This is a genomic window from Vibrio sp. 10N.286.49.E11 (assembly GCF_041469505.1).
Lineage (GTDB): Bacteria > Pseudomonadota > Gammaproteobacteria > Enterobacterales > Vibrionaceae > Vibrio > Vibrio crassostreae_C.
In genome coordinates, this window is record NZ_JBFRKQ010000099.1 from 1 (window position 1) to 47,190 (window position 47,190).

Genomic DNA, 47,190 nt, shown 5'->3' on the forward strand with positions numbered 1-47,190 from the left:
GCCATGCTCGGCGCACCAAATAAAAAACGGCCTGCAATGCAGGCCGTCTTGTAAATGTCATAAGTCAGTTCAGTGTTTCCACAGAGCGTTAACTCATCTCGTCAACTGAGTTAGTCACGCCATCTTTGTCGATAGCGCCACCTTTATTAGTCACGTAGGTAGATCAACCAGTACCACATACCAACAAAGATACCGCCGCCAATGATGTTACCGATGGTAACGGGCAGCAAGTTGTTCATCAAAAAGTCCGCCATGTTCAGATCAACATAGTCCGCTGGGTTAGCGCCTGTCATTGTCCAAAATTCAGCCGAAGCAAATGTTTTGATGCCGATAGCTAAAGGCACTTGGAACATATTTGCAATACAGTGCTCAAAACCAGCCGATACGAACATCGCTACAGGTAAAATCATTACCGCAATTTTGTCAGTCAGAGTACGTCCACTAAACGTCATCCATACCGCGATACAAACTAATACATTACACATGATGCCGAGCGCGATAGCTTGGATAAAATCATGGTGCATCTTATGTTGAGAGATCGCCATTGCATTCAAACCCACTTGGCCGTGGTCGAACATGTACTGTTTGGTCAGTAACATACAAGCCACCAGCAGCAATGCGCCAATCAAGTTACCTACATAAACCGTAGCCCAGTTCTTAACGAGCGTGCGCCAAGTAATCTTGCCACTTGCACGAGCAACCAGAGTCAGCACCGAACTGGTAAATAGCTCACCACCGGTAACAACAACGAGAATTAAGCCCAAGCTAAATGCAAGGCCACCTAATAAGCGAGTAATACCCCACGGCAAATCACCAGCACCAGTCGTTACGATGGTGTAAAACACAAACGCAATACCGATATGTATGCCAGCGGAAATCGCTAGGAGAAAAGATTTGATTGGATCTTTGGTTGCTTTACCTACGCCAATATCTGCAGCGCGCTCAGCCATTTGTGGCGGTAATAATGAGTCAAATTGGTTTAGATTCATGATGATTTACATTTTGAAACATGTCGTCGGGAGCGCGATAATCCTCTCTTTCATTTCTGAATTCAAGAGCTATTTTAGGCACAAAATAGCTCTCACAGCCTTGTTGAAAGCAAATAGTCCGAGTTATTCCAAATTCATACGACTTTAGTAGTAAAAAGAAAACTCTGCTGAATGATTAGTTATCAGCATAGAAAATAACACATCTATAAATATCAACAAGTTACGTTAAAAATCAAAGAATAACGTACACTAAAATGGCTCACAGAGCGCTTTTATTTCTAGATTTTGACATAGATCAACAGAACGTAAAAAAAACGCCCTAAGGCGCTTTTAACTCAATCACAAATAAAGAAATTAGTGATGCTAAACCGAAGGTTCAATCACTTCTTCTGATGATTGTTCTAGGGTTGAATCCTCTAGAGTAGATTCAACAGCTGGGGACATCACATCAGAGTCACTTTCGTTGGCCACTTTGCCACCTAAGCTTTTCAAACTATCCACTAACTCTTCTAAGCTTTTAATGTGAGCATCACTCTTGGTAATCTGCTCACCGAGCAACTCACTGTGCTTGGTTGCTTCAGACAGTTGCTGCGCTTGCTTCTGGTTTTCAGACTCCAGCTTAGCTAATTGCTCAGTCAAAGTTTTAATCTCTGACTTTAATGACGCCGTCATGTCTGAGCCTTTCAGCGCTTTAACACTCGCTACAATTTTTTGAGACTGAAGACGCAATACAACATCACGGTGATCTTCATCATTAACCACTCGTGAAATGCTCAATAACTGGTTCTCTGCATTCAAAACCGACTGTTCGAACTGGTCGCCCTTTACGCTCGCCAGCACTTTGACTTCATGAGCAACACTGCGTACGTGGTTTAATTCGAACTCCGCAGCGTGAACTGCGTCTTCAATGATAGACTTTTCACGGGGACTGGCTTTCACTTGGCTTTCTGCCAAAGCAATTTGAGATGCCGCTTTAGCAAACGTCAGTGGAACAACGTCATCGAAATCTTCATCTTCCAAGAACTCTAATTCGTTCTTCAAAGGTTCGATGTATTTCTTATGCGCCACTTTAACTTCTAGTAAGCGAGCATTGTTAAGAAATTCCACCTGCGCTTCTTGAGCGTCTTCAAGCTCATCGACCAGCACATACTCGAACAACTCGCTGTATTCTGAATACAAACGTTTGTAGCTCGAGGTAAACATAGTATCTGCGCCAAGAAACTTCAGGTAATCCATTTGGACAATCGAATCCGCGAGTACTCGATCAGCCTTCTTCTTTAACACTAAGATCGAGTCATAGTTTGATTTGATCAAAGCGATTTTTTCATCGAAGGCTTCAGCGTAAGTTAGGCTCGAAAAAATGGAGTAACTCTTGGTTATCCGAGTTTCGTCTTTAAGTAAGTCCGCATAAATGCTTTCAGCATCATCCCATGCGTCTAATAGTTCATTGTAATTCTCTGGTGCATAGAGAGACAATTGAGCATGGTCTTCAAGCTTAACTTCCCATTCGGAGTAAACGCTTTGGACAGACTGAAATGAACGGACCTCTATTGTCGATTCATTATTGTTGTTTGTGGTTTGGTTCGCGTCTGTCTGCTCTGAGGGTGTACTTTGACAACCTGAGATAGCAAATAGCATACTGATCGTTAATGCTACTTTGTTCGCTCTCACTTATGCATATCCTTTTTATACAATATTCGCTCAATGCAAATTATTTCTAGTCACAATATATTACAACCACTTAGCAATAAACATCACTGATGATTTAAGTGGGTGCAAATCACCCAATATAACCAAAATAAACTCATCACTCGATGATTAATCAATCAATTTGGTATCACTTATCAATTCTCTTTATTTGCTATTGCCTGAGCCGAGAATGCGCACTAAGGTGAAGGTAGAGAACGTTATGAATATATAGGTCAATTATGAAGTACAACGCTGAACATATTGCTGATTTAAACCTCCTTCTTCAATTTGATGTAAGTAGTGCAGCTACTGGAATTAAAGTCCATCAAGAGGCAGCTCAAGAAACTCAAGACGCTGTTAAGCGCCTATTCGAAAAAAACCTTTGTACTCAGCCAGACGGCGGTTACCTAACAGATGAAGGTATCGAGATGGCAGAGCGCGCAGACAAGCTTCTTCGCGTACTAAACTAAAGCTCCATTGTTCTAGTAAAAACTCCACTTGCTTCGGCCGTGGAGTTTTTTCATTTTTGGGCAAAGCTTTGTTAGGCTTATTGTAAATTCGTCATTTGCAGTTGTGAGGAACACATGGCTTCTATATTTATTGTCGGTGCAGGATGGGTAGGTGCACCTTTATCTGAACATTTAGAAAAACATGGTAACCGAGTAGTGGTCACGAAAACGACCCAAGCGGGAGCAGATGCCATTGGTAGCGAACAAATTCCATGTGAAGTGTTTAGCTTTGATTCATCCGATCCACAACAGACTATCGGGCGACTCTATTCATTGTTACTCGAAAACAACACTGAAATTGTGATTGGCAGCTTCCCTCCTGGCTTTAGAAAAGGAGCAGGACAAGAGTATGCCGACTACTGGCAGCAACTCACCAATGCATGCCAAAAGGCCAACATTAAAAAGCTCATTATGGTTAGTTCAACTACGGTATACCCAACTAAGCCGGGTGTGCTGAACGAGCTGGATGCATCACTCCCTCTTTCGACCTCAGATAACGAGCACGCGTCTTTATTTTCCGATAACGCACGAATCATGCTGCAAGCTGAACAGTCAGTGATTGATTCCGGTATCGACTACACCATTCTTCGCTTTAGTGGCTTAATCGGCCCAAGCCGTCACCCATCACGCTTCGCAAGCAAGTTAAAACAAGTCAGCACTCAAGCTCCAGCCAACATGCTGCACCTTGATGATGCAATTGGTGCTGTCGATTTCGCTATCAGTCAACTGCACAATGAAATAGTTAACGTGACCACACCAAATACAGTCAGTAAGGCGGAGTTTTATGCCGCGGCACTGAAAAGCGCCAACAGCAGTGAGCCTCTGCCCGCTGTTGTTGATACCCCAGACAAGTTAATCTCTTCGAAGAAGATTCTCGACTTAGGTTATTCATTTAAATTCGAATCCACACTGGACGCACTTCATGACTGAACAATCTATTGCTAACAAAAATCCCAACATAAAACTGCATCGCTCAGTCGACACCCTTTGGAACTTTATGTCGATGGGTCACAAGGTTACGCCTTCCGACTGTATCTTTGTATTGTGTAGCAACGATACTCGCGTAGCTGAATATGCAGCCGAGCTTTATCACCAACAGATCGCGCCTTACATCGTTTTTTCTGGCGGTGTGGGGCGCTTTACCGAAAGAAGCTTTGAACGCTCAGAAGCAGAAACATTCGCTTCTATCGCACGAGATTGTGGCGTGCCTGACTCTGACATTATCATAGAGAAACACGCAACAAATACTGGGGAAAATGTACGATTCACTCATGAGTTGCTGACAGAAAAAGGGTTATCGCCGAAGAGGCTAACCTTAGTTCAGAAGCCCTTCATGGAGAAACGTACCTACGCAACCTTCAGTAAACAATGGCCTGATGAAACTTCCGAGATTACCGTGACGTCGCGATGGCAAACTTGGGATGATTACTTTAACGAAGAGTTGCCGTTAGATATGGTGTTAGGCGCATTAATTACTGATTACGAGCGAATCAAATCCTACCCAGAGAAAGGCTTTCAGATTGAGATGCCGATCCCCGACGACGTTGACCACGCCTATCAAGCATTGAAGAAGCTCGGTTTCGAATAAGCAAAAGTTAGACTTTGAACAAAGTAAAAGCTCGGCAGGAAATAAAACAAAAGCTCGGCTTGGAAGAAAGCAAAACACTGGCCCAATAAACAAAAACGGTGACACTTGGTCACCGTTTTTCGTTCTTTCGCGTTAGCAAATAGAGCTGCTTATTTACCTAACGCTTCTTTGTAGTGCAGACGGCAAACAGAAACGTATTTGTCGTTACCGCCAATAGCCACTTGGTCGCCCTCAGCAATCGCCACACCGTGCTCGTCGGTACGAATTACCATGTTCGCTTTACGGCCACAGTGACAAATTGTTTTAAGCTCAACAAGTTTATCTGCCCAAGACAGTAAGTAACGGCTACCTTCAAACAGTTCACCCAGGAAATCGGTACGTAGGCCGTAACAAAGTACAGGGATGTGCAGCTTATCAACCACTTCTGTTAATTGGTACACCTGCTCCTTCGATAAAAATTGGCACTCATCGATCAAAACACAATGACGCTTTTCTTCCTCATTGAGCTTTTTGATCGCATCAAACATGTTGGTGTCATTTTTAAACAGCTGAGCTTCAGATTGCAGACCAATTCGTGAGCTCACTTTACCGATACCATAGCGATCGTCCAAAGCTGCCGTAAAGATCACTGGCGTCATGCCACGTTCTTGGTAGTTGAATGAAGATTGAAGAAGCGTTGTTGATTTACCCGCATTCATTGCCGAGTAATAAAAATACATCTGAGCCACAGAAATATTCCTGTTAATTAAAAGTTGAAGATAGAAAAGGTGAAAATAGAGAATTCGTGCTAGAAAAAAGGGCTGAAAATCAGCCCTTTTTATAAGATTTACTTACGACGCCAAGTCGTACCTTCTGGGCCATCTTCCAGAACAATACCCAACTCGTTTAGCTTATCACGTGCAAGGTCGGCATTTGCCCAATCCTTTGAAGCACGAGAGTCGTTACGCAGTTTGATCAACGCTTCGATTTCAGCCACTTCGTCGTCGTTACCTGCCGCATCACCTTGTAGGAAGGCTTCTGGCTCTTGGTGAAGAATACCGATGATGTCTGCTAGTTCACGCATCAATGCACCCAGTCCGCTTGCTTTTTCAATGCTTTCAGGCTTGATACGGTTGATTTCACGAGCCATTTCAAACAGTACTGAATAAGCTTCAGGTGTGTTGAAATCATCGTTCATCGCTGTAGAGAATCGAGTCACGTACTCTTCGCCACCGGCAGGAGCGGCTGTAAGGTCTAGGCCACGAAGTGACGTGTATAGACGCTCTAGTGATGCACGAGCCTGATTTAGGTTATCTTCGCTGTAGTTTAGTTGGCTACGGTAGTGACCAGACATTAGGAAGTAACGAACTGTCTCTGCATCGTAATGCTGAAGTACGTCACGGATAGTGAAAAAGTTACCCAGTGACTTAGACATTTTTTCTCTGTCTACCATCACCATGCCACTGTGCATCCAAGTATTCACATACTGGGTGCCATGTGCACAGCAAGATTGTGCGATTTCGTTCTCGTGGTGCGGGAACTGTAGATCCGAACCACCACCATGAATATCGAAGTGATTGCCAAGAATAGACGAGTTCATTGCTGAACATTCGATGTGCCAACCTGGACGACCTGGCCCCCATGGCGATTCCCACGTCGGCTCACCAGGCTTAGACATCTTCCAAAGAACAAAGTCTAACGGGCTACGTTTTGCAGAATCGATGTCAACACGAGCACCCGCTTGAAGCTGCTCAAGATCTTGCTTAGAAAGCTTACCGTATTCGTCAAACTTCTTAACTTCGAACATCACGTCACCGTTGCTTGCAACGTAAGCAAAGCCACGTTGAATTAGCTTTTCTACTAACTCAATGATCTCTGTGATGAATTCAGTCGCACGAGGCTCGACATCTGGGCGTTTCATGTTCAATGCATCGAAGTCCGCGTGCATTTCACCGATCAGACGCTCAGTCAGAGAGTCACAAGACTCGCCGTTTTCATTAGCGCGCTTGATGATTTTGTCATCGATATCAGTGATATTACGAACGAAATTCAAATCGTAACCAAGGTAACGCAGGTAACGAGTTACCACGTCAAATGAAACGAACGTACGGCCATGACCAATATGACAGAGATCGTATATGGTTACCCCACAGACATACATACCGACTTTGCCAGCTGTAATTGGTTTGAATTCCTCTTTCTGTCTTGTGAGCGTGTTATATATCTTCAGCATGATCTCTATCTATTTTATGGATTAATCAAAATAAGCTCGCAGTATAACAAGTCATACCTTAATAGGTAATCCCTAAAAGCAGGAATTACCTCAAACATCCGAGTTAAGTTAATGATTTGGTGATTTGAAAGTCTGCCAACATGCGCTAGAATTCGAACTTCATATTAAAAAGACAGTAAGGTAACAATCATGATCATCCTTCACACAAATTTTGGTGATATCAAAGTTCAACTTAACGAAGAAAAAGCACCAGAAACAAGCGCAAACTTTCTACAGTATTGCCGTGACGGTTTCTACGACAACACACTATTCCACCGTGTTATCGATGGTTTCATGATTCAAGGCGGCGGCATGACTTCTGGCCTTAAAGAAAAGGCAACTCGTGCAACGATCAAGAACGAAGCAAACAACGGTCTAGCGAACAAAGTTGGTACGCTAGCAATGGCTCGTACTATGGAACCGCATTCAGCGAGCTCTCAGTTCTTCATCAACGTTAACGACAACTCTTTCCTAAACTTCCGTAGCGAAAGCCTAGACGGTTGGGGCTACTGTGTATTCGCAGAAGTTGTTGAAGGCATGGACATCGTAAACAAGATTAAAGGTGTTAGCACTGGTTCTATGGGTATGCACCAAGATGTACCTCTAGAAGAAGTGATCATCACTGGTACTACAATCGAAGCTTAATTCATCGCTTTCGGTTAGTATTGATGAGCCGATAAAATCAGGATATAGGGAGCGAATCGCTCCCTTTTTTTAGACCTATGAAAACATATTTTATATCAGATCTGCACCTTTCTCCGTCACGAGAAGACATCACAGACTGCTTCTTAACCTTTATGAAGAAAGAAGCCGTAGAAGCGGATGCACTTTACGTATTAGGTGACCTTTTCGAATTCTGGATTGGTGACGATGATAAGAGTGAATTCGCGACTTCTATCCGCCAAGCGTTTATCGACTTAGTGAAAACAGGCGTGCCTTGTTACTTTACTCAAGGGAACCGCGACTTCTTAGTCGGCAAAAAATTTGCTAAGCAAACGGGCGTACAACTTCTCGACGAAGTTTCTACGATCGATATCTACGGGCAAAAAGCGGTAGTATTGCATGGAGACACTCTATGTACTGAAGATGTAAAGTACCTCGCCTTTCGCGAAAAAGTGCATCAGCCATGGTTACAATGGGTCTTCAACCGAATTCCATTTTTCATCAAGAAGAAAATTGTTTCAAAGGTTCAATCAGATATCAAAGATGACAAGCAGACCAAGTCTCTCGACATCATGGATGTGACACAGCAAGAAGTCGAAGATGTGATGGAACGAAACAATGTCGATCTGATGATCCACGGCCATACTCACCGCCCAGACATCCATACATTTAATGCTAACAATTGCACTAAAACCCGTATCGTACTTGGCGATTGGTATACGCAAGGCTCAGTGCTGGTGTTCACGCCGCAAAGTTTTGAACTACAGAATCGAGCGTTTAGCAATAGCTTTTAACATAACGCTTAAACTTTCACTTTGATTATTATTGTCGGTCAGACTTTCTTAGAAAGTGTATGGTAATTTCTAGTGAATTAGCTATTATCTCTCTACCAGAAATAAACCGAACACAGTACCAAGTTGAAATATTCATACGTAGCGCGTCAACCAATACTCGACACAGGCAAGAAAACCATAGGTTACGAGTTGCTATTCAGGGATGGTCCTAAGAACACTTTCCCTGAAGTAGAGCCGGAGCTCGCTACTAGCCGTTTGCTTTCCGATCACTTCTTATCGACCCACTATAATACGTTGGGTGATAAGCTTGGGTTCGTGAACTTCCCATATGCAAGCCTAATCAACTTAGTCCCTACTCTGTTCCCCAAAGAAAGCCTCGTTGTTGAGGTTCTTGAAGACTGCGAACCAACAGACGAATTACTTGAAGCAATCAAAACCATCTTTGACGCGGGTTATACCATTGCGCTAGATGACTTTGTGCCAAGTAAAGCTTGGAAGCGCTTCTTACCCTACGTTTCAATTATCAAGTTCGATATCCGTTTGACGCCAATTGCCAAAGCAGCGATGTTTATGAACTCTCTCAAAGGGCTAGATATCAAGTTCCTTGCTGAGAAAGTAGAAACGTACGAAGAATACCAAGAAGCGAAAAAAGCAGGCTTCACCTACTTTCAAGGTTATTTCTTTAGCAAGCCAGAGATGATCCAAACGCGTGCGCTCAACCCGGCATTCCTGACGACCGTTCAGCTGTTAAAAGAGATTGCGCACGACCCTATCGACTTTGGTGAAGTAGAGCGTTTGATTACGCTCGATGTGACCATGTCGTATAAGCTACTTACCTACGTAAACTCCGCTGGCGGTTCACCAACAACGATTCGTTCATTCCGCCAAGCGCTTATTTACCTTGGTGAACAGAAACTGCGTAAGTTCGTTTCACTGGTGGCTATCGCATCCGCGAAAGAAGATAAGCCGGACTCACTTTATGGCTTAGCGGTAATACGCGCACGTCAGTGTGAACTCTTGGTTGAGAAGATGAATGTTAAGGTTGAGCCTGGACAAGCCTTTTTGACCGGTATGTTCTCTCTGTTGGACTCACTCTTTGACCAACCATTGAAACAAGTACTCGATTCAGTGCCGATCGACATCGAGATCAAACAAGCCTTGATTCAACGTAAAGGCGTGTTAGGTGCTGTATTGGCGATGGTGGTTGCGTATGAGCAAGCTCGTTGGGAAGAAGCGACTCGTATTCGCCAGCTTCTCAAACTGAGTGAAGCTCAACTTGGTCAAGCTTATGACGAAGCGACGACTTGGGCTCAAGAGCTATTGTCTCCAGCCTTGAAATAGTAAACTTCGCGCTAACACTTTGATAATTTCAATAACTTCAACAGAAACTAAACTTTGGTGAGCGATCGTTTCTTGGTAAACTCCCACGCATTCACTTATGGCCTCTTAATAGAGGCCATTTTTACAGGATCTGACTATGTCTTTATGCCCATGCGGTAGCAAAAATACTTACCAACAGTGCTGTGAATCAGCGCACCTTCACCACAGTGCTGTTGAAACGCCTGAACAGTTGATGCGCTCTCGTTATTCAGCGCACGTGTTGGGTTTAGTTGACTATGTTGTTGCGACTTACCACCCTAGCTGCAACGCAGAAGCGCAAAGAGAAGGTATTGCAGAATCTATCAACAGTGATTGGGCAGGACTAGAAGTCATCGATACTGCGGTAGGCTCGCACCAAGACGAAGGCTTTGTTGAGTTTAAAGCTTACTTCAATGAAGAAGGCGCACAATACTGCATGCAAGAACGCTCTCGCTTTATACGTGAAGACGGTCTTTGGTACTACATTGATGGTACCTTCCCAGAGCAGGAACAAACTACACAACCAGAAATTGACCCACGCTTAAATCAAACCGTTGAGAGCTTTAAAATCGGCCGTAATGATCCGTGTATTTGTGGCAGTGGTAAGAAATACAAGAAGTGCTGCGGGTAACTCGTTCGACTAAGAAGTCAGATTAAGAGAAGAGATTCCTGATGTCGCTTAGGCTCCTCGGAATGACGCAAAGTCAGAGGTTAGAAAAGTGACGTAGGGCTTAGAAATCTTGAAATCTTGAAATCTTGAAATCTTGAAAATTAAAAAACTAAAAAGCCCCGTAAACATGTTTGTTTGCGGGGCTTTTGTCTGTCTTTTACGCGGTTCTATTAATCTAAAGAGAGCTTACTTATGACGCTCTTTCAGCTTGTTTACCACATCATCCATCGATAAGCCTTGGTCTTGAAGAAGAACCATTAGGTGGTAAATCAAATCTGCTGATTCACACACTAACTCCGCCTTATCGCCCGACGTCGCCGCAAGCGCGACTTCAACGCCTTCTTCGCCCACTTTTTGCGAAATACGCTTGGTGCCACGGGCATATAGACTGGCAGTATAAGAAGATTCAGGATCGGCGTCCTTGCGGGCAGCCAATAACTGCTCAAGCTGATGAAGCCACACCATCTGAGACTCTTCTTGCTTGTCTCCATCCCAACACGTTGTTGTACCTGTGTGGCACGTTGGACCAATGGGATTAACTTTAACCAGTAAGGTGTCGCTGTCACAGTCCAAGGCGATGTTTTGCAGTTGCAATACATTGCCCGACGTTTCACCTTTCGTCCAAAGACGCTCTTTTGTGCGAGAGAAAAACGTCACATTGCCAGTTTCACCCGTTTTCTCAAGTGCGGCTGGGTTCATGTATCCCATCATTAGCACTTGGCTTGACTGGTAATCTTGAACAATCGCTGGCACTAAGCCATCTACTTTTTCCCAGTTAATACGCTCTGACAATGCGCCTACTTCTGTTTTTGATAAGCTTACGGGTTCAAAACTCATAGTCGCACCTCTACATCTTGTTGTTTTAAATACTGTTTAAGTTCACCAATATTGATGACTTGTTTGTGGAATACCGAAGCCGCAAGTGCTCCATCCACGTTGGTCTTTTTATAAGCTTCAGCAAAGTGCTCCATTGCACCAGCGCCACCAGAGGCAATCAATGGCACATTACACACTTCACGCACCATGTTTAACTGATCGATATCATAGCCGTTACGAACGCCATCTTGGTTCATCATGTTTAACACAATCTCACCTGCGCCACGCTTCTGTACTTCCTGCACCCAATCTTTGGTTTCCCATTTGGTTGCTTTAGTACGCGCTTCATCGCCTGTAAATTGGTAAACCTGATATTTACCGGTTTCTTTGTCGAAGTATGAATCGATACCGACAACGATACACTGAACGCCAAACTTATCAGCAAGGTCAGTAATCAGCTGTGGATTAGCCAATGCCGGTGAGTTGATTGACACTTTATCCGCACCAAACTCAAGGATACGCGCTGCATCTTCTGCTGATTTAATACCACCAGCGACACAGAAAGGGATATCGATCACTTCAGCTACGCGTTTCACCCAGCTTTTATCGACCACACGGCCATCACTTGATGCGGTGATGTCATAAAATACCAATTCATCGGCGCCCTCTTCTGCATAGCGTTGTGCTAGCGGAACGATGTCACCAATAATTTCGTGGTTACGGAACTGAACGCCCTTAACCACTTGTCCGTCACGGACATCCAAACAAGGGATTATGCGCTTTGCCAACATGCAAATGCCTCCTCTGCGGTAAACTTGCCATCAAGTAGTGCACGACCCACAATCACACCCGCAACACCGCTGCCTTTTAGCGCTTCGATATCAGCTAGGCTGCCAATGCCGCCCGATGATTGGAATTGCACTTGTGGGTACTGCTTACAAAGATCAACATAGAGCTCTACGTTTGATCCTTCTAGCGTGCCATCGCGTGAAATATCGGTACACAGCACGTGTTTAAGACCAACTGTGAGGTAGTCTTCAATCAGCGCTTCAATAGTCACACCTGAATCTTCTTGCCAACCTGAAATCGCCACTTTACGTATGCCGCTTTCGTCAATATTGATGTCCAGAGCCAGCACGATTTTTTCCTCGCCGTACTTCTCCATCCAACCTTTCACCAACTCAGGTTGCTTAACGGCTGTAGAACCAACCACAACGCGCTGTGCGCCAGCTTCTAGCAGATCAACGACATCTTGTTCGTTACGCACGCCACCACCAATCTGGATGTTCGCAGGCGTGCTAGCAAGGAGCTTAGCAATCAAGTCTAACTGACGAGCCGTTGTGTCTTTTGCGCCCGTTAAGTCAACAAGGTGCAGCCAGCCAGCGCCAGCTTGGTGGTACAGATTAAACTGCTCTGCTGGGTCTACTTTGTATTCTGTTACTTGCCCGTAGTCTCCTTGGAATAAGCGAACTACTTGGCCTTCAATTAAATCTAACGCGGGAATAATCATTTACATTCCTTATATGGCAACGTTAGCCGCTGCCTAATCCTTATTACAATTCCAAGAAGTTCTGAATCAGCTTAGAGCCAGCTTTCGAAGATCGCTCTGGGTGGAACTGAACACCATAATAATTGCCACTTTGAACCGCCGCAGTGAACGGATTACCGTAATCACATTGTGCGATTGTGTAGTCGCCCACTGGCATTGCGAAGCTATGAACAAAGTAGAAGTATTCGCCTTCTTCAATGTCTTTAAATAGAGGATGATTAGGTGTTGCCGTTACGGTGTTCCAACCCATGTGTGGTAATGGCAAGTCGCCCGTTTCAAGTAAACGAACTTCACCATCACACAAACCTAGGCATTCAACTAACTCATCAGCCTTTTGACCTTTCTCTTGAGACAGTTTGCCTAACAGCTGCATACCTAGACAGATACCCAGCAGAGGCTTCTCAACTTGCTTGACAAGGGTAACAAGGTCACGCTCTTGCAGGTTCTTCATTGCCTCACTTGCTGTACCTACACCGGGTAGGAATAGCTTGTCGGCAGCAAGAACCACTTCTGGTTCTTTTGAAATTTCAACTGCGTAGCCCAAACGTTCAATCGCAAACTTCACCGATGAAACGTTGGCACAACCAGTATCAATAATAACGACTTTTTGCTCTTTCATACCGAACCCTTACAGAACGCCTTTGCTGCTTGGTAACTCGTTACCTTCAACTTTGATTGCTTGGCGAAGAGTACGGCCAAACGCTTTGAACAGGCTCTCAATGATGTGGTGATCATTATTGCCATCAGAAGAAAGGTGTAGCGTACAAGCCAATGTATCAGTTAGAGAACGGAAGAAGTGAACCACCATCTCGGTTGAAAGATCACCCACTTGCTCACGGCTGAACTTAGCATCGAACTTCAGGTATGGACGACCAGAAAGGTCTAACGCACACTGAGCCAAACACTCATCCATTGGTAGGCTGAAACCAAAACGGCCAATACCACGTTTGTCGCCTAGTGCATCTTTCAATGCTTGGCCTAAAGCAAGAGCGGTATCTTCTACTGTGTGGTGATCATCGATGTGCAGATCGCCTTTCACAGTCAGGTTCATTTGGAAACCACCGTGTGTCGCGATTTGATCAAGCATGTGGTCGAAGAAACCCATGCCGGTATCGATCTTGTTGCCACCGGTTTCATCAAGGTTTACTGCAACCTTGATATCTGTTTCTTTAGTGGTACGAACTACTTCAGCAATACGCGCATTAACCGTCAGATCTTTAACGATTTGTGGCCAGTTAAGCGTGCCTTCAGTTTCCGCATCCGGGCTATATTGAATACCGCGGATTGCCATGTTCTCTGCCAGTTGAAGATCCGTCATTCGGTCGCCAATCACAACAGAGTGTTGGAAATCGACTTTACCGCCTTGTAGGTACTCTTTAACCATACCCAGTTTAGGCTTACGGCAAGAGCAGTTGTCTTCGTCAAAGTGAGGGCAAATAAGCACGTCGTCAAACTTAACGCCTTGAGATTCGAAGAACTCCATCATCATATTGTGTGGTGCATCGAAATCTTCTTGTGGGTAGCTATCGGTACCTAAACCATCTTGGTTAGTCACCATCACTAGACGGTAACCAGCATCTTGCAAAGCAAGCAGGCTAGGAATTACTCGCGGTTCGAATTTTAGCTTGTCTAAACGGTCTACTTGAAAGTCAACTGGCGGCTCAACAATTAAGGTGCCGTCACGGTCTATAAAAAGTATTTTCTGTTGTTTACTCACTTGAACTTCCTTTTAATTTTAAATCTGGTGGCCTAGCTAAAATCAAACGCTAACCCAAAATATTGGTTTCACTTGCCAGCCCAATTAATCAACTCAAACTGGCAAATGTTATTACTGGTAAGCCTTTCATTACTGATAAAAGTTACGAATGAATCCAAGTGTCTTTTCGCACTCTTCGCGGTTACCAATACTAATACGAACACAGTCTTCAATAGGTGAATTACGCAAAATAATGCCCGTATCCCAAGCCGCTTTAAATAACTCATCGCCGTTCGGGAATTTCACCAGTAAGTAGTTACCCCAGCCATCAAAAACCGTCACTTGAGGCATACCTAATAGACCCGCCTGCAAATACGCTCGGTTAGCACTTAAATCCAGAACTTGGAACTTAGCTCGCGCGAGTCCTTGCTCTGAAAGTGCTTGAACGGCAATGTCAGCAACAGGGATTGGCACTGGATAAGGAGCAATCACTTTCAACAGTACATCGATAAGCTCTTTGTTCGCTAGCGTAAAGCCACAACGTAAGCCCGCCAAAGCAAAGGCCTTCGACAAGGTGCGCAGAATCGCTAGGTTTGGATATTGCTCAAGCAAATCAACGGTTGACGCTTCTGGACAAAAATCGATATACGCTTCATCCATCACCACAATCGCTTTGTCTTGTGTCATTTCAAGCAACTTGATGATGTCTTTGCGATCAACCAAATTACCGGTTGGGTTATTTGGGCTACAAACAAACACCACTTTTACGTTGTCGAGCTGAGCTTCGATAGCTGGAAGATCCAATTGCCATTCAGAAGTAAGAGGCACAACTTTACGCTCAACACCAATCGTCTCTGCACTGATTGCGTACATACCGTAAGTGGGTGGGCAGTAAAGAATAGCGTCTTCGTTCGGCTCACAGAAAGCACGAATCAGTAATTCAATACCTTCGTCAGCACCACGCGTTGTCAGAGTTTGCTCTGATTTCACGCCTGCGTATTGAGCGTAAGCATCAATCAGCTCTTTTGGCTGACATTCGCTGTAACGGTTAAGACGAGACAAGTTCAGGTTGTACTCGTTATCAAACGGAGATTCGTTGGCGTTTAGCCATACATCACCAGTACCGCCTATGCGTCTTGCAGACAAGTAAGGTGTTAGAGCCTGAACTTGTTTTCTTGCTAACTTTTCCATGCCCTACCCTTATTTCGCTTTATTTAACTTTTCAACTCGGATAGTCACAGCGCGTTTGTGTGCATCCAAACCTTCGGCTTCCGCCATTGTTACTACTGTTGGCGCTAGGCCTTTCAACCCATCGGCTGTTAGCTCCTGCACCGTCATTCGCTTAGAGAAATCAGCCAAACCTAGGCTTGAATACGTCTTGGTATAACCGTAAGTCGGAAGAACGTGGTTTGTGCCGGATGCGTAGTCACCTGCAGATTCTGGAGACCAGTCACCAAGGAAAATTGAGCCTGCATTATCTAGCAATGGCAGCAATTCACGTGGGTTCTTGGTTTGAACGATCAAGTGCTCAGGACCGTAGAAATTCGAAATCGCAATCGCTTGAGTGATCGATTCAGCAATGATGATTAAGCTTGAAGCCAATGCTTGCTGAGCGATGTTCGCACGAGACAGTTCTTTCAGTTGCTTTTGAACCGCTTCTGTTACTTGGTCTGCAACCACTGGAGATGGAGTTACCAATACTACTTGAGAGTCAGGCCCGTGTTCCGCTTGGCTCAACAAATCCGCTGCAATGAAGTCTGCATCAGCCGTTTCATCAGCAATCACTAACACTTCAGATGGGCCAGCTGGCATATCAATAGCTGCTCCGCGGAAGTCATTACTCACTTGGCGCTTTGCTTCCGTAACGTAGGCATTACCTGGGCCGAAGATCTTATCGACTTTAGCCACACTCTCGGTACCGTAAGCCATTGCTGCAACCGCTTGACCACCACCAACGTTGTAAACTTCGTCGATCTTACAAAGCTTAGCGACATACAAGATTTCATCAGCGATTGGCGGAGGTGAACAAAGCACAACCTTACGACAACCTGCGATTTGAGCAGGAACACCTAACATAAGAACCGTTGACGGTAGTGGCGCACTGCCACCGGGAATATAAAGGCCAACAGTATTAATCGCGCGCGTCACTTGCTCACACACAACACCAGGCTGTGTCTCAACCTTAATTGGCTGCGGCTTTTGAGCTTCGTGAAACTTAGCAATGTTGCTATAAGCTTGCTCTAACGCTTGCTTCATCTCTGGTGTTAGACGAGCACACGCCTCTTCAATCTCACCCGAACTGACTCGGATAGATTCTGGAGTTACACCATCAAACTTTGCAGTCAGCTTTTTAAGCGCGGCATCGCCTTCATTTCGTACTTTTGCAATAACATCAGAAACAGTCGCTGTGATGTTTGCACCTTCAGTAATAGCTGGACGCTCTAATACCGAGTCTTGCTGTGATTCACTTAAAGATTGCCAAACAACGGTTCTCATCGTCACTACCCCATCATTTTTTCGATTGGTAATACTAGAATCGAGCTTGCACCCAACTCTTTCAGCTGTTCCATTGTTTCCCAGAACAAGTTCTCTGTACTTACTAGGTGCACGGCAACTTTGTCTTTGTCTGTAGATAGAGGAAGAACCGTTGGATCTTCAGCACCAGGCAGTAGTGCTTTGATTTGCTCTAGTTGAGAGGTTGGCGCGTGAAGCATGATGTACTTCGACTCTTTCGCTTGTTGAACACCCTGCATACGAGTCAGTAGTTTTTCAATCAGTGCGGTCTTGTCTGCGTCGAAGTCGCCAACACGTTGAATCAGTGTTGCTTTCGATTGGAAGATAGCTTCTGCTTCTTTTAGGCCGTTCGCTTCAAGCGTTGCACCTGTAGAAACTAAATCAGCGATAGCGTCTGCAAGGCCAGCGCGAGGCGCGACTTCAACCGAACCTGTTAGCATACAAGTGCTGAACTCAACACCCTGCTCGTCCATGTAGGCTTTAAGTAGTTGTGGGTAGGTTGTCGCAATACGTTTGCCCGCTAAGTCTTGTGGGCCGTTGTATTCTTCGTCTTTATTAATAGCGATTGAAAGGCGGCAACCACCGAAGTCTAAACGACGTAGTGTGCGGAACTCTGAAGGCTCTTTAAGAGCAACACGATCTAGACGAACTTCTTCTAGTTCATTTTCACCGATGAAACCAAGGTCAACTACACCATCCATGATAAGACCTGGGATGTCGTCATCACGAACGAGTAACAAGTCGATTGGCATATTTAGTGAGTGAACCACTAGGCGCTCACCCATGATATTAAATTTAACACCACATTTTTTAAGTAGGTCTTGGCACTCTTTGCTTAAGCGACCTTTCTTTTGAATTGCGATTCTTAGGCGTTGTGTCTGCATTGCTGTATCCCTGTGCAAATATTTGAATTTATTGATTATTTAAAAGCGCTAAAACTAAAAAACCCTCGGGGACTTTGTCATCCCGAGGGTTTAAATCTAAATTCTTTTGACTTAACCTCCGGGAGTAATCTTGCTCCCGGGTATACGTAAATCTCCCCCGAAAGACTAGATAGGGTGATGATGGTGATGAATGTTCATTACTAATTTACGCATACTTATCAGCTCTTAGGTTGTTTGCTGTCTTGTCTCCACACTAACTAAGCTGACATCCTTTTTCAACCATTTATTCGAACTTTTTTCACGAAACTTAAAATTAAATTAACAGGCACAAAAAAGGGAGGCAAACGCCTCCCTGATAGTTTACTGATTAACTTTCAATTTTAGCTTTTGCACGTCGCCATTTTGCAGCGAGAGAAGTAAGCCAATGCAAAACATACAGCAACAAACGTTAGAGACGCTGCGCCAAATGCGATGCCAATTGAAGATGTCATACCTAGAGTGATGAAACCAATGCACGATACGAACGCTACAGACAACGCGTATGGAAGCTGAGTCGAGACGTGGTCGATGTGGTTACAACGAGCACCAGTAGAAGACAGAATCGTCGTATCTGAGATTGGAGAACAGTGGTCACCAAATACTGCACCCGCTAGAACCGCACTTAGCATTGGAAGAATCAGTGCGATATCCGATGCTGCAGCCATATCACCCGCGATTGGTAGCATGATACCGAACGTACCCCAAGATGTACCTGTAGAGAACGCCATAACGCCCGCTAGAAGGAACAACATAACCGGTAACCAGTGGTAATCAATGCTGCCTGTTACTAGAGACGATAGGTAAGAACCCGTTTTCATGTCGCCGATAACAGAACCGATAGTCCATGCAAACACAAGAATCAGAATCGCGCCAAACATAGAGCTAGCACCGATCCACATTGTTCTTGCGATATCAGTCATAGATAGCTTTTGCTTGAATACTGTCGCTAGTGCTACTAGTAAGCCAATAACACCACCGTAAACAAGAGACTTACCTACATCCGTGTTTTCGAATGCGCCTAGAAGGTTGAATGCTTGGCCATCAGCAGCCAGCGCTTGGCCGCCTGTGTAAAGCATTGCAGCCACTGTCGCTACAATTAGCGATACGATTGGCATAACAAGATCAGAAACTGAACCGTTTTCGCTCTCTTCGATATCTAACTCTTCGTTTAGATCGTGAGCTTGCTTTTGATCGTTGTCACCTTCAAAGCCACGGCCTTGAGATGCTTCGATCTCATGCTCACGCATCTTACCAACGTCTAGACCGAACCATGCTACTGCGAACACCATTAGTAGTGCGAATACAGCGTAGAAGTTCATTGGGATAAGACGAACGTAAGCACCCAGTGCAGAATACTCTGTCACACCGTGTGTCACTAAGATGCCACCAATGATCGTGATGATGTAAGCACCCCAGCTAGAAGCAGGCATGATCACACACATAGGAGCCGCAGTTGAATCTAGGATATAAGCAAGCTTAGCGCGAGATACATAGAAGCGGTCTGTTACAGGACGAGAGATAGCACCAACCGCTAGGCTGTTAAAGTAGTCATCAACAAAGATGAATACACCTAAGAAAGCAGCAAGTAGTTTTGAACCACGTTTGCTCTTAACGCGAGACTGTGCCCACTCCGCGAATGCGCGAGTACCGCCAGACAGTGTTAATAATGCCGTTGTCATTCCAAGAATAATTAGGAATGCAATGATGCTCATGTTCCAAGTGTTGATGCCACCATCTTCGATGAAAACACCAGATGCTTTAGTAAACACGTAGCTAGCTGCGTTACCTACTGAGTAATCAGCAAGTAGAATCGCACCCATGATGATACCGACACCCAAAGAAACCAATACACGGCGGGTAACAATAGCAAGGCTCAAAGCCACAAGGGGCGGAAGCAAAGATAAAGGTGATGTTGCAAAATCTATTAAATTCATGATCTTCAAAAACCAGTTTTTTATTTGGCTAGAGATCTACTGCAGACAAACTTGATACGGCTGACCAAGCTCATGTTGAACTAAGCGAAAGGGAAGTGAACACTTCACCCAACCCTACAGTAGCGCTCCATAGTTTAAAATTAAGACTATGGCAGTGTTGTACCTATTGAGCACAACCCCAGCAAATTGCTTAGATATACAATTTACTTCGGCAATTACACCTTTCATTCCCGTTCATTGGCATCACCCCAACGGAAGTTACTTTTTATAATTGCACCTCTACGTGCGATAACATTATTAACCGTGTAAACCAGAGTTTAACAACAAATTAACCAACACCTCGCATCAGGTAGCCGCAATTGTACTCACCAAGAGCAACAATGCAACATATCATTCCGAGAAAAATAGCTTTTTTGTTAATGAACTAATCAATAGAAGAATAGTCTACATAAGTTGACTACTCCACCTGTCACATATCATTTTTTAAGATGTTCTTAATAATTATTATAAATTCAATAGAAATACTGCTCTGAATTTTCAACTATTCATCTCACTTTTATATTTAAATATGTAATAGAAGAAATACTATTTGTTTTATTCCTAGGCTCTGTTTATTATTAGGAAGATTATTTAGTTTACCTTGATGGAAAATATCATGTCTGAATTAACAAAAACTCTATTAAATATCCGCAGCCTTCGTGCGTTCTCACGTGAATTAACTCTTGAGCAACTTGAAGAAGCGCTAGACAAGCTGACTATTGTTGTACAAGAGCGTCAAGAGTCTGAAGCTGAAGAACGTGCTGCTAAAGCAGAGCAAGAAGCTAAGCTTTCTGCTATTGCTGAACAAATTGCAAAAGACGGAATTGATGTTGCCGATCTTATTGCTGCACTTTCTGGTGAAGCAAAATCTAAAACAACAAAAGCTAAACGCGCTCCTCGCCCAGCGAAATACAAATACGTAGACGCAAACGGCGACGAGAAGACTTGGACAGGTCAAGGCCGTACGCCTTCAGCTATCCAAGAACAGCTAGATGCTGGTAAATCTCTAGAAGAGTTTGCTATCTAAACATTTAGTTTACTTAGTGAGTAATCAATTACACGCTAAGCAATAGAATTAATATTTAAGTCGACCAAAGTATTATTTACGACTTCAATATATTCAGAAACAAAAAAGGCTCCTTTCGGAGCCTTTTTTATATTTGCACTATCAGTATTAGAAACCAACTGATACTGATAGTACTACTGATTAAAGAAAGTAACTTATCTTTCCCAGTACGCTTCCTCTAGGCTATCTTCTCTTTCAGGAAGGCCACGAGATAAACGTGGAGAGTGTTGAACCAACACTTCATAGCTAGCACGGTTAGAATATTTACAAACTTGTGAGAACGAAGAGTACGTCAAGAATGAATGTTGGTGCTTACTTGAGTTTGGCACGTTTTCTTTGTGGTACTTATTAGCAGCCATATCATGTAATAAAGCTGACAACGCAGCATCACCTGCACCGTTAGTGTTTTTGATCTTTTCTGGACCACCCATGTATGGCGCAATGTGCGAATACACTTTAGTTGGGTTTTCACATAAATCTTTATGCGCAGGACGGCTAAATTCAAAACGGTTGAATTCCGCAATTGAACCTGGAAGTAAAGGCAGTGACGTTTCACGCTTAGCTGCATCTTCTGTATAACCAGCCATAAATAGGCCAACAGGCCCCGCAGTACATAGAACAAGGTCTACCCACTCTAACGCTTTATCTGATGCAGCCAGTGGATCGCTTTCACCCGTTAACGCTTCAGCTTCGTCTTCATTCATTGCAACAACCGTTACGTGTTGCTCAAGGAAATCTTTCCAGAATTCTGGATCATCTTGAATAACGAACTTAGTACCTAGTGTAAGAACGACTGGCACATCGTATTTCTTCGCGTATTCGATCGCTTTCATTGTTGCTTCAGGCATCGGGTCGCCTGGCTTACAGCGAACTAAATAAGCCGTTAAAACTAAAGCAGAAGCACTTTTGAAGATTTTTTCAGGAATGCTTTCTGGTTTTAATTGGTTCATTTGTCCTTCGCTAATTGCGAAAGTACGTTCACCGTCTTCTGTAATTAATGCAAAGCAGCGACCAATTGCGCCATCTACCCCTTGTAAATGGTTCAGATCCATTCTGCTTGATGTATTACATAAATAGCGATAACCGTAACTACCAATCTTAATATCTTGGCTCATTACACCTAACAGTGTAGAACGGTCATCCGCTAGCACTGAATAGTTGTGTAATGTGTTACCAATTGTGCCACCAGCGTATTCATTGGTAATCAGGCACTGCTCTTTTAATTCTTGATACAAAGATTCAGCGGCTGCGTCGCCAATAACCAGTGAATGTCCCTTGCTCAAACCATACTTCTCAATAAGTTCAGAACTCACCTTTGCTTCAATATCCACCAATGTTTGGTCAATACCGATAATATGAGTGCGTGACATTCTTTTACTGCTTTGAGCTTGGCTCACTAGAGGATCACGAGCGTGAACCGGAAAGTAGTGCTTTGATTTACGTTGTCCAGGGAATTTCATAAGGCTAGTCTAAGTCAAGGGGAAATAGGTGGCGGATTCTACCGCGCTATATTTAACGCGGCAATCTTTCAAACTATAGCAAACGTTTGCTGAAGGTTTTTTTTATTCGCCTTCCATAAAGCTTAAATCAGGCAGCATGCCCAAATGCTCCGCGTAACGTTTTTGATTAAACTCCGCGCCGTTTTTCATAACGTCAAATACTTCAATTGCCAGTGCACATGCCATAGCCGCAATTGCTTCTTCACGTGGAGTGCCTGTCATCATTAAACGCATCAACGTCTCTTTCACTTTCACTGGTTCGCCATCTTCAAGCTGGTTCTCGATGATCTCAATCAGCTCTTCTTCTTGCATAAATTCATTTTGTTCAGACATTTTTTTATCTCAGGTCTTGGATTTCGAGCGACTATGCCACATATACTTCTGACATCCTAGCGACTCACCTCGCTCTCATGCGATTCTCTAACAAAGTCAGCGCACTATTTGTGCAAATGAAACTGTGATTCCGGTCTCGGATCTGTCACGGCGTTTCTCTTTCTGTTAGAATCTGCGACCAAGTAATAGTAACGGTGTTTAGACATGTCAGATATCAGCTCTGGAAACAGCGAAAAGAAAGTAATTGTCGGTATGTCCGGCGGTGTAGATTCGTCAGTATCGGCGTATCTTCTTCAGCAACAAGGCTATCAGGTAGAAGGCCTTTTCATGAAAAACTGGGAAGAAGACGATAACGAAGAATACTGCACGGCAGCTGAAGATCTTGCTGATGCTCAAGCGGTATGTGACAAACTAGGTATCCACCTTCACACTATCAACTTTGCTGCAGAATACTGGGACAACGTATTCGAATACTTCCTTGAAGAGTACAAAGCAGGTCGTACACCTAACCCAGATATTCTTTGTAACAAAGAAATCAAATTTAAAGCATTCTTAGAGTTTGCGGATGAAGTGCTAGACGCAGACTACATTGCGATGGGTCACTACGTTCGTCGTACTTTCCCAACTCAAGAAGAGCTTGATGCTGGCGTAAAACCAGAAATGCTACGCGGTCTAGACAGCAACAAAGACCAAAGTTATTTCCTATACACGCTAAGCTCAGATCAAGTGGCACGCAGCCTATTCCCTGTCGGTGAATTAGAGAAGCCAGAAGTGCGACGTATTGCTGAAGAGCAAGACTTGATCACAGCTAAGAAGAAAGATTCAACAGGCATCTGCTTTATCGGTGAGCGCAAGTTCACTGAGTTCCTAGGCAAATACCTACCAGCACAACCGGGTAACATCGAAACACCTGAAGGCCAAGTGATTGGTCAACACCAAGGTTTGATGTACCACACGCTAGGTCAGCGTAAAGGCCTTCATATTGGCGGCACTAAAGGTGGTGGCGGTAACGAAGAACCATGGTTTGTTGGTGAAAAAGATCTCAAGCGTAATGTTTTGATCGCAGTACAAGGTAAAGACCACCCTCTTTTGAAATCAGAAGGTTTGATCGCATCTCAACTTCATTGGGTAAATCGCACACCAATTACTGAAGTTATGACATGCACGGTAAAAACACGTTACCGTCAAACAGATATTCCTTGTACAATCATCCCAATTGATGATGAGAACATTAAGGTTATTTTTGATGAGCCACAAATCGCAGTGACCCCAGGTCAATCTGCAGTGTTCTACCAAGGCGAAGTATGTCTTGGTGGTGGTATCATCGAAAAGCGCATCTAATCAATCAAACGACAAACGATAGAAGACAACTAGGAGTTACTACGTGGCTAATACACTTTATGACCGTACTATTGCTTTCGCCGGAATTTGCCAAGCTGTGGCTTTGGTTCAACAAGTAGCGAAAGACGGCCATTGTGATAAAGATGCCTTTGAAGCTTCACTCAGTGCCATTTTAAATACCAACCCATCGAATACCGTGGGCGTATTTGGACGTGAAGCGAACCTAAAGCTTGGCCTTGAGTGCTTAGTAAAAGGTATCGATAGTACTCCAGCAGGTAGCGATATCACGCGTTACATCATCAGCTTGATGGCGCTTGAGCGTAAGCTGTCTTCTCGCAACGACTCTATGTCTCAGCTTGGTGAGCGCATTCAAACTGCAGAGCGCCAAACTGAACACTTTGATCTGTTTGACGAGCAAATGATCAGCAACCTTGCAAGTATCTACCTTGATGTCGTCAGCCCTATCGGCCCTCGCATTCAGGTTTCTGGTACTCCGTCTGTACTTCAGCAGACATCGAGCCAACATAAGGTTCGCGCACTGCTTCTATCAGGGATTCGAAGCGCTGTGTTATGGCGTCAAGTTGGCGGTAAACGTCGCCACCTTATCTTCGGTCGTAAGAAGATGATCGAGCAGGCTCAAATCCTACTAGCTCGAATGTAGTTTATTAGCTCGCGCCTCGTCGCGAGCTTGTTTTTTGTATCAATACAACTCTCACGCAAACGATTGCGCAATGTGCGTGACAATTGAGATTGTTACTGGTATAAACCTCTCAAAATTTAGAAAACTCAATTCAGGAGAACACCATGGAACTGTCAGCATTGACTGCTGTTTCACCAGTAGACGGCCGTTACGGAAGTAAGACTATTGCATTACGCAGCATCTTTAGTGAGTTTGGACTACTAAAGTACCGCTCTATCGTTGAAATTCGTTGGTTACAAAAGCTTGCAGCAACTGATGCAATCAAAGAAGTACCAGCGTTCAGTGCAGAAGCTAACCAGTTTCTTGATGAACTAGCCGCTAACTTCAGCGAAGAAGATGCTCTACGTATCAAAGAGATCGAGCGCACGACTAACCACGACGTTAAAGCGGTTGAGTACTTCTTGAAAGAGAAAGTTGCTGGCGTTCCTGAACTTCACGCTGTAAACGAATTTATTCACTTTGCATGTACTTCTGAAGACATCAACAACACCTCTCACGCGCTTATGCTTAAAGAAGCTCGTGACACAGTGATTCTTCCAGAAATCCGTAACGTAATTGATGCTATCAAAGCACTTGCGAACGAGTACCGTGATATTCCATTACTGTCTCGTACACACGGTCAGCCAGCTTCTCCTTCTACTATGGGTAAAGAGATGGCTAACGTTGCGTACCGTATGGAACGTCAATACAAGCAAATCGAAAACGTTGAGATCCTAGCGAAAATCAACGGTGCTGTAGGTAACTACAACGCACACCTTTCTGCATACCCAGAAGTTGAATGGCACCAGTTTAGCGAAGAGTTCATCACTGAATCTCTTGGCGTAACTTGGAACCCGTACACAACTCAAATCGAACCTCACGATTACATCGCTGAGCTATTCGATGCAATTGCTCGTTTCAACACTATCCTTCTAGACTTCGACCGTGACGTTTGGGGCTACATCGCTCTTGGTCACTTCAAGCAGAAGACTATTGCTGGCGAAATCGGTTCTTCGACAATGCCGCATAAAGTTAACCCAATTGACTTCGAAAACTCTGAAGGCAACCTTGGTCTAGCGAACGCAGTATTCAGCCACCTTGCACAAAAACTTCCAGTTTCTCGCTGGCAGCGTGACCTTACTGACTCTACGGTTCTTCGTAACCTAGGTGTGGGTGTTGGCTACGCAATCATTGCATACACTTCGACTCTGAAAGGTATTAGCAAGCTTGAAGTTAACCGCGCTGCGCTACTTGCTGAACTAGACAAGAACTGGGAAGTATTGGCTGAACCAGTACAAACAGTAATGCGTCGTTACGGCATCGAAAAACCATACGAGAAGCTAAAAGAGCTAACTCGTGGTAAACGTGTAGATGGCGAAGGCATGCGTGCATTCATCGATGGTCTTGAGATTCCTGCAGACGAGAAAGTTCGTCTGAAAGAGATGACTCCAGCAAACTACATCGGTCAAGCAATCGAGCTAACTGACAAGCTGTAATATTCGAATTTCGAATCGCAGAATAGACTAAGGCTTCCCATGTGGAAGCCTTTTTATTGCGTGGAACTAAATCTATCGCCACAAGAATCGTCAACATAAGAACACCAAGCCTTCTCCAATTGATCGACTCGTCTCCTACTGATTCAATTTAATCACCTAGCGACAACTGCACCTCATATCTCATACTTCATGTCTCAACACTTGTTATCTTAAACGCCAAGATCAAAAAAGACCTCCCGAAGGAAGCCTTTCAAATGTATCTTGTCGATTAGCGACTGAAGAATAGGTAGCGATTACATGTTACGTAGAGAAGCAATACGCTTGTCTAGCGGCGGGTGGCTCATTAGAAGCTCAGTTAGAGACTTCTTACCGTTGATACCAAACGCCATCATAGAACCTTCTAGTTGTGGCTCATGGCTCACCTTTAGACGCTCTAGCGCTGCAATCATCTTCTCTTTACCAACCAAGTGCGCAGCACCTGCATCAGCATGGAACTCACGGTGGCGGCTGTACCACATGGTAATGAAGCTCGCTAGGAAACCAAATACCAGTTCCAGCACCATAGACACACCGAAGTACACCATCATGTTGCTGCCACCCTCTTCTTCGTTGTCATTCGACGCAACAATGTTGGCGATGAAACGAGATAGGAAGATAACGAACGTGTTCACTACACCTTGCATTAACGTCATGGTCACCATATCACCGTTCGCGATGTGGCTCACTTCATGCGCTAATACTGCTTCAGCTTCATCACGCGTCATGTTGTGCAGCAGGCCTGTTGATACTGCTACCAATGAATCGTCACGCTTAGCACCTGTCGCGAATGCGTTGATGTCTGGCGAGTCGTAGATCGCCACTGTTGGCATACCAATACCAACTTGTTGAGATTGACGGCTTACCGTCTCCATCAACCAATGTTCTGTTTCGTTACGTGGGCTTTCAATGACCATGCCGCCTACCGAGCGTAGCGCCATTTTCTTCGACATCATTAATGAAATGAATGAGCCGCCAAAACCAAATACCGCAGCCATCACCAATAAACCTGAGAGGCTACCGGGTTGCATACCTGTAACTGCGTATACAACATTAAGAACAACACTTAGTACCAATACAACCGCTAGGTTAGTTGCAAGGAACAACATTACTCGCTTCATTACTTATCTCCGCATGAAAGCTGTTTTTATAAAACTTATTGTTATAGACAAGGCAGACAGCAATAGATTCCAACCTTGAAGACTTATACTTACTTATACTTACTTATACTTACTTATACATATAGTCTTAGATTAAGAAAACAAGGTTAAGCATTAAATTGCAACATTTGATTACGAGACCATATCCGAATTAAATCCACTCTATTAGACCTAAGTCGTATGGTGTCGATATAACAATCCGTTTACAGTGACTTCAGATGATTTATTGGCTAGTCCATGTACAAAAAGGAAAGGATCATGGTTGAAGGTACTAACACTCAAATGGCTATCGATTTACTGTGCTGTCACCTAGGGATTACTGAAGAAGAAGCGAAAAAGCAGGTTGGAATCCTAACACCGCAAACGGCACAGACAAAAATCACAGAAACTCAGCAAGCTTTAATGGGACTGACTAAAGAACATTAGTTCTAAGCTTGTTTATTAAAAGACCGGTTGTTTATCAACTCAAGGTCTAAAGGCTTAAAATAGCAAAAGGGCTGCAATCGCAGCCCTTTTCTTATTTAGTACATAACGTGGTAATTAAAGCGCAAGCAAAGGCTGCACATCAATGTACTTACCAATGTTTTTAGACTTCGCTTTTGGGACGTAAGGGATTTCACCTAACTTAGGTGCACCTAACTTATCTTCAAGCATCGCAATAATATCTGCGTAGTGCTCAGTACCTGGATTGATACGGTTTGCGACCCAACCTACTAGGTTTAGGCCATCAGCACGAATCGCTTCTGCCGTTAATAGAGCGTGGCTCAAACAACCAAGTTTAATACCCACAGTCAGTACCACTGGCAGTTGCTCTTTTTTAACCCAGCTAGAAAGATATTCATCGTCTGAAACCGGGACTCGCCAACCACCAGCACCTTCAACTAACACGATGTCAGAGTTTTGCTTATGCTCTTCCAGCTTCGCTGATAATACCGCCTCATCAATCACCACGCCGTCATGCTTTGCAGCGATGTGAGGCGATGACGGTAGCAATAGTGCATACGGGTTTACGTCTTCGTAAGCAATATCTTGCGTCGCCGCTTCTTGAAGATGCAGTGCATCACTATTACGTAATCCTTCAGGGGATTTTTCACTCCCTGCAGCAACTGGCTTGTAACCAATTGTTGATAAATCTTGTGCGGCCAAAGCTTGAAGAATCGCTTTTGAAACCACAGTTTTTCCCACTTCGGTATCCGTACCTGCAATGAATAATGCATCAATCATAATTGAATAACCCCTAAACAAACTTGATATGTTGCTGGTAAGAAACCTTGATGGTTCTTAAACTCTCGATATTCCCGATCAACAAGCTGCAACATGCGACGACTTGTTAAACCTTGTGAGCGACCACTTACGTGATTAGCGCCGATACCTTTAAGGTCGCGCATCAGTTCAAACGCAGTGTCGTACCAAACGGTGATGGTGGGCAAGTCTAGTTGATGAACGGTACAGCTAGATTGCGCTAACGCAATTTTTACCTGATTGATTGTAATAAAATGGTTAACGTGTTGATGTGCATCAATTTTGGACCACGACTTTTTCAGTTCAAACAGTGACCCATCAAGCAAAGTTGAGAAAATAACACGCCCACCAGCCGCTGTAACACGCTTCATCTCTCTCAAAGGCGACGACAAATCGTCACACCATTGCAACGCAAGGCTAGAGAAAACGATGTCAAAACACCCATCTTCAAACGGCAATTGTTCGGCATCGGCTTGTTGATATAAAGATACAGATGCACCACACCGCTTCTCTGCTGTTGCTAGCATTCCAACAGAAAGATCAGCGCAAACCACTTCGGCGCCTCGTTTTACAAGTTGCTCGGAGAAATAGCCAGTACCACAACCTAGATCCAGCACCTTAAAGCCTGACAGATCGCTGGGTAATTTATCCAGTAATCGGTGGCCAACATCGCGTTGAAATTCAGCGTGTTTGTCATAGGTTGTTGCCGCTTTACCAAAGGCTTCGGCAATCGCACTCTTATCTTGGCCAACGTAATTATGCACTACTGCTTCTTGTGACATTTACTGAGCCTCTTTATTTGATTCAAAGCTTGGATGGATACCCGGTTCAGTGCTTAAGTCGATGTTTCGTTCAATGGCTTGATGCAACGACCTGGCTAACTGGAGAATCTGTTTTGGGCTATGGTTAGCTGTTAACGTGATTCGTAATCGAGCAGTTCCAGCAGGTATGGTTGGCGGCCTTATTGCGGTCACCCAAACTTGGTTTTGCTTTAACTCTTCAGCTATTGATAATGCCGCTTGTGCTTCACCTATCACAAATGGCTTAATCGGAGTCTGAGTATCCACAAAGCCTTTCAAGCCGCTCACCTGCTCTGCATAGAGAGCCCCTAGCTCGGTTAGCTTCTCGCGACGCCACTCTTGCGTTTGAATCATCTGACACGCATGAGACAAAGCCACAGCCTGTGAAGGTGGCATTGCCGTCGAATACACATGATGACGAGCAAATTGAGTTAAGTAGTCACCCACTTCTGATGAACACAAAATCGCAGCACCAGATAGGCCAAATGCTTTACCAAAGGTCACGACCAAGATATCAGGCGTTATTTGCGAAGCGTTGCAGCTCCCTGCCCCTTTATCACCCAATACACCAATACCGTGGGCATCATCAACTGTTAGCCAACTGTCGTATTGATTGGTCAGGTTAGATATTTGATTAAGGGGTGCCTGGTCGCCATCCATGCTGAACACGCCTTCCGTCACAACCAAGGATTGCGGAGAACGGCTTAATAACGACTCTAGATGTTGCGTGTCGTTATGCTTAAAACGTTTCATTGTGGCAGGAGAAAGCATCCCCGCTTCCATCAAAGAGGCGTGGTTAAGTTTGTCTTGCAATAGTGAATCGTCTTTCTCGAGCAGAGAAAACAACAAGGCTTGATTAGCACTGAAACCAGAGCTAAAGAGAATGGCACGTTCAAAGCCAAGCCACTCACACAGCTGAGCCTCTAAGTTTCGATGAGCAGGACTAAAGCCTGTAACCAACGGTGATGCCGCACTTCCAGCACCATATTGTGAAAGACCCGTTTGCCATGCATCGACCAATTCAGGATCGTTCGCCAGGCCTAAATAATCATTACTCGAAAAATTGATGAAACTAGAACCTTCGCTATTCAGCAAAGGTCCATTGCTGTTTTCGAGCACCTTGAGTTGACGAGTCAACCCTTGCTCATGGCGATGAACAAGGGCTTCTTTAATGCGAGCTTTAAACAGTGGCATCGTAGAACATGTCGTCTTTCGTTGGACGAGCTGCAACGCGCTCCACCACTTGATCTAACAGTTCGTTTTCTTGAATTTCATCTGGCTTTTGAGCCACTTCTTGGCTGTTGATACCCAGCTTCTTAAACAGCTGCATATCCGTGTCTTCATCTGGGTTCGGCGTAGTCAGTAGCTTACAACCGTAGAAGATAGAGTTCGCACCCGCCATGAAACACATCGCTTGCATCTGTTCATTCATGTTCTCACGGCCTGCAGATAAGCGAACCGCAGACATAGGCATCATAATACGTGCAATTGCAATCAGCTTGATGAAGTCGAAAGACTCAACATCATCGACGTTTTCCATCGGTGTGCCTTTCACTTTTACAAGCATGTTGATTGGCACACTTTCTGGGTGTACTGGAAGGTTCGCCAGCTCTACAAGAAGGCCTGCTCGGTCATTGGTGCTTTCGCCCATACCGATGATGCCACCAGAACAGATCTTCATTCCGGCATCACGCACGTGAGATAACGTATCTAAACGATCTTGGTAAGTACGAGTGGTAATAATGCTGCCGTAGAATTCTGGAGACGTATCAAGGTTATGGTTGTAGTAGTCCAAACCTGCGTCGGCTAGCTCACCTGCTTGATCCGGCGTTAACATGCCCAGTGTCATACAGGTTTCTAACCCCATACCTTTCACACCTTTGATCATGTCAGTTAGGTGAGGCATATCGCGTTCTTTCGGGTTTTTCCATGCCGCGCCCATACAGAAGCGAGTTGAGCCCGCATTCTTGGCTTTTTGCGCCGCATCCAAAACACGCTCAACTTCCATTAAGCGTTCTTTGTCGACATCCGTTCGGTAGTGAGCACTTTGAGGGCAGTACTTACAATCTTCAGGGCAAGCACCTGTCTTTATCGATAAAAGCGTACTCACCTGCACGTGGTTGTGCTCTTGGTACTGTCTATGAACGACTTGAGCTTCAAACATTAAATCCATAAACGGTTTTTCAAGCAGCGCTGTTACTTCAGCAACTGTCCAGTCATGACGAACTTCCACGTGTCGATCCTTTTTTATTTTTTTGATGTTACAACTCTGTGTCTAGAGTTTGCATTTATGCTTGGCTAGTCTACCGACAAGCTTTAGACTGTCAACACATTGATAATATCAAAAGTTTACATCTGATTATTTTTTAATCACCTTAAGAATGGAAGTTACTATGGATCTCGCCTTTGATCGCCAGCATATCTGGCATCCCTACACATCAACGTTAACACCTCTGACCTGCTACCCAGTCACCAATGCAGACGGTGTTTACTTAGAATTAGAAGGCGGACAACGAATTATTGATGGTATGTCGTCTTGGTGGTCAACCATTCACGGCTACAATCACCCAGAGCTCAATGCCGCTGCTCATAGCCAAATAGATAAGGTTTCACACGTTATGTTTGGTGGTATCACCCACCAGCCTGCCATCGATTTATGTAAGAAGCTTCTCAACCTAGCACCAAGTAATCTTGAACATGTATTCTTGGCCGATTCAGGCTCAGTTGCCGTAGAAGTTAGCCTAAAAATGGCACTGCAATATTGGCACGCTAAAGGACAACCTCGTTCAAAGTTCCTCACACTAAGAGATGGCTACCACGGTGATACCTTTGCGGCGATGTCAGTGACCGACCCTGACAACTCGATGCACAGCCTCTACAAAGGCTTTTTACCGGAACATATTTTCGCTGATTCACCAAAAACAGGCTTTTGGGATGAGTGGAACTCAAGTGACATCGATAGTTTTAAAGAAAAGCTGGCAGCACACCATCAAGAAGTCGCAGCGGTGATCTTAGAGCCAATCGTTCAAGGGGCTGGTGGCATGCGCATCTACCACCCTGAGTTCCTAAAACAAGTTCGCTTACTGTGTGATGAATTCAACGTATTGCTGATCTTGGATGAGATTGCGACCGGGTTTGGCCGTACAGGGAAACTATTCGCTTGTGAGCATGCCGATGTTCAACCGGACATCTTATGCGTAGGCAAGGCTTTAACTGGTGGTTATATGACATTGTCAGCGACGCTGGCGAGTAAGGAAGTTGCTGACACGGTATGTGGCGGTGAAGCGGGCTGCTTTATGCACGGGCCAACATTCATGGGTAACCCATTAGCTTGCGCAGTCGGTGCGGCAAGTTTATCCATCATCGAGCAAGGTCATTGGAAAAATCAAACTCAACAGATCGAACAGCTTTTCTCTGAGTTGCTACCACCATTGCGAGAGCATGATCTTGTCAAAGACGTTCGCTGGTTGGGCGCGATTGGCGTCGTTGAAACCCACACACCTGTCGATATGGAAACCATCCAAGCTCACTTTGTAGAGCAAGGCGTTTGGATCCGTCCGTTTGGTAAGCTAATTTATATGATGCCTCCGTTTATTATCAAACCACAACATATTGAGCAATTGGTCGCTGCTATCGACACTGCATTACAAAATACTCATTGCTTTAAATAAGGCGTTTATTGCTCTAAACAAGAGCGACGATTATTTCTATATATCTTCATTAATAAATCATTTAATTAAACTAAAAGGCCTTACATAAAAGTAAGGCCTTAACTGCTTGAAGGTAACCGTCAGTTTAACGTAATTGGCTATCTTTACTTGCTCGACGGTTAAACAATGAATGTCGATGTGCGTCATGCTCTAATATTGACTGACATTCTATACACAAACGAACGCCTTTGATCGCGCGTCGTCTTTGTTCCGGAATCTCATCACCACACTCATCACAATAACGCAAACCCTCACCACCTCGAAGGTTTTCTCTTACACGAGAGATCTCATCATCAATGGTATTTTGTATTTGCTGGCTGACACTATCGTCACCAGCCCATCCTACGGCCATAAGCCCTCCTCAGTATTTGAACGAGAAAATCTATACCTACCGCGGTAAGAGCATATTATAGCCACATTTAAGGATTGTAATAATTATCAAAATCAATAAAACACTATTACACATAGGTAACAAAAATTATTTATTTCTCGCCACTACACTATTCTATAGGCAATAAAAAACCCAGCCTGTTGGCTGGGTTTTATAAGTAACCTAATGCTTAATCAATCTAATTAACCGATGTGCGTTACGCCGCCCATGTATGGTTGAAGTACTTCTGGGATAGCAATACGGCCATCTGCTTCTTGGTTGTTCTCAAGGATAGCAACCATAGTACGACCAACAGCAAGACCAGAACCGTTTAGTGTGTGTACAAGTTCAGGTTTTTTCTCGCCTTTACGACGGAAACGAGCTTGCATACGACGCGCTTGGAAATCCCACATGTTTGAACAAGAAGAAATCTCACGGTAAGTCTCTTGTGCTGGAACCCATACTTCTAAGTCGTAAGTTTTCGCAGAACCGAAGCCCATGTCACCTGTACATAGAATCACTTTACGGTAAGGAAGCTCTAGAAGTTGAAGTACTTTCTCAGCGTGGCCAGTTAGCTCTTCAAGCGCTGCCATTGAGTCTTCTGGCTTAGTGATTTGTACTAATTCAACTTTATCGAATTGGTGCATACGGATAAGACCACGAGTGTCACGACCGTAAGAACCCGCTTCAGAACGGAAACACGGCGTGTGAGCTGTCATCTTAAGTGGCAGTTCAGCTTCATCAGTGATCGTGTCACGAACCATGTTCGTTACCGGTACTTCCGCAGTAGGGATAAGCGATAGAGTCTTAAGAGGTACGTCACTTACTTGCTCAGTTAGCGGGCTTGTGTGGAACAAGTCTTCGCCGAACTTAGGAAGTTGACCAGTACCGTAAAGGCTATCGTGGTTCACTAGATACGGTACGTACATTTCTGTGTAGCCGTGCTCATCAGTGTGAAGGTCCAGCATGAACTGAGCAATAGCACGGTGTAGACGTGCAAATTTGCCTTTCATCACGATGAAACGAGAACCCGAGATTTTAACTGCGCTAGCAAAATCAAGACCGCCAGACATTTCGCCAAGATCGACGTGATCTTTCACTTCAAAGTCGTAAGTCTTAGGTTGACCCCAACGAGAAACTTCTACGTTATCGTCTTCATCTTTACCATCTGGCACTTCTGCATCAGGTAGGTTAGGAATAGACATTGTGATCGTTTCTAGCTCAGATTGAAGATCAGCCAATGCTACTTTAGCTTGGTCTAATTCTGCGCCTAAGTTGCCTACTTCTGCAAGGATACGCTCAGCTTCTTCATGGTCGCCTTTTGCTTTCGCTTGACCAATGGACTTCGATCGAGAGTTGCGTAACGCTTGTAGCTCTTCAGTTTTCATCTGAAGGGACTTACGTTTTTCTTCAAGTTCACGAATTGTCTCTACATCAAGGGTGAAGCCTCGACGTGCTAATTTTGCCGCTGTTTCATCCAGCTCAGCTCGAAGTAATTTAGAATCCAGCATTGCTAATCCTATGCTTTAGTTATTTGAATATTCAGTAGTTTGCTACTGAATCACTGCTAAACCCCTAAAATTGGTGCTATTTCGACCAATTTATAACGATTTAATTGAAATTTTATGACTAGGTAACGATATCCAAAAAAGACTACTTTTCATAGCGTTTTTGTGGGCTTTTTGCGTCCAAATCCGCCAGATAATCTAGCTTCTCGCCAATTTTGGTCTCTAAGCCTCGTTTTGTTGGGAAATAGTATTGCTTCTCTCCCATTTCAGGAGGCAGATACTTTTCACCAGCGGCGTAGGCTCCTGGTTCATCATGAGCATAACGGTATTCTTGCCCGTAGCCCATGTCCTTCATCAAAGTTGTCGGTGCATTTCGCAAATGATGCGGCACTTCATATTCAGGAAGATTGTGAGCATCTGTTAACGCTTGCTTCCACGCGGTGTAAACGGCGTTACTCTTTGGTGCACATGCGAGATAAACAACCGCCTGCGCAATCGCACGCTCCCCTTCCGCAGGGCCAATGCGCGTGAAGCAATCCCAAGCCGACATCGCTACCTGCATGGCGCGAGGATCAGCGTTACCGATATCTTCAGAAGCAATCGCCAGCAAGCGTCTAACGATATACAAAGGATCACAACCCGCAGCAATCATTCGTGCTGACCAGTACAAGGCCGCATCAGGGTTTGAGCCACGAATTGACTTATGAACCGCGGAGATTAGGTCGTACCAAATATCACCCTTGTTATCGAAACGAGCGACTTTCTCACCAGCCACTTCAGCCAACAACTGCAAGGTTATCGCTTTCTCGCCTTTATCGTTGTCTTCTGCCATGTCATACAGCAGTTCAAGGTAGTTAAGCGACATACGCGCGTCGCCGTTAACCAGTTCTGCAAGGCGATCTAAAACATTATCAGCAAAATCAACAGGCACATCACCTAACCCACGTTGCTTATCTTCAATCGCTTGGCGAATGACAAGAGAAATATCATCTGTGTTCAGGGACGTCAGTTTGTAGACACGCGCACGTGACAACAAAGCGTTGTTCAGTTCAAAAGATGGGTTTTCTGTCGTCGCACCAATAAAGGTCACGGTGCCATCTTCGATATGAGGCAGAAAAGCATCTTGCTGACTTTTGTTAAAGCGATGGACTTCGTCCACAAACAGGATGGTTCTGCGCCCTGCTTGCTTGTTCTCGCGCGCTTTTTCAATTGCAATACGAATGTCTTTTACGCCCGAGGTTACCGCCGATACGCGTTCCACTTCAGCATTCGCATAGTTTGCTGCAACTTCGGCTAACGTCGTTTTACCGGTGCCCGGAGGCCCCCACAAAATCATCGAGTGGATATGGCCCGCTTCCAACGCTCTGCGAAGTGGTTTACCTGGGCCTAATATATGCTGCTGACCGATGTACTGTTCGACAGTTTCCGGTCTCATACGAGCAGCAAGGGGACGAAAATCTTCGTCCCCCGCAAAATCTAAGCTGTAATTACTCAATTGCAATCTCTTGATTCGTTGATGGCATTAATGCCTATCGACGTACTACCAAACGATCTGCTTGTTTAGATCAGTTTCTTTGGTCGTCGACCTCGACACCTTCCGGTGCCACAAAAGTAAAGCGGTCTGCTGCAGGTTTACCCAAATCAACATTGCTAAAGGTAAACTCACCTTTTTGACCGTCTTGTTCAATCACATTAAAGCCCTGAACAATGCCCTTTTCGGTGATATTAATCTGGAAGTCACCCTGATTCGAGTCGACTGCCGTTGGTGTTAGTGTAAATTGATTACCCGACTGCGCTACGTTGTAGTTATCCCAATCGTTTTCTTGGTTACGTGTCAGCAGCACAAAAGGTGTCTGTGATGTCGCTTGCTCTTGCCAATAAATGCTCACTTGCTCAATGAACGGGCTGTAGTACCACAAGCTTTGGCCATCAGATACCAACAAGTTTTCATCAGGGAACGTGGTCTCCCAGCGGAACAGGCTTGGGCGTGCAATCTCTACCGTGCCCTCACCTTCCATAACAACATCACCATCAGGGCTGGTCACGACTTGTTTAAAGTCAGCGCTGAAGCCTGCGTTTAATGCCAAGCGGCTACTCAACTCTTCTTTCGGAGAAGCAAACACTGAGAAGCTCATAAATAAAAGTGCGAATACTTTTTTCATCAATAATCCTGTTAGAACATAAGTCGGTCATATTTTCGATTTGACCGACTGAATAGTTATGAGTTCCTACCGGAACTAATCTTTTGGTGGCGCTGGTGCTAAGACTTCTCGGTTACCGTTATGACCTGGAGCACTTACGATACCTTGAGCTTCAAGTTGCTCGACAATACGTGCAGCACGGTTGTAGCCAATCTTGAATCGACGCTGTACACCTGAAACTGAGCCACGACGTGAATGAACAACGTGTTCTACCACCTGATCAAACAGAGGATCGACCTCTTCATCACCTTCCATCTTCTCACCCGGAAGCAAGGTTTCTGGAGTTTGTTCGCCGTTGGTGATTTCATCAATATAGTTTGGCTTACCACGCGCTTTCCAGTTATTCACGACTGCGTGTACATCGTCATCAGATGCAAAGGCACCGTGAACACGAGTTGTATGGCTAGAACCAGGAGGCAAGTAAAGCATATCACCCATGCCCAATAGTGATTCCGCACCACCTTGGTCAAGGATAGTTCGTGAATCCGTTTTAGTTGATACCGTAAAGGCCACACGGGTTGGAATGTTCGCTTTAATAAGACCAGTAATAACATCCACTGATGGACGTTGCGTCGCTAGGATCAAGTGAACACCCGCCGCACGTGCTTTTTGTGCCAAACGTGCAATCAGTTCTTCAACCTTCTTACCAACCACCATGATTAGGTCGGCAAATTCATCAACGATAACCACAATGTAAGGCAGTTTCTCAAGCAATGGCGCTTCTGGGTCCATGCCGTCGCCCGGCTTCCACAGTGGATCGTGAATTGGGTGACCCGCTTCCGCTGCCATCTTAAGCTTATCGTTGTAACCTTTAATGTTACGAACGCCTAATGCTGACATCAGCTTATAACGTCGTTCCATCTCGCCAACACACCAACGAAGGGCGTTCGACGCATCTTTCATGTCGGTTACCACTTCAGACAATAGATGAGGAATACCCTCATAAACCGATAGCTCAAGCATTTTCGGGTCGATCATGATGAAGCGAACATCTTCCGGTGATGCTTTGTAAAGCATACTCAGAATCATTACGTTCACACCTACCGACTTACCAGAACCGGTTGTACCTGCAACCAGAACGTGAGGCATTTTCGATAGATCAGCAATAACGGCTTCACCAGCGATGTCTTGTCCTAGAACCACTGTCGTTGGCGATTTCGCTTCTTGGAACTGAGGGCTAGCAACCACGTCTGAGAAGAATACCGTTTGGCGACTCATATTCGGCAGTTCTAAGCCAACATAAGGTTTACCCGGAATCACTTCTACGACACGTACTGCCAATGCAGAGAGCGAACGCGCTAAGTCCATAGAAAGGCCAGAAATACGGCTTACTTTCACACCTGGAGCCAGATCAAGTTCGAATCGAGTGATTACTGGACCTGGGAAAATGTCGACAACGTCTGCTTTGATCTTGTAGTCCGCTAGCTTAGATTCAACAAGACGAGCAATTGCCTCTAGCGCATCACGGTCAATAAAGGTTTCACGCTTTTCAGGGTGGAATAACAATTCAAGCGTGGGTAATGGCTCAGCAGGCTTAGGTAAATTAACATCTTGTTGAACCAAGAACGGATTCTGCGCCGCTGCCATATTCGCTTGGGCTTCAGAAACAATGCTTTGGAATGCGGCGAGATCTTGATCTTGATCTTGATCTTGATCTTGATCTTGATGCGCAGGTTCTTCTTCCGTTACTTCTTCCCAAGGAAGATCAACAGTTGGCTCTAGGTTTTGTGCTGTTGGCTGTTCAGGTTCTGAATGTTCTTCTTGATAAGGGAAAGGTTCAAACTGTTCTTCGATTAATGCTGCGTCAGCTAATTCAGCTTCAGCCTGTTCTGATTCAAGCTCTGAGCCCTGTTGGTAGCTTTGCTCTTCCGTAACATCAAACGGTGAAGGTTGTGCAGAGAAATCGTCTTCCACGGTTGCTTCTGGCTCGCCCATAGGTGAAGCGTATAAAGATTCAGGTTGAACATCTTCAGAACCAAATTCGCCATTTACTTGTGGTGAGCTATCTAATTCTGGTTCAGCACTTCTAAGGTCAGCATGAGCAGGGCCAACTTCTGGTTGTTCGTTCTGCATGTATTGTTGGTAAGCAACCTGAGAATCATGCGCGTCAACCTGATCTTGTTCTGCTAGGTCATCTTCATACATGGCCGCATTTTCTAGCTGCTCTATCGTTGCATTCAACTGTTTAGAGCGCTCAATACCTTCTTCTAGCGGTTCTTCTGGCGCTTGGTAAACAGCTGCTGCAGGGATCGTTTGTTCTGACTCAATTACCGCTTGAGGCTGAACCTGAGGTTCTTCATGAACAGGAGCTTCTTGTTTCGCAGGAGCATCGACAGGCATATGAATATTGTAATGACGCTTCGGCGATGCAGCATTGTCTCGCGCATTTGTCGCCACGTCTGCCGACTCATTGGTCGCAGAAAAACTCATCGCAGGATCTAGCGGATCATGCTCTGTTGATTCTTTGTTGCCTTCTATAGCAGGAACATCGCGGTAAGTTGGCGCTTGATGCTGCTGATGACGTTCTTCGATTAAATCGCGGTCTGCTGATTCTCTTAATTGAGGCTCAAGCAGCTCTTGGTCTTGGCCACGAGCCTTATTAACAGTAGACGTGAAAAATTTGATGGCACATTCACCCAACCATTCCACAATGCTTAGCCAAGAGATACCGGTTAATAGAGTGAAACCAGCACCCCATAAGAAAAGAAGAACCAGCGTACTACCAAGAACATTCAACGTTGGAAGTGCAAGGCTTGTTAAAACGTCACCTACCACGCCACCGGATGAAAAGTACCAGATGTCGTCAAAGTTGATATCCGCTAAACCACAACTCGTAAGAATTAGGATAGTCAGGCCAAGTAAGCGAGTGCCCCACAGCATGAAGTCGATCTGCTCGTCTTCATTACGTTTGCGGAATAAAACCCACGCAGCAACCGTCACTAAGATAGGCAGAGGGTAAGCCAAAGAGCCAAATACGAAGAAAAGCGTATCCGCCAACCAAGCACCTAGGTAGCCACCCGCATTTTGAATGTCACCACCCCACGCCGTTTGCGACCATGATGGGTCTGCAGGACTAAAAGTTAATAACGCAACGGCAAGTAGAATAGAGAAGAGAACACCGAGAATCAGACTGCACTCTTTGAGACGTTGAGAACCACTCAAACGAGGAGACTGAGGCTCTTCACTCGTTTTAATGATTGTTTCTACTTTATTACTGCTCTGCTTGAACATAAACCAACTTAATAATTAAACGGGATAAAAACATCTCGAGCGGCCAAAGCCGCTCGTTTCAATGAAACTACTGTTGATTTAACCATATCAAACAGAAAAACCCAATTCCAGAAAGCAAGAAAGCGGAACAAATGTCCGCTTTCTTTCATTTCACCAATTGTGACTAACGAGTTTTAATCACAAGTTGATTGGTTTGTTTCACTTCTTCCATTACTACGTAAGTTCGAGTGTCGTTTACGCCCGGTAGACGAAGTAACGTATCACCCAGTAGCTTACGGTAAGCACCCATATCAGATACACGTGTTTTTAGAAGATAGTCAAAATCACCCGACACTAAATGACACTCTTGGATGTCATCCAGTTTCTGCACAGCGGTGTTGAATTGTTCGAACACATCTGGCGCACCACGGTTCAACGTAATTTCAACAAACACTAAAAGTGAAGCATCAAGGTACTGTGGGTTCAGCAACGCTGTGTACCCAGTAATGTAACCTTGACGTTCTAAACGACGAACACGTTCAAGACATGGAGTTGGAGAAAGTCCTACTCGTTTTGAGAGTTCAACGTTTGAGATACGACCGTCTTTTTGCAACTCATTAAGAATGTTGCGGTCAATACGATCTAGTTCCTTGGACGGCTTCTTATAATTGTCTGCCATTTTTTATTCCACCTTATTACTTCCTTGCAAAAAAATATACTACAACTTTTTAATATTCAGTATCAAATTTTATCTAAACCTATCTATACTAGATATTAATTCGACAGAATTACCCTACACATAGATAAAACAACCAAAATAAAATGAGGAGTCAGGATGATCATTGGCGTACCTAAGGAAATCAAGAACCACGAATACCGCGTTGGTATGACCCCAGCTAGCGTGAGAGAACTAATCTCACACGGCCACCAAGTTTTTGTAGAAACCAATGCCGGTACTGGTATCGGTTTTTCAGACGATGATTACATCGCTGTAGGCGCATCCATTCTTCCTACTGCTGCTGACGTTTTCGCGAAAGCAGAGATGATTGTAAAGGTTAAAGAACCTCAAGCTGTCGAGCGAGCTATGCTTCGCGAAGGGCAAATATTATTTACCTATTTACACCTTGCACCAGATTTTCCACAAACTGAAGAGCTTATCAAGAGCAAAGCTGTCTGCGTAGCCTATGAGACTGTAACAGATAATATGGGTCGCTTGCCACTATTAGCACCAATGTCTGAAGTAGCTGGTCGTATGTCTATTCAAGCAGGTGCACAAACATTAGAGAAATCTAACGGTGGTTGTGGTCTTCTTCTTGGTGGCGTTCCAGGTGTTGAACCAGCAAAAGTTGTTGTTGTTGGTGGCGGTGTTGTAGGTGCTAACGCAGCACGTATGGCTGTAGGCCTTCGCGCCGATGTTACAATTCTTGACCGTAACGTAGATACACTGCGTCGACTTGATGAAGAATTCCAAGGTCGCGCAAAAGTGGTTTATTCTACTGAAGACGCCATTGAGAAGCATGTTCTAGAAGCAGACCTAGTAATTGGTGCAGTACTAATTCCTGGCGCAGCAGCTCCAAAATTGGTTACAAAAGAGCACATCGCTAAGATGAAGCCAGGTTCAGCAGTTGTTGATGTTGCAATCGACCAAGGCGGTTGTTTCGAGACTTCTCACGCAACCACTCACGCAGACCCAACTTACATTGTTGATGACGTAGTTCACTACTGTGTTGCAAACATGCCTGGCGCTGTTGCTCGTACTTCAACTTACGCACTAAACAATGCAACACTTCCTTACATTGTTAAGCTAGCGAACAAAGGCTACCGCGAAGCACTTCTATCTGATGAAGGCTTCCTAGAAGGTCTAAACGTTATTCACGGTAAAGTAACTTGTAAAGAAGTTGCAGAAAGCTTTGACCTTGAATACGTAGACCCAGCAGAAGCAATCGCAATGTTTAACTAATGATGTAATGACTAACTGAACGCAATAATCTTCTCGTTGAAGCGTTCAGTTAACTCATACACATTAAACAAAAAGCCAGTACGACATTATGTCGCGCTGGCTTTTTTGCATTAATGGATTTAGTTCGTAAAAACACGTAACAGTACAGTTTACCACTAGCGCTCGATTTTAACCCCATGAATCAATAGATTTCTTGGCGTAATACTGCGTTCACAGAACTCTTCAATCGTAGCTTCATAACCTTGCTCTTGCAGATAGATAGCGCGATCTAAAGCCAGCCATATCTCTAATGGTCGTCTAAAGACTTGTTGAACCAAACTCAGCTTTTCCATTTCCCAGAAAAGCGCTTCGCCTTGAATCAAATAAGAGTCAAAATCAATATCTGAGCCCAGCGATAGCTCTTTCACTTCAGATGCCCAACGGCAGAAAGATTCAAAACCCTCAGCTAACTCTGATTTTTTGATGCTCGGTACAGGAATGTATTCGTCAATGTTAAGTTCAGCCTTAAGCAACTGGCTGAAGCCTAGACGATAGCTCATCTCTAGTTGACGATGTCTTTTTACTCTTTCACCACCAGTAACGGTTTCTTGAAGCGGGATTCTCAAGTCGCTCTTACTTAACGTTAATGCTGAGCTTTTCGCGATAGAAGACATCGCTTGATAGTTTTCGTCTCGAATAAGATGATAACAACAAGGAGAAATAGTGACCGCTGGTAGCCCATGTGACACTGACTTTTTAACTAGCTCAACATGAAGATCACCACAAGCATGAAGGGCCACGGCATGTTGGTACGAATTAAACACGTCATCGGCCTTGTCTGAAAACGCATCTCCTTGAACAAAATCCATCGCTAACTTCTGGTCATCCGCAATCTTTTGTCCGCTTTCGCATAACGATTGCTGCCATTCAAAGCTAGTGACTTTTTGATCCGATTGCTGAGATAGGATTCGACCAAGAAAGCCTTTACCAGAACACCACTCGAGCCACTCTTTGCCATGGTGATGGCATAATGCAGCCTCGCCCATTGCGACAATTTGATGTAGCTTTCGGCCAGGAATACCATCAGCAGTACCACGTGGGAGGTCTAAACCAACCAAAGCAGTGTTATCGAACTGGATGTTTTGGGTAGCAGTTTCTAATTCAGGTAGGAAACGAGTCAGTTCCTCAATCAAAAGCTGAGGCTGCTCTTTTAAGGTTTGAATGCTTTCATTATCTAAGCTTTCTAACCAATCAACGAGTGGACGATTGACCTCTTTCCACGGCTGCTGTTGAGTTTGGCATAGGTGAAAAGGCTCTGAACGCCAATAAATTTGGTGCTCTAACAAAAATGAGTCGAGTATTTTAAATCGTGAATGCATGCTTCCCCCTATGATGGGTGGATTGTAGGGGGTAGAGGCCGAAATAGAAAGGCACTATATGAGATGCGGCGCAAAGAGAGTCAGTGTAAAGAAAAGTTATCGAGATGCGAACGTTTGAGGATGACACATAATTAAAACAAAAACCGGCCTGATAACAGACCGATTTAAAATTTAGAAATGCTTCCGAGCTTCTAGTCTTGTAATGTTCTAATCACTATCTCACCGGCAGATCGATATCCTTAAACATCTCTTCGATCTCATCATTCGATTTTAAAGAGATAGCTTGTTCAACCACAGGGCGAGTTAAGTGCGGTGCAAAACGCTCCATGAAATCAAACATGTAAGAACGCAAGAAGGTGCCTTTTCTAAAACCAATGCTGGTTGTGCTCGCACCAAATAGATGGCTCGCATCAATCGCAACCAAATCAGTATCTTGCTCGTGGTCAATAGCCATACTTGCAATTACACCAACACCAATGCCCATACGAACGTAGGTTTTGATTACGTCTGCATCAGTTGCTGTAAACACAACGCGAGGTGTTAAACCGACTTTATTGAAAGCGGTATCTAACTCAGAACGCCCCGTAAAACCAAATACGTAAGTCACTAGAGAGTAGGCCGCAAGATCTTCTATCGTAATATTTCGCTTTTGTGCCAGAGGATGGTCTTTAGTCACGACGATTGAACGATTCCAGTGATAACACGGCAGCATAATCGCATCTTGATAGAGGTGAAGGGCCTCCGTTGCGATAGCAAAATTCGCCGTCCCCTTAGCGACAGCTTCTGACATTTGGCTAGGCGTGCCTTGGTGCATGTGAAGTGACACTTTTGGATAGCGCGCGGTAAAGCCCTTGATCACATCAGGGAGTGCATAGCGAGCTTGAGTATGCGTAGTCGAAATGTTCAATGTGCCCATCTCAGGATGAGTATGCTCACCCGCTACTGCTTTAATACTCTCAACACGAGCCAAGATCTCTTGTGAGATGCGAATGATATCCTGACCCGCTTGGGTAACCTGCGTTAGATGCTTGCCGCTACGCTCAAAAATCTGAATGCCTAGTTCGTCTTCAAGTAATCTAACTTGCTTACTAATGCCAGGCTGAGATGTGTACAAACTCTCTGCTGTAGCTGAAACATTTAGGTTATGGTTTACAACCTCAACAATGTACTTCAGTTGCTGTAACTTCATATCTAACCTCGTAATCCTTTACTCATTTCTGTGCTAACTTATTTGCAAAGAGAGCGTTATAGTCGCGTGTAATATAATTAATAGTTATAACGCTTCGAACACAAAAATGACAGGAAAATTGAGTTTTTCTAGCTTAACAAACAAAAACATCACTAACGCTTTGCAACCCAACCCTCATTCTCATACATTAGTTGGTAAGTTTTGATTGCCGATTTCGCTCAACAAGAGATAATCAGAAATTGCAATTTACGAGTGCCGATACACAATGGAATCGTGTATCCTCTCCAGTTAGCTATAGAAAAATAATAAGCAGACTCAAATATATGAATATTGGTTTAATAATCGTCTTAGTAGCCGTTCTTTTGGTGTTAGTTTTAGGCTACAACATCATGCTTCAATATAAAGTTAAGGTAGAAACAGCGAAGAAACAGGAAGCTTCTCGTTATCTAACCATTATTGACGGTACAGAAGAACTGATTGGCAACGCTCATCACATGCCGTTTAGCCAAGATCTTCTTGTATGCTTAAACAATCGAATTCTTGATGCATTAGAAAACATGTATCAACTCGATCCAAAAAATAAGCAGCTTGCCCAACGCATTGAAAGCGTAAAACAACAAATCACTCAGCTAAAAGAGAACTACAAAGGTGGCGAGAGTACCGCTTTCCGCGTACCAAGTAGTGACAAGCAAGCGATCATGATGCTTAAGTTAGTTAAACGCCTGCGTGATACGGTGCGCAACGAGCACAATAAAGGCCGTTTCGAGACTCAAGCTTATGTGGTTGAAAATGCTCGCCTAGAAACAATTCAAATCCGTATTAACATTGAAAATGTTATCAAACGTGCAAACGATTCGATTTCTCGCGGACAACCGGGAACAGCGATTCAGCTATTACGCAAAGGTATTGATGCTTTGGCGACTAAGAACGACTCGTACTCTAATCAAGCCAAAGAAAAGCTTCAACAGATGCTTAACGAGCTTGACCAGAAACGCCAAGACAAAAACGCTCAAGATTTGCAGCAGATGGAATCTAAAGAACGAGAAGACGATATGGATGCCCTCTTCGGTCAGAAGAAGAAATGGTAACAGTCTAACTCAACACTTAAAGGCCGCCTTATTTACATTAAATAGGCGGCCTTTTTTGTAGCTGTTGAATTTCCTTTCTCTGTATAGGGAGATCTCTTGAGCTGTGATAAAATCCCCGCATTATCAACAAACTTTCCCTGACCATGTATCAAGAATTACTCGCTCCAATCCACTCTTTTCTTAAAGCCGAAACGCCAGATTCATGGATAGATGAAGCCAAAAAGCCAGAAAATCTTCACATCATTCTACGCGATCACATGCTGTGTGAACTTAAGGCGGCACAGAGTGCTTTATTCCTTATTCGCAAGTACGCCGTCGATAAAGAAAGCGCGAAGCAACTGAATGAATGGATTTTGCCATACGAGCAATTTGCTTACCGTCGTATCGGAGACTTAGAGTCTCTGCGTGGTAAAAGCAACGTATCCAAGCAAATCACAGCGAAAGAAGGCTGTAATTACGGTGCTGACCTAATCGATAAGATGGTTTTACTGATCAAAGAAGAGCTGCATCACTTCTACCAAGTCATGGAGTTGATGGAGAAGAAAGGCGTGACTTACCAGCCAATCGAGGCGGGTCGTTACGCTAAGGGCTTGATCAAACAAGTTAAGACTTACGAGCCTGATGCTCTGGTTGATAAGCTTATCATCGGTGCGTTTATTGAAGCTCGCTCTTGTGAGCGCTTCGCTAAATTGGCTCCTTTCTTGGAAGAAGACATGGAGAAGTTTTACGTGTCTCTACTTCGTTCAGAAGCTCGCCACTACCAAGATTACCTTGAGCTAGCAGAACAGATCGCAGGGAAAGATATTTCAGAGCGTATTTCGCATTTTGCTCAAGTAGAAGCTGATCTTATCACTTCAGAAGACAGCGACTTCAAATTCCATAGTGGTGCTCCGGTTTAGGCTCCACACAGAACATTCAGCCCAGTTTAGACTAATCCAGACTAATCGAGTAGGAGGAGGCC

The 47,190-nt window shown here is 44.4% G+C and carries 44 protein-coding genes, 1 riboswitch and 1 other annotated feature; of the genes, 16 read left to right on the top strand and 28 right to left on the bottom strand.

The features are described 5' to 3' along the window. Positions 1-146: 146 nt before the first annotated feature. Together focA and AB4167_RS20405 are read right to left on the bottom strand one after the other, a co-directional pair. A complete protein-coding gene (gene focA / locus AB4167_RS20400) occupies positions 147-989 on the bottom strand; it encodes a formate transporter FocA (protein ID WP_017072124.1) in 843 nt (280 codons plus the stop codon). Positions 990-1,352: 363 nt separating this feature from the next. Further along, positions 1,353-2,660, bottom strand: coding sequence for an ATPase (locus AB4167_RS20405; RefSeq protein ID WP_017065323.1), 1,308 nt, complete (start codon positions 2,658-2,660; stop codon positions 1,353-1,355). Between the two features lie 257 nt (positions 2,661-2,917). Between AB4167_RS20405 and AB4167_RS20410 the strand changes: the two genes are divergently transcribed. The 3 genes from AB4167_RS20410 (at position 2,918) to AB4167_RS20420 (ending at position 4,775) form a co-directional block, all read left to right on the top strand. After that, a complete protein-coding gene (locus tag AB4167_RS20410; RefSeq protein ID WP_017060280.1) occupies positions 2,918-3,148 on the top strand; it encodes a TIGR02647 family protein in 231 nt (76 codons plus the stop codon). Between the two features lie 114 nt (positions 3,149-3,262). Beyond that, positions 3,263-4,117, top strand: a complete 855-nt coding sequence (locus tag AB4167_RS20415; RefSeq protein ID WP_017060279.1) for an NAD(P)H-binding protein — start codon at positions 3,263-3,265, stop codon at positions 4,115-4,117. Continuing rightward, entirely contained in the window at positions 4,110-4,775 is a 666-nt protein-coding gene (locus tag AB4167_RS20420; RefSeq protein ID WP_372136953.1) for a YdcF family protein, read from the top strand. Before AB4167_RS20415 ends, AB4167_RS20420 begins: the two co-directional genes overlap by 8 nt. Before the next feature lie 149 nt (positions 4,776-4,924). On the opposite strand, the gene AB4167_RS20425 is transcribed toward AB4167_RS20420, so the two are convergent. Both AB4167_RS20425 and cysS read right to left on the bottom strand, forming a co-directional pair. Beyond that, positions 4,925-5,503, bottom strand: coding sequence for a thymidine kinase (locus tag AB4167_RS20425; protein ID WP_017060277.1), 579 nt, complete (start codon positions 5,501-5,503; stop codon positions 4,925-4,927). A 98-nt stretch (positions 5,504-5,601) separates the two neighbouring features. Beyond that, positions 5,602-6,987 carry a cysteine--tRNA ligase gene (gene cysS, locus AB4167_RS20430; protein ID WP_372136954.1) on the bottom strand — a complete coding sequence of 462 codons (1,386 nt, stop codon included), beginning with the start codon at positions 6,985-6,987 and terminating at the stop codon, positions 5,602-5,604. A 189-nt stretch (positions 6,988-7,176) separates the two neighbouring features. Here cysS and AB4167_RS20435 point away from each other — a divergent pair, with 189 nt between their 5' ends. The 4 genes from AB4167_RS20435 (at position 7,177) to AB4167_RS20450 (ending at position 10,473) form a co-directional block, all read left to right on the top strand. After that, on the top strand, positions 7,177-7,671 hold the full coding sequence (locus AB4167_RS20435; protein WP_017060275.1) for a peptidylprolyl isomerase: 495 nt from the start codon (positions 7,177-7,179) through the stop codon (positions 7,669-7,671). A 77-nt stretch (positions 7,672-7,748) separates the two neighbouring features. After that, positions 7,749-8,483, top strand: coding sequence for a UDP-2,3-diacylglucosamine diphosphatase (lpxH, locus tag AB4167_RS20440; protein ID WP_017060274.1), 735 nt, complete (start codon positions 7,749-7,751; stop codon positions 8,481-8,483). 123 nt (positions 8,484-8,606) lie between these two features. Beyond that, positions 8,607-9,824 (top strand): EAL and HDOD domain-containing protein, encoded by a 1,218-nt coding sequence (locus AB4167_RS20445; RefSeq protein WP_029235542.1) that lies wholly within the window; start codon positions 8,607-8,609, stop codon positions 9,822-9,824. Positions 9,825-9,960: 136 nt separating this feature from the next. Then, positions 9,961-10,473, top strand: coding sequence for a YchJ family protein (locus AB4167_RS20450; protein ID WP_017060272.1), 513 nt, complete (start codon positions 9,961-9,963; stop codon positions 10,471-10,473). 225 nt (positions 10,474-10,698) lie between these two features. On the opposite strand, the gene hisIE is transcribed toward AB4167_RS20450, so the two are convergent. The 9 genes from hisIE to AB4167_RS20495 all read right to left on the bottom strand — a co-directional run bounded on the left by hisIE (position 10,699) and on the right by AB4167_RS20495 (position 19,944). After that, on the bottom strand, positions 10,699-11,349 hold the full coding sequence (gene hisIE / locus AB4167_RS20455) for a bifunctional phosphoribosyl-AMP cyclohydrolase/phosphoribosyl-ATP diphosphatase HisIE (protein WP_017060271.1): 651 nt from the start codon (positions 11,347-11,349) through the stop codon (positions 10,699-10,701). Beyond that, positions 11,346-12,119 carry an imidazole glycerol phosphate synthase subunit HisF gene (gene hisF, locus AB4167_RS20460; RefSeq protein ID WP_017060270.1) on the bottom strand — a complete coding sequence of 258 codons (774 nt, stop codon included), beginning with the start codon at positions 12,117-12,119 and terminating at the stop codon, positions 11,346-11,348. The genes hisIE and hisF overlap by 4 nt, the downstream gene beginning before the upstream one ends. Further along, on the bottom strand, positions 12,101-12,838 hold the full coding sequence (gene hisA / locus AB4167_RS20465; protein WP_372136955.1) for a 1-(5-phosphoribosyl)-5-[(5-phosphoribosylamino)methylideneamino]imidazole-4-carboxamide isomerase: 738 nt from the start codon (positions 12,836-12,838) through the stop codon (positions 12,101-12,103). The genes hisF and hisA overlap by 19 nt, the downstream gene beginning before the upstream one ends. 43 nt (positions 12,839-12,881) lie before the next feature. Beyond that, positions 12,882-13,496 carry an imidazole glycerol phosphate synthase subunit HisH gene (gene hisH / locus AB4167_RS20470; RefSeq protein WP_017060268.1) on the bottom strand — a complete coding sequence of 205 codons (615 nt, stop codon included), beginning with the start codon at positions 13,494-13,496 and terminating at the stop codon, positions 12,882-12,884. A 9-nt stretch (positions 13,497-13,505) separates the two neighbouring features. Further along, on the bottom strand, positions 13,506-14,594 hold the full coding sequence (gene hisB, locus AB4167_RS20475; RefSeq protein WP_017067390.1) for a bifunctional histidinol-phosphatase/imidazoleglycerol-phosphate dehydratase HisB: 1,089 nt from the start codon (positions 14,592-14,594) through the stop codon (positions 13,506-13,508). Between the two features lie 129 nt (positions 14,595-14,723). Beyond that, complete coding sequence (hisC, locus tag AB4167_RS20480) at positions 14,724-15,764, bottom strand: histidinol-phosphate transaminase (RefSeq protein WP_017060266.1); 1,041 nt, start codon at positions 15,762-15,764, stop codon at positions 14,724-14,726. Positions 15,765-15,773: 9 nt separating this feature from the next. Continuing rightward, positions 15,774-17,075 carry a histidinol dehydrogenase gene (gene hisD / locus AB4167_RS20485; RefSeq protein WP_017065318.1) on the bottom strand — a complete coding sequence of 434 codons (1,302 nt, stop codon included), beginning with the start codon at positions 17,073-17,075 and terminating at the stop codon, positions 15,774-15,776. Continuing rightward, complete coding sequence (gene hisG, locus AB4167_RS20490; protein WP_017060264.1) at positions 17,075-17,971, bottom strand: ATP phosphoribosyltransferase; 897 nt, start codon at positions 17,969-17,971, stop codon at positions 17,075-17,077. The genes hisD and hisG overlap by 1 nt, the downstream gene beginning before the upstream one ends. A 53-nt stretch (positions 17,972-18,024) precedes the next feature. Beyond that, positions 18,025-18,161, bottom strand: a sequence feature (His leader region). Between the two features lie 190 nt (positions 18,162-18,351). Continuing rightward, positions 18,352-19,944 carry a Na+/H+ antiporter NhaC family protein gene (locus AB4167_RS20495; protein ID WP_017060263.1) on the bottom strand — a complete coding sequence of 531 codons (1,593 nt, stop codon included), beginning with the start codon at positions 19,942-19,944 and terminating at the stop codon, positions 18,352-18,354. A 112-nt stretch (positions 19,945-20,056) separates the two neighbouring features. After that, a riboswitch (Lysine riboswitch) is annotated at positions 20,057-20,234 on the bottom strand. A gap of 365 nt (positions 20,235-20,599) precedes the next feature. On the opposite strand from AB4167_RS20495, the gene AB4167_RS20500 reads away from it, so the two are divergent. Continuing rightward, entirely contained in the window at positions 20,600-21,010 is a 411-nt protein-coding gene (locus tag AB4167_RS20500; protein WP_017060262.1) for an H-NS family nucleoid-associated regulatory protein, read from the top strand. A gap of 194 nt (positions 21,011-21,204) precedes the next feature. On the opposite strand, the gene AB4167_RS20505 is transcribed toward AB4167_RS20500, so the two are convergent. Both AB4167_RS20505 and AB4167_RS20510 read right to left on the bottom strand, forming a co-directional pair. Further along, positions 21,205-22,509, bottom strand: a complete 1,305-nt coding sequence (locus tag AB4167_RS20505) for an inosine/guanosine kinase (protein ID WP_017065317.1) — start codon at positions 22,507-22,509, stop codon at positions 21,205-21,207. A gap of 102 nt (positions 22,510-22,611) precedes the next feature. Continuing rightward, positions 22,612-22,881 (bottom strand): hypothetical protein, encoded by a 270-nt coding sequence (locus AB4167_RS20510; protein WP_010439986.1) that lies wholly within the window; start codon positions 22,879-22,881, stop codon positions 22,612-22,614. Between the two features lie 204 nt (positions 22,882-23,085). On the opposite strand from AB4167_RS20510, the gene mnmA reads away from it, so the two are divergent. The 3 genes from mnmA (at position 23,086) to purB (ending at position 26,397) form a co-directional block, all read left to right on the top strand. Next, entirely contained in the window at positions 23,086-24,222 is a 1,137-nt protein-coding gene (mnmA, locus tag AB4167_RS20515) for a tRNA 2-thiouridine(34) synthase MnmA (RefSeq protein ID WP_017060260.1), read from the top strand. 43 nt (positions 24,223-24,265) lie between these two features. Beyond that, on the top strand, positions 24,266-24,883 hold the full coding sequence (gene hflD, locus AB4167_RS20520) for a high frequency lysogenization protein HflD (protein ID WP_372136956.1): 618 nt from the start codon (positions 24,266-24,268) through the stop codon (positions 24,881-24,883). Between the two features lie 143 nt (positions 24,884-25,026). Then, positions 25,027-26,397: an adenylosuccinate lyase gene (gene purB / locus AB4167_RS20525; protein ID WP_017065316.1), complete on the top strand. Its 1,371-nt coding sequence runs from the start codon at positions 25,027-25,029 to the stop codon at positions 26,395-26,397. 293 nt (positions 26,398-26,690) lie between these two features. On the opposite strand, the gene htpX is transcribed toward purB, so the two are convergent. Continuing rightward, complete coding sequence (htpX, locus tag AB4167_RS20530) at positions 26,691-27,554, bottom strand: protease HtpX (protein ID WP_372090168.1); 864 nt, start codon at positions 27,552-27,554, stop codon at positions 26,691-26,693. Positions 27,555-27,851: 297 nt separating this feature from the next. Here htpX and AB4167_RS20535 point away from each other — a divergent pair, with 297 nt between their 5' ends. Beyond that, positions 27,852-28,019, top strand: a complete 168-nt coding sequence (locus AB4167_RS20535; RefSeq protein ID WP_017060256.1) for a hypothetical protein — start codon at positions 27,852-27,854, stop codon at positions 28,017-28,019. Between the two features lie 114 nt (positions 28,020-28,133). Here AB4167_RS20535 and bioD read toward each other — a convergent pair whose 3' ends face one another. From bioD to bioB, 4 genes are read right to left on the bottom strand one after another with little or no spacing between them, the layout of a single operon-like run. Beyond that, entirely contained in the window at positions 28,134-28,817 is a 684-nt protein-coding gene (gene bioD, locus AB4167_RS20540) for a dethiobiotin synthase (RefSeq protein WP_029405464.1), read from the bottom strand. Further along, on the bottom strand, positions 28,814-29,617 hold the full coding sequence (gene bioC / locus AB4167_RS20545) for a malonyl-ACP O-methyltransferase BioC (RefSeq protein WP_017072119.1): 804 nt from the start codon (positions 29,615-29,617) through the stop codon (positions 28,814-28,816). The genes bioD and bioC overlap by 4 nt, the downstream gene beginning before the upstream one ends. Continuing rightward, a complete protein-coding gene (bioF, locus tag AB4167_RS20550; RefSeq protein WP_372136957.1) occupies positions 29,618-30,829 on the bottom strand; it encodes an 8-amino-7-oxononanoate synthase in 1,212 nt (403 codons plus the stop codon). It abuts the gene before it with no gap. Continuing rightward, entirely contained in the window at positions 30,816-31,868 is a 1,053-nt protein-coding gene (bioB, locus tag AB4167_RS20555; RefSeq protein WP_048609384.1) for a biotin synthase BioB, read from the bottom strand. Before bioB ends, bioF begins: the two co-directional genes overlap by 14 nt. Before the next feature lie 160 nt (positions 31,869-32,028). Between bioB and bioA the strand changes: the two genes are divergently transcribed. Then, positions 32,029-33,306, top strand: coding sequence for an adenosylmethionine--8-amino-7-oxononanoate transaminase (bioA, locus tag AB4167_RS20560; RefSeq protein ID WP_372136958.1), 1,278 nt, complete (start codon positions 32,029-32,031; stop codon positions 33,304-33,306). A gap of 124 nt (positions 33,307-33,430) precedes the next feature. On the opposite strand, the gene AB4167_RS20565 is transcribed toward bioA, so the two are convergent. The 6 genes from AB4167_RS20565 to lrp all read right to left on the bottom strand — a co-directional run bounded on the left by AB4167_RS20565 (position 33,431) and on the right by lrp (position 41,313). Next, positions 33,431-33,697, bottom strand: coding sequence for a DksA/TraR family C4-type zinc finger protein (locus AB4167_RS20565; RefSeq protein WP_372136959.1), 267 nt, complete (start codon positions 33,695-33,697; stop codon positions 33,431-33,433). A 221-nt stretch (positions 33,698-33,918) separates the two neighbouring features. Beyond that, positions 33,919-35,226, bottom strand: coding sequence for a serine--tRNA ligase (serS, locus tag AB4167_RS20570; protein WP_017060250.1), 1,308 nt, complete (start codon positions 35,224-35,226; stop codon positions 33,919-33,921). Between the two features lie 142 nt (positions 35,227-35,368). Beyond that, positions 35,369-36,724, bottom strand: a complete 1,356-nt coding sequence (locus tag AB4167_RS20575; RefSeq protein WP_017060249.1) for a replication-associated recombination protein A — start codon at positions 36,722-36,724, stop codon at positions 35,369-35,371. A gap of 64 nt (positions 36,725-36,788) precedes the next feature. Then, positions 36,789-37,385, bottom strand: a complete 597-nt coding sequence (gene lolA / locus AB4167_RS20580; RefSeq protein WP_372136960.1) for an outer membrane lipoprotein chaperone LolA — start codon at positions 37,383-37,385, stop codon at positions 36,789-36,791. A 75-nt stretch (positions 37,386-37,460) separates the two neighbouring features. After that, positions 37,461-40,655 carry a DNA translocase FtsK 4TM domain-containing protein gene (locus tag AB4167_RS20585; RefSeq protein WP_372136961.1) on the bottom strand — a complete coding sequence of 1,065 codons (3,195 nt, stop codon included), beginning with the start codon at positions 40,653-40,655 and terminating at the stop codon, positions 37,461-37,463. Between the two features lie 163 nt (positions 40,656-40,818). Next, on the bottom strand, positions 40,819-41,313 hold the full coding sequence (gene lrp / locus AB4167_RS20590; protein ID WP_004734558.1) for a leucine-responsive transcriptional regulator Lrp: 495 nt from the start codon (positions 41,311-41,313) through the stop codon (positions 40,819-40,821). A gap of 156 nt (positions 41,314-41,469) precedes the next feature. Here lrp and ald point away from each other — a divergent pair, with 156 nt between their 5' ends. After that, a complete protein-coding gene (ald, locus tag AB4167_RS20595; RefSeq protein WP_017060246.1) occupies positions 41,470-42,594 on the top strand; it encodes an alanine dehydrogenase in 1,125 nt (374 codons plus the stop codon). A 155-nt stretch (positions 42,595-42,749) separates the two neighbouring features. Here the strand turns inward: ald and AB4167_RS20600 are convergent, their stop codons facing one another. Both AB4167_RS20600 and cysB read right to left on the bottom strand, forming a co-directional pair. Then, positions 42,750-43,952 (bottom strand): methyltransferase, encoded by a 1,203-nt coding sequence (locus AB4167_RS20600; RefSeq protein ID WP_102393838.1) that lies wholly within the window; start codon positions 43,950-43,952, stop codon positions 42,750-42,752. A 214-nt stretch (positions 43,953-44,166) separates the two neighbouring features. Continuing rightward, the gene (gene cysB / locus AB4167_RS20605; RefSeq protein WP_136983019.1) at positions 44,167-45,141 is read right to left on the bottom strand and encodes an HTH-type transcriptional regulator CysB; all 975 of its coding nucleotides are present in this window, start codon (positions 45,139-45,141) and stop codon (positions 44,167-44,169) included. A gap of 323 nt (positions 45,142-45,464) precedes the next feature. On the opposite strand from cysB, the gene AB4167_RS20610 reads away from it, so the two are divergent. After that, positions 45,465-46,229, top strand: a complete 765-nt coding sequence (locus AB4167_RS20610; RefSeq protein WP_017060243.1) for a hypothetical protein — start codon at positions 45,465-45,467, stop codon at positions 46,227-46,229. 143 nt (positions 46,230-46,372) lie between these two features. Further along, the gene (gene miaE, locus AB4167_RS20615; protein ID WP_017060242.1) at positions 46,373-47,128 is read left to right on the top strand and encodes a tRNA isopentenyl-2-thiomethyl-A-37 hydroxylase MiaE; all 756 of its coding nucleotides are present in this window, start codon (positions 46,373-46,375) and stop codon (positions 47,126-47,128) included. The last annotated feature ends 62 nt before the right edge of the window (positions 47,129-47,190 follow it).

Excerpts from the sequence above, each read along its gene's own strand:
- focA (WP_017072124.1), bottom strand. The coding sequence starts at position 989 with ATGAATCTAAACCAATTTGACTCATTATTACCGCCACAAATGGCTGAG.
- AB4167_RS20410 (WP_017060280.1), top strand. The coding sequence starts at position 2,918 with ATGAAGTACAACGCTGAACATATTGCTGATTTAAACCTCCTTCTTCAA.
- AB4167_RS20415 (WP_017060279.1), top strand. The coding sequence starts at position 3,263 with ATGGCTTCTATATTTATTGTCGGTGCAGGATGGGTAGGTGCACCTTTA.
- AB4167_RS20420 (WP_372136953.1), top strand. The coding sequence starts at position 4,110 with ATGACTGAACAATCTATTGCTAACAAAAATCCCAACATAAAACTGCAT.
- cysS (WP_372136954.1), bottom strand. The coding sequence starts at position 6,987 with ATGCTGAAGATATATAACACGCTCACAAGACAGAAAGAGGAATTCAAA.
- AB4167_RS20435 (WP_017060275.1), top strand. The coding sequence starts at position 7,177 with ATGATCATCCTTCACACAAATTTTGGTGATATCAAAGTTCAACTTAAC.
- lpxH (WP_017060274.1), top strand. The coding sequence starts at position 7,749 with ATGAAAACATATTTTATATCAGATCTGCACCTTTCTCCGTCACGAGAA.
- AB4167_RS20450 (WP_017060272.1), top strand. The coding sequence starts at position 9,961 with ATGTCTTTATGCCCATGCGGTAGCAAAAATACTTACCAACAGTGCTGT.
- hisIE (WP_017060271.1), bottom strand. The coding sequence starts at position 11,349 with ATGAGTTTTGAACCCGTAAGCTTATCAAAAACAGAAGTAGGCGCATTG.
- hisF (WP_017060270.1), bottom strand. The coding sequence starts at position 12,119 with ATGTTGGCAAAGCGCATAATCCCTTGTTTGGATGTCCGTGACGGACAA.
- hisA (WP_372136955.1), bottom strand. The coding sequence starts at position 12,838 with ATGATTATTCCCGCGTTAGATTTAATTGAAGGCCAAGTAGTTCGCTTA.
- hisH (WP_017060268.1), bottom strand. The coding sequence starts at position 13,496 with ATGAAAGAGCAAAAAGTCGTTATTATTGATACTGGTTGTGCCAACGTT.
- hisC (WP_017060266.1), bottom strand. The coding sequence starts at position 15,764 with ATGGAAAAGTTAGCAAGAAAACAAGTTCAGGCTCTAACACCTTACTTG.
- hisG (WP_017060264.1), bottom strand. The coding sequence starts at position 17,971 with ATGCAGACACAACGCCTAAGAATCGCAATTCAAAAGAAAGGTCGCTTA.
- AB4167_RS20495 (WP_017060263.1), bottom strand. The coding sequence starts at position 19,944 with ATGAATTTAATAGATTTTGCAACATCACCTTTATCTTTGCTTCCGCCC.
- AB4167_RS20500 (WP_017060262.1), top strand. The coding sequence starts at position 20,600 with ATGTCTGAATTAACAAAAACTCTATTAAATATCCGCAGCCTTCGTGCG.
- AB4167_RS20505 (WP_017065317.1), bottom strand. The coding sequence starts at position 22,509 with ATGAAATTCCCTGGACAACGTAAATCAAAGCACTACTTTCCGGTTCAC.
- AB4167_RS20510 (WP_010439986.1), bottom strand. The coding sequence starts at position 22,881 with ATGTCTGAACAAAATGAATTTATGCAAGAAGAAGAGCTGATTGAGATC.
- mnmA (WP_017060260.1), top strand. The coding sequence starts at position 23,086 with ATGTCAGATATCAGCTCTGGAAACAGCGAAAAGAAAGTAATTGTCGGT.
- purB (WP_017065316.1), top strand. The coding sequence starts at position 25,027 with ATGGAACTGTCAGCATTGACTGCTGTTTCACCAGTAGACGGCCGTTAC.
- htpX (WP_372090168.1), bottom strand. The coding sequence starts at position 27,554 with ATGAAGCGAGTAATGTTGTTCCTTGCAACTAACCTAGCGGTTGTATTG.
- AB4167_RS20535 (WP_017060256.1), top strand. The coding sequence starts at position 27,852 with ATGGTTGAAGGTACTAACACTCAAATGGCTATCGATTTACTGTGCTGT.
- bioD (WP_029405464.1), bottom strand. The coding sequence starts at position 28,817 with ATGATTGATGCATTATTCATTGCAGGTACGGATACCGAAGTGGGAAAA.
- bioC (WP_017072119.1), bottom strand. The coding sequence starts at position 29,617 with ATGTCACAAGAAGCAGTAGTGCATAATTACGTTGGCCAAGATAAGAGT.
- bioF (WP_372136957.1), bottom strand. The coding sequence starts at position 30,829 with ATGCCACTGTTTAAAGCTCGCATTAAAGAAGCCCTTGTTCATCGCCAT.
- bioA (WP_372136958.1), top strand. The coding sequence starts at position 32,029 with ATGGATCTCGCCTTTGATCGCCAGCATATCTGGCATCCCTACACATCA.
- AB4167_RS20565 (WP_372136959.1), bottom strand. The coding sequence starts at position 33,697 with ATGGCCGTAGGATGGGCTGGTGACGATAGTGTCAGCCAGCAAATACAA.
- serS (WP_017060250.1), bottom strand. The coding sequence starts at position 35,226 with ATGCTGGATTCTAAATTACTTCGAGCTGAGCTGGATGAAACAGCGGCA.
- lolA (WP_372136960.1), bottom strand. The coding sequence starts at position 37,385 with ATGAAAAAAGTATTCGCACTTTTATTTATGAGCTTCTCAGTGTTTGCT.
- AB4167_RS20585 (WP_372136961.1), bottom strand. The coding sequence starts at position 40,655 with ATGTTCAAGCAGAGCAGTAATAAAGTAGAAACAATCATTAAAACGAGT.
- lrp (WP_004734558.1), bottom strand. The coding sequence starts at position 41,313 with ATGGCAGACAATTATAAGAAGCCGTCCAAGGAACTAGATCGTATTGAC.
- ald (WP_017060246.1), top strand. The coding sequence starts at position 41,470 with ATGATCATTGGCGTACCTAAGGAAATCAAGAACCACGAATACCGCGTT.
- AB4167_RS20600 (WP_102393838.1), bottom strand. The coding sequence starts at position 43,952 with ATGCATTCACGATTTAAAATACTCGACTCATTTTTGTTAGAGCACCAA.
- cysB (WP_136983019.1), bottom strand. The coding sequence starts at position 45,141 with ATGAAGTTACAGCAACTGAAGTACATTGTTGAGGTTGTAAACCATAAC.
- AB4167_RS20610 (WP_017060243.1), top strand. The coding sequence starts at position 45,465 with ATGAATATTGGTTTAATAATCGTCTTAGTAGCCGTTCTTTTGGTGTTA.
- miaE (WP_017060242.1), top strand. The coding sequence starts at position 46,373 with ATGTATCAAGAATTACTCGCTCCAATCCACTCTTTTCTTAAAGCCGAA.